Origin of the sequence: Aquimarina sediminis (genome assembly GCF_002895435.1) — a bacterium.
In the GTDB taxonomy this organism is placed as follows: domain Bacteria; phylum Bacteroidota; class Bacteroidia; order Flavobacteriales; family Flavobacteriaceae; genus Aquimarina; species Aquimarina sediminis.
The window spans coordinates 57672-106144 of record NZ_POYJ01000017.1; the positions used below are offsets into that span (position 1 = coordinate 57672).

The 48473-nt window shown below is 32.9% G+C and carries 56 protein-coding genes and 1 pseudogene (1 of these 57 only partly in view); 29 read left to right on the plus strand and 28 right to left on the minus strand.

Annotated elements, in window-relative coordinates; translation table 11 throughout:
- The 6 genes from C1X07_RS23725 to C1X07_RS23755 all read left to right on the plus strand — a co-directional run.
- Window positions 1-503, plus strand: the 3' portion of a protein-coding gene (locus tag C1X07_RS23725) for an AraC family transcriptional regulator (protein WP_103072542.1). Its footprint begins 349 nt before the window's first position; only the last 503 of its 852 coding nucleotides appear in the window; the start codon falls outside the window, past its left edge; its stop codon occupies window positions 501-503.
- A gap of 102 nt (window positions 504-605) precedes the next feature.
- Complete coding sequence (locus C1X07_RS23730; RefSeq protein WP_103072543.1) at window positions 606-1217, plus strand: class I SAM-dependent methyltransferase; 612 nt, start codon at window positions 606-608, stop codon at window positions 1215-1217.
- Between the two features lie 721 nt (window positions 1218-1938).
- The gene (locus C1X07_RS23735; protein WP_103072544.1) at window positions 1939-4002 is read left to right on the plus strand and encodes a glycoside hydrolase family 2 protein; all 2064 of its coding nucleotides are present in this window, start codon (window positions 1939-1941) and stop codon (window positions 4000-4002) included.
- Window positions 4003-4396: 394 nt separating this feature from the next.
- Entirely contained in the window at window positions 4397-5167 is a 771-nt protein-coding gene (locus tag C1X07_RS23745) for a hypothetical protein (protein ID WP_103072546.1), read from the plus strand.
- Window positions 5168-5202: 35 nt separating this feature from the next.
- Window positions 5203-5457 (plus strand): CBU_0592 family membrane protein, encoded by a 255-nt coding sequence (locus C1X07_RS23750; protein WP_103072547.1) that lies wholly within the window; start codon window positions 5203-5205, stop codon window positions 5455-5457.
- Window positions 5441-5842 (plus strand): ACT domain-containing protein, encoded by a 402-nt coding sequence (locus C1X07_RS23755; RefSeq protein ID WP_103072548.1) that lies wholly within the window; start codon window positions 5441-5443, stop codon window positions 5840-5842. The genes C1X07_RS23750 and C1X07_RS23755 overlap by 17 nt, the downstream gene beginning before the upstream one ends.
- A 195-nt stretch (window positions 5843-6037) precedes the next feature.
- Here C1X07_RS23755 and C1X07_RS25430 read toward each other — a convergent pair whose 3' ends face one another.
- Complete coding sequence (locus C1X07_RS25430) at window positions 6038-6172, minus strand: hypothetical protein (RefSeq protein ID WP_262494929.1); 135 nt, start codon at window positions 6170-6172, stop codon at window positions 6038-6040.
- A gap of 479 nt (window positions 6173-6651) precedes the next feature.
- Here C1X07_RS25430 and C1X07_RS23760 point away from each other — a divergent pair, with 479 nt between their 5' ends.
- Window positions 6652-7929, plus strand: a complete 1278-nt coding sequence (locus C1X07_RS23760; RefSeq protein ID WP_164914245.1) for an alpha/beta hydrolase-fold protein — start codon at window positions 6652-6654, stop codon at window positions 7927-7929.
- A gap of 38 nt (window positions 7930-7967) precedes the next feature.
- On the opposite strand, the gene C1X07_RS23765 is transcribed toward C1X07_RS23760, so the two are convergent.
- Window positions 7968-9230: a hypothetical protein gene (locus C1X07_RS23765; RefSeq protein ID WP_103072550.1), complete on the minus strand. Its 1263-nt coding sequence runs from the start codon at window positions 9228-9230 to the stop codon at window positions 7968-7970.
- A gap of 324 nt (window positions 9231-9554) precedes the next feature.
- Here C1X07_RS23765 and C1X07_RS23770 point away from each other — a divergent pair, with 324 nt between their 5' ends.
- From C1X07_RS23770 to C1X07_RS23825, 12 genes are all read left to right on the plus strand, one after another.
- Window positions 9555-10457: a DUF1963 domain-containing protein gene (locus C1X07_RS23770; protein ID WP_103072551.1), complete on the plus strand. Its 903-nt coding sequence runs from the start codon at window positions 9555-9557 to the stop codon at window positions 10455-10457.
- Window positions 10458-10556: 99 nt separating this feature from the next.
- Window positions 10557-11105, plus strand: coding sequence for a hypothetical protein (locus C1X07_RS23775; RefSeq protein WP_103072552.1), 549 nt, complete (start codon window positions 10557-10559; stop codon window positions 11103-11105).
- A 3-nt stretch (window positions 11106-11108) separates the two neighbouring features.
- Window positions 11109-11753 (plus strand): CbrC family protein, encoded by a 645-nt coding sequence (locus tag C1X07_RS23780; protein ID WP_103072553.1) that lies wholly within the window; start codon window positions 11109-11111, stop codon window positions 11751-11753.
- A gap of 18 nt (window positions 11754-11771) precedes the next feature.
- A complete protein-coding gene (locus tag C1X07_RS23785; protein ID WP_128755388.1) occupies window positions 11772-12218 on the plus strand; it encodes a hypothetical protein in 447 nt (148 codons plus the stop codon).
- A 35-nt stretch (window positions 12219-12253) separates the two neighbouring features.
- On the plus strand, window positions 12254-13147 hold the full coding sequence (locus tag C1X07_RS23790) for a hypothetical protein (protein WP_128755389.1): 894 nt from the start codon (window positions 12254-12256) through the stop codon (window positions 13145-13147).
- 50 nt (window positions 13148-13197) lie between these two features.
- Complete coding sequence (locus tag C1X07_RS23795; RefSeq protein ID WP_103072556.1) at window positions 13198-13944, plus strand: copper homeostasis protein CutC; 747 nt, start codon at window positions 13198-13200, stop codon at window positions 13942-13944.
- 240 nt (window positions 13945-14184) lie between these two features.
- The gene (locus C1X07_RS23800; protein ID WP_164914246.1) at window positions 14185-14673 is read left to right on the plus strand and encodes a YybH family protein; all 489 of its coding nucleotides are present in this window, start codon (window positions 14185-14187) and stop codon (window positions 14671-14673) included.
- A gap of 10 nt (window positions 14674-14683) precedes the next feature.
- A complete protein-coding gene (locus C1X07_RS23805; RefSeq protein ID WP_103072558.1) occupies window positions 14684-15547 on the plus strand; it encodes an RNA polymerase sigma factor in 864 nt (287 codons plus the stop codon).
- Window positions 15548-15690: 143 nt separating this feature from the next.
- Entirely contained in the window at window positions 15691-16557 is an 867-nt protein-coding gene (locus C1X07_RS23810; RefSeq protein ID WP_103072559.1) for a helix-turn-helix domain-containing protein, read from the plus strand.
- Window positions 16558-16646: 89 nt separating this feature from the next.
- Window positions 16647-17156 (plus strand): anthrone oxygenase family protein, encoded by a 510-nt coding sequence (locus tag C1X07_RS23815; protein WP_103072560.1) that lies wholly within the window; start codon window positions 16647-16649, stop codon window positions 17154-17156.
- Between the two features lie 60 nt (window positions 17157-17216).
- Window positions 17217-18056 (plus strand): NmrA family NAD(P)-binding protein, encoded by an 840-nt coding sequence (locus C1X07_RS23820; protein WP_103072561.1) that lies wholly within the window; start codon window positions 17217-17219, stop codon window positions 18054-18056.
- A gap of 221 nt (window positions 18057-18277) precedes the next feature.
- Complete coding sequence (locus C1X07_RS23825) at window positions 18278-18835, plus strand: TIR domain-containing protein (protein ID WP_103072562.1); 558 nt, start codon at window positions 18278-18280, stop codon at window positions 18833-18835.
- 127 nt (window positions 18836-18962) lie between these two features.
- On the opposite strand, the gene hemL is transcribed toward C1X07_RS23825, so the two are convergent.
- The 4 genes from hemL to C1X07_RS23845 are packed head-to-tail and all read right to left on the minus strand — an operon-like array spanning window position 18963 to window position 22420.
- Window positions 18963-20249 carry a glutamate-1-semialdehyde 2,1-aminomutase gene (hemL, locus tag C1X07_RS23830; protein ID WP_103072563.1) on the minus strand — a complete coding sequence of 429 codons (1287 nt, stop codon included), beginning with the start codon at window positions 20247-20249 and terminating at the stop codon, window positions 18963-18965.
- A gap of 2 nt (window positions 20250-20251) precedes the next feature.
- Window positions 20252-21142 carry a glucosaminidase domain-containing protein gene (locus C1X07_RS23835; protein WP_103072564.1) on the minus strand — a complete coding sequence of 297 codons (891 nt, stop codon included), beginning with the start codon at window positions 21140-21142 and terminating at the stop codon, window positions 20252-20254.
- A 3-nt stretch (window positions 21143-21145) separates the two neighbouring features.
- Window positions 21146-22093, minus strand: coding sequence for a 1-aminocyclopropane-1-carboxylate deaminase/D-cysteine desulfhydrase (locus tag C1X07_RS23840; RefSeq protein WP_103072565.1), 948 nt, complete (start codon window positions 22091-22093; stop codon window positions 21146-21148).
- Entirely contained in the window at window positions 22094-22420 is a 327-nt protein-coding gene (locus C1X07_RS23845) for a hypothetical protein (protein WP_103072566.1), read from the minus strand.
- A 28-nt stretch (window positions 22421-22448) separates the two neighbouring features.
- Between C1X07_RS23845 and C1X07_RS25180 the strand changes: the two genes are divergently transcribed.
- Entirely contained in the window at window positions 22449-22625 is a 177-nt protein-coding gene (locus C1X07_RS25180; RefSeq protein ID WP_164914247.1) for a DUF5522 domain-containing protein, read from the plus strand.
- Window positions 22626-22708: 83 nt separating this feature from the next.
- Window positions 22709-23239: a DUF4136 domain-containing protein gene (locus C1X07_RS23850; protein WP_103072567.1), complete on the plus strand. Its 531-nt coding sequence runs from the start codon at window positions 22709-22711 to the stop codon at window positions 23237-23239.
- Window positions 23240-23342: 103 nt separating this feature from the next.
- Here C1X07_RS23850 and gwsS read toward each other — a convergent pair whose 3' ends face one another.
- From gwsS to C1X07_RS23870, 4 genes are all read right to left on the minus strand, one after another.
- Window positions 23343-24341 carry a grasp-with-spasm system SPASM domain peptide maturase gene (gwsS, locus tag C1X07_RS23855; protein WP_103072568.1) on the minus strand — a complete coding sequence of 333 codons (999 nt, stop codon included), beginning with the start codon at window positions 24339-24341 and terminating at the stop codon, window positions 23343-23345.
- Complete coding sequence (locus tag C1X07_RS23860; RefSeq protein ID WP_103072569.1) at window positions 24338-24559, minus strand: hypothetical protein; 222 nt, start codon at window positions 24557-24559, stop codon at window positions 24338-24340. The genes gwsS and C1X07_RS23860 overlap by 4 nt, the downstream gene beginning before the upstream one ends.
- Window positions 24549-25508 (minus strand): grasp-with-spasm system ATP-grasp peptide maturase, encoded by a 960-nt coding sequence (gwsG, locus tag C1X07_RS23865; protein ID WP_103072570.1) that lies wholly within the window; start codon window positions 25506-25508, stop codon window positions 24549-24551. Before gwsG ends, C1X07_RS23860 begins: the two co-directional genes overlap by 11 nt.
- A gap of 61 nt (window positions 25509-25569) precedes the next feature.
- Window positions 25570-25767 (minus strand): hypothetical protein, encoded by a 198-nt coding sequence (locus C1X07_RS23870; protein ID WP_103072571.1) that lies wholly within the window; start codon window positions 25765-25767, stop codon window positions 25570-25572.
- Between the two features lie 209 nt (window positions 25768-25976).
- On the opposite strand from C1X07_RS23870, the gene C1X07_RS23875 reads away from it, so the two are divergent.
- Together C1X07_RS23875 and C1X07_RS23880 are read left to right on the plus strand one after the other, a co-directional pair.
- The gene (locus tag C1X07_RS23875) at window positions 25977-26591 is read left to right on the plus strand and encodes a DUF4230 domain-containing protein (protein WP_103072572.1); all 615 of its coding nucleotides are present in this window, start codon (window positions 25977-25979) and stop codon (window positions 26589-26591) included.
- 465 nt (window positions 26592-27056) lie between these two features.
- Window positions 27057-27368: a heavy-metal-associated domain-containing protein gene (locus tag C1X07_RS23880; protein ID WP_103072573.1), complete on the plus strand. Its 312-nt coding sequence runs from the start codon at window positions 27057-27059 to the stop codon at window positions 27366-27368.
- 64 nt (window positions 27369-27432) lie between these two features.
- Here the strand turns inward: C1X07_RS23880 and C1X07_RS23885 are convergent, their stop codons facing one another.
- The 9 genes and pseudogenes from C1X07_RS23885 to C1X07_RS23925 form a co-directional block, all read right to left on the minus strand.
- On the minus strand, window positions 27433-28125 hold the full coding sequence (locus C1X07_RS23885) for a nitroreductase family protein (protein ID WP_103072574.1): 693 nt from the start codon (window positions 28123-28125) through the stop codon (window positions 27433-27435).
- A 135-nt stretch (window positions 28126-28260) separates the two neighbouring features.
- Window positions 28261-28881: an alpha-ketoglutarate-dependent dioxygenase AlkB family protein gene (locus C1X07_RS23890; protein WP_103072575.1), complete on the minus strand. Its 621-nt coding sequence runs from the start codon at window positions 28879-28881 to the stop codon at window positions 28261-28263.
- On the minus strand, window positions 28865-29113 hold the full coding sequence (locus tag C1X07_RS23895; protein WP_103072576.1) for an Ada metal-binding domain-containing protein: 249 nt from the start codon (window positions 29111-29113) through the stop codon (window positions 28865-28867). Before C1X07_RS23895 ends, C1X07_RS23890 begins: the two co-directional genes overlap by 17 nt.
- Before the next feature lie 3 nt (window positions 29114-29116).
- Window positions 29117-29818: a 2OG-Fe(II) oxygenase gene (locus C1X07_RS23900; protein ID WP_103072577.1), complete on the minus strand. Its 702-nt coding sequence runs from the start codon at window positions 29816-29818 to the stop codon at window positions 29117-29119.
- Window positions 29819-29821: 3 nt separating this feature from the next.
- Complete coding sequence (locus tag C1X07_RS23905; RefSeq protein ID WP_103072578.1) at window positions 29822-30544, minus strand: alpha/beta fold hydrolase; 723 nt, start codon at window positions 30542-30544, stop codon at window positions 29822-29824.
- Between the two features lie 67 nt (window positions 30545-30611).
- Window positions 30612-31454, minus strand: coding sequence for a bifunctional helix-turn-helix domain-containing protein/methylated-DNA--[protein]-cysteine S-methyltransferase (locus tag C1X07_RS23910; RefSeq protein WP_103072579.1), 843 nt, complete (start codon window positions 31452-31454; stop codon window positions 30612-30614).
- Between the two features lie 81 nt (window positions 31455-31535).
- Window positions 31536-31751: a helix-turn-helix domain-containing protein gene (locus C1X07_RS23915; protein WP_103072580.1), complete on the minus strand. Its 216-nt coding sequence runs from the start codon at window positions 31749-31751 to the stop codon at window positions 31536-31538.
- 55 nt (window positions 31752-31806) lie between these two features.
- A pseudogene (locus tag C1X07_RS25335) lies at window positions 31807-31950 on the minus strand (helix-turn-helix domain-containing protein); the annotation flags it as partial.
- A gap of 164 nt (window positions 31951-32114) precedes the next feature.
- The gene (locus C1X07_RS23925) at window positions 32115-32327 is read right to left on the minus strand and encodes a helix-turn-helix domain-containing protein (RefSeq protein WP_103072598.1); all 213 of its coding nucleotides are present in this window, start codon (window positions 32325-32327) and stop codon (window positions 32115-32117) included.
- 177 nt (window positions 32328-32504) lie between these two features.
- On the opposite strand from C1X07_RS23925, the gene C1X07_RS23930 reads away from it, so the two are divergent.
- Window positions 32505-32705: a hypothetical protein gene (locus C1X07_RS23930; RefSeq protein ID WP_103072581.1), complete on the plus strand. Its 201-nt coding sequence runs from the start codon at window positions 32505-32507 to the stop codon at window positions 32703-32705.
- A gap of 256 nt (window positions 32706-32961) precedes the next feature.
- Window positions 32962-33297 (plus strand): single-stranded DNA-binding protein, encoded by a 336-nt coding sequence (locus C1X07_RS23935; RefSeq protein ID WP_103072582.1) that lies wholly within the window; start codon window positions 32962-32964, stop codon window positions 33295-33297.
- Window positions 33298-33379: 82 nt separating this feature from the next.
- Here C1X07_RS23935 and C1X07_RS23940 read toward each other — a convergent pair whose 3' ends face one another.
- The 5 genes from C1X07_RS23940 to C1X07_RS23960 form a co-directional block, all read right to left on the minus strand.
- Window positions 33380-34030 carry an OmpW/AlkL family protein gene (locus tag C1X07_RS23940; protein ID WP_103072583.1) on the minus strand — a complete coding sequence of 217 codons (651 nt, stop codon included), beginning with the start codon at window positions 34028-34030 and terminating at the stop codon, window positions 33380-33382.
- Window positions 34031-34414: 384 nt separating this feature from the next.
- On the minus strand, window positions 34415-36232 hold the full coding sequence (locus tag C1X07_RS23945; RefSeq protein WP_103072584.1) for a hypothetical protein: 1818 nt from the start codon (window positions 36230-36232) through the stop codon (window positions 34415-34417).
- Window positions 36233-36376: 144 nt separating this feature from the next.
- A complete protein-coding gene (locus C1X07_RS23950; protein ID WP_103072585.1) occupies window positions 36377-37321 on the minus strand; it encodes a tryptophan 2,3-dioxygenase family protein in 945 nt (314 codons plus the stop codon).
- A 334-nt stretch (window positions 37322-37655) separates the two neighbouring features.
- A complete protein-coding gene (gene hppD / locus C1X07_RS23955; protein ID WP_103072586.1) occupies window positions 37656-38813 on the minus strand; it encodes a 4-hydroxyphenylpyruvate dioxygenase in 1158 nt (385 codons plus the stop codon).
- Between the two features lie 25 nt (window positions 38814-38838).
- On the minus strand, window positions 38839-39999 hold the full coding sequence (locus C1X07_RS23960; protein ID WP_103072587.1) for a homogentisate 1,2-dioxygenase: 1161 nt from the start codon (window positions 39997-39999) through the stop codon (window positions 38839-38841).
- A 403-nt stretch (window positions 40000-40402) separates the two neighbouring features.
- Between C1X07_RS23960 and C1X07_RS23965 the strand changes: the two genes are divergently transcribed.
- The 4 genes from C1X07_RS23965 (at window position 40403) to C1X07_RS23980 (ending at window position 44914) form a co-directional block, all read left to right on the plus strand.
- Window positions 40403-41071, plus strand: coding sequence for a Crp/Fnr family transcriptional regulator (locus C1X07_RS23965; RefSeq protein ID WP_206604275.1), 669 nt, complete (start codon window positions 40403-40405; stop codon window positions 41069-41071).
- A gap of 242 nt (window positions 41072-41313) precedes the next feature.
- Complete coding sequence (locus tag C1X07_RS23970) at window positions 41314-41697, plus strand: DUF2721 domain-containing protein (RefSeq protein ID WP_103072588.1); 384 nt, start codon at window positions 41314-41316, stop codon at window positions 41695-41697.
- 17 nt (window positions 41698-41714) lie between these two features.
- On the plus strand, window positions 41715-43670 hold the full coding sequence (locus C1X07_RS23975) for a thiamine pyrophosphate-binding protein (RefSeq protein ID WP_103072600.1): 1956 nt from the start codon (window positions 41715-41717) through the stop codon (window positions 43668-43670).
- A gap of 2 nt (window positions 43671-43672) precedes the next feature.
- Window positions 43673-44914, plus strand: a complete 1242-nt coding sequence (locus tag C1X07_RS23980; RefSeq protein WP_103072589.1) for a cation:proton antiporter — start codon at window positions 43673-43675, stop codon at window positions 44912-44914.
- A gap of 18 nt (window positions 44915-44932) precedes the next feature.
- Here the strand turns inward: C1X07_RS23980 and C1X07_RS23985 are convergent, their stop codons facing one another.
- The 4 genes from C1X07_RS23985 to C1X07_RS24000 form a co-directional block, all read right to left on the minus strand.
- Window positions 44933-45616: a Crp/Fnr family transcriptional regulator gene (locus C1X07_RS23985; protein ID WP_103072590.1), complete on the minus strand. Its 684-nt coding sequence runs from the start codon at window positions 45614-45616 to the stop codon at window positions 44933-44935.
- A 210-nt stretch (window positions 45617-45826) separates the two neighbouring features.
- On the minus strand, window positions 45827-46681 hold the full coding sequence (locus C1X07_RS23990; protein ID WP_103072591.1) for a carbonic anhydrase: 855 nt from the start codon (window positions 46679-46681) through the stop codon (window positions 45827-45829).
- 135 nt (window positions 46682-46816) lie between these two features.
- Window positions 46817-47503 carry a Crp/Fnr family transcriptional regulator gene (locus tag C1X07_RS23995; RefSeq protein ID WP_103072592.1) on the minus strand — a complete coding sequence of 229 codons (687 nt, stop codon included), beginning with the start codon at window positions 47501-47503 and terminating at the stop codon, window positions 46817-46819.
- 452 nt (window positions 47504-47955) lie between these two features.
- Window positions 47956-48473 (minus strand): T9SS type A sorting domain-containing protein (locus tag C1X07_RS24000; RefSeq protein ID WP_164914248.1); only part of this gene is annotated, 518 nt, incomplete at its 5' end.

Consider the following 48473-nt stretch of genomic DNA (forward strand, 5'->3'; position numbering starts at 1 on the left):
ACTTTTATCAATTTGATCAATATAGTTTTAATAAGATTTATTCGGTATTTCAATATATGTTTCAGGAATATACCGATAAAAATAAAGGGTATGAAGAAGTCATCAAATCTAATTTGAACATTCTTTTTATCGAACTTAATAGACTACAGCATGAAAATCCTTTATCCGATGGCGTATCATATACGCAGCAGCGCCTGGAAGACTTTTTAGAACTTCTAAATTCTCATATTTTTAGTCATAAACAGGTTTCGTACTATGCAGATATGTTGAATCTTTCGCCATATCAACTTAACGCAATTACCAAAACATCTTTAGGAAAAACATGCTCAGAACTTATCAATGGCTATATTATTCTAGAGTCCAAAAGATACCTTCTTGCTACTTCAAATCAAGTAACACAAATAGCATATCATCTGGGATATCAGGATGTTTCCTATTTCATTAGGTTTTTTAAAAGACAAACGGGGTTCTCTCCAGAGGTCTTTAGACAGAACTTTAAATAAGTCCTGTCTAATTCTGTTTTTATCCTGTCTTATTGAGATTGTTTGGCACTACATTTATGGCTAAATAATGAATTATATATTAATGTAAAATAAACAACAACTATGAATCAAAAATGGGATGACAGATACAAAGAACAAGGCTTTGCATATGGCAAAGATCCTAATGTGTTTTTTAAAGAATGGCTGCCTAAATTTAACCCCGGATCTATAGTAATGCCTGCCGATGGTGAGGGGCGTAATGGAGTTTTTGCAGCGCAATCCGGTTGGAAAGTAACCTCTTTTGACCTCAGTATAGAAGGCAAATCAAAAGCATTACATCTTGCCAAAGAAAGTAATGTTACTCTTGATTATATTGTTGGAAACTTGAACGAATTACAATTTGAAAAAGAAACATTCGATGCTATCGGAATGATATATGCCCATTTTTTGGCTGAACACAAGTCTTCCTTTCATAAGAAATTAGATACTTTTCTTAAACCTGGAGGTATCATTATTTTCGAAGCTTTTAGTAAAAGTCATTTGCCTTACAAAAAAGCCAATCCCAAAGTCGGAGGACCAAGAGACATCAACGAATTATATTCTAAAGAAGAAATAACAGAAGATTTTAAAAATTATGAAGTACTACATTTAGAGGAAGAAGAAATTCTCTTAAATGAAGGCAAATATCATATAGGAAAAGGTGCTGTAATTAGATTTGTGGGAAGAAAACAGTAATGCCATTTATGCTTTGGGTTCACTCAATAAGAAAATCACCTTTTCTTGCTTATGTAAACAAGAGCATTTTATATCAATCTGTTAGTATTACTGACCCGCGCGCAGGGTTGAGGTTTCAGCGCTCCGCTGAAGTCTTTTCCTGATGCGCTGACGTACTTTACCTCTGCGGGGACGACTGCCCTATATGCCGATGGTCAATAGTAATAGTGCGAGGAAGCATCTCACTAGTACGGGGAAAGCTCTTTTTGTACCGATGGTCGATATTTACTATGCAGGGGCAGTGTACAACCCAGTAAAACCTTTTGACTTTAAGTAACATTACGAAAAGAGAGTTGTATTGTAGTAAATTCAAAATATAGATTATCGTATCAAGAATATATAGTATAAACTATTGAGACTTATTAATCATCAGTATTACAAGCTGTTATTGTTAAGGAATTGTAATCAAAGTAAATATTACTTTACGGTGGTACATCTGAATATTCTGGATTGTAAATGACATGTCTCATAGCACCATATCACAACTACAAAAAATTAATAAGCCCAACTATATTATCTGGATCAATTGAAGATTACAGGGAAATCAGAAAAAACAGGTCGGGTTACAATCTGCTCTTTGAATAAGTTTGCTATTTTCAAATTATAAAATAATAACGGAATCTGAAAATACTAAAAACTATAGTTAATATAGATCTACGTTCTCCACAATTAAAATAAAATAATGGAAAAGCACATTAAAACACTTTTGCTCATAATTATTGCCCTATTTAACTTAGTAGTTACCTTTGGTCAAGATCAAGGAAGAATAGTTGAGCCAATCAACAATGGTTGGAAATTTGCTAAAATTTCGAACGGAGAAATGGATGCTAGTGTAACTTCTTGGGATGATGTCTCCCTACCTCATACATGGAACGATAAGGACATGCAACTAAGTAAAGATTTTTATGAAGGTTATGCTCTATACAAGAACACATTCAATGTGCCTCAAGAATGGGAGAACAAAAGAATATTTATACGTTTTGAAGGAGTTGGGCAGGTAGCAGAATTGTATATTAATGATAGATTTTTGGGAAAACATGAAGGTTCCTTTGCTGCTTTTGTCTTTGACCTGTCTTATGACTTGAAATTTGGAACTGAAAATAAAATTGTAGTCAGAGTAAATAATATTGCATCCAAAAAAATTATTCCTACAGACCACTTTCTTTTTGGTATTTATGGAGGAATCTACAGACCCGCATCACTTATCGTTACGAATAAAACTAACATCACCGCAAGTGACTATGCCTCTTCGGGAATATATATTACGCAAAGAAATGTTTCAAAGGAAAGGGCTGATATAAAAATCACGACAAAGATTGAGAGTATCGGAGGTAAATTTTCTAATATAATATTGGAGAGTGCTATTTACAATATTGAAGGGAAGAAAGTTGCACAAGATCATCTTAAAATCAAGATGACACCGCAAGGGAGGAGAACTTTTTCGCAACAACTCGAATTATCCAACCCGCATTTATGGCATGGAAAAAAAGACCCTTACTTGTACAAAGTGGTCGTTTCGTTAAAAGATAAAAATTCAGATATTATAGATCAAGTAATTCAACCTTTAGGGGTTAGAAAATTTGAAATAAAACCTGGCGGTTTTTATCTGAATGATGAAAAGTATAACATGTATGGAGTATGTAGGCATCAAGATTGGCTTGGCTATGGAAATGCACTCAACAATTGGCAGCATGATAAAGATTTAGAGATTATGGGAGAAATGGGAGTTACCACAATAAGGCTAGCCCACTATCAGCAATCAGAATATTTTTATAGTAAATGTGATAGTTTGGGATTTGTAATATCCGTGGAGATCCCTTTTATAAACAAAACTACAGGAGAAGAAGGTGATAATTCCAAATTACAAATGGAAGAATTGATAAAGCAAAATTTTAACCACCCATCTATATATGCTTGGGGGCTTCATAATGAAATATATTCGAATTCTCGAAAACTATTTACCAGAGGAGCCGACTATGGGACGGTTTTAACAAGAGATCTTAATGAAATTGCAAAACAATTGAATCCCGACCGACCAACTATCGCTGTTGATAATGGGGGCATGGAACGCCCAATCAATAAAACTGCCGACATACAAGGTTTTAATCGATATTTAGGTTGGTATGGTGGTCATATGGGAGACATGAAAAATTGGATAACTGATTATAAAAAAAAATATCCTGAATATGCAGTTATTTTGTCTGAATATGGAGCGGGGGCAAATATGGATCACCAAGTTGAAACGATTCCTGAATATGTAGACCCAGCTGGTCAATTTTTTCCAGAATCTTATGCAACAAGGTTTCATGAAACACAATGGGGAGACATTTCCAGTCAAGACTACTTAGTTGCATCATATGTTTGGAATATGTTTGATTTTGGATTACCGCTTTGGGTCAGAGGTAATGTTCCTGCAAGAAATCACAAAGGGCTTGTAAGCTTTGACAGGAAAGACAAAAAAGACTCTTTCTATTGGTACAAAGCCAATTGGAATCCAAAACCTATGGTATATATATCAGACAGAAGAGTAACAGAGAGAACTAAAAACCTTACGGATATTCATGTATATTGCAATACCTCTGTACCAATTTTAACTGTAAACGGAGTAAAACATAAGGACTTTATCCAAGGAAAAACGGATGTTCATTATATTTTTAAAAACGTAAAATTATCACAAGGCATAAATAAAATAATTGCTGCTGCAGATGGGGAAGTAAAAGATGAAGTACTTTGGTCCCTCAAATAGTAGTATATTTTTTGCAATCATAAACCAATTGCGTTATAGTAAAAAACTGTCGAGAACAACACATAAAACATCAAATATCACTACAACAATTAGAGGTAGCTCATACTTTATGAGTCAAACAAGTGCTGAAACACTGAGATTTACAGTACATAACACTTCAATTGTTGAGAGATTGAATATTGTACTAAATTATGTTGATTTGATATGGATGTATTCTTTATCGAATGGAAAATTGACATTTCCAAATTTGACAAGAATCACGACAATAAGAATTACTGGAAGTAAATTGGTAAAAAGAAAAAATAAAATATCTAATTTAACAAATCGATTAGAAAGAACTACGGTCAGCGGGTAATAAGCTATAACAGTGATTGAATGTAAAAATGATAAAAAAATGAAAAAGATTTTTCTAATAGTATTGATTTCTATTTTTTACATAAAAAGTTACAGCCAGGCTAAAACTATTCATGTCTTTGTAGCTTTATGTGATAATCAGTTTCAAGGAATTGTTCCGGTACCCAAAAAAATTGGAAACGGTAAAGATCCAGTACATAATTTATATTGGGGAGCAGGATACGGAGTAAAGTCCTTTTTTAAAATAAAAACAAAGGATTGGATATTTATTAAACAATTAAAAACATCTAATACCTATATTCTGGATAGAATATTGTTTAAACATGCTACTAAAGAAATCTATTTACTTGCCGATGCCTATGATGGTGAGCACATAAAATCTTGCACAGAAGATTTTTTGAAGGCATCAAACACCCAAAACCCGTTAACAATAAACGAAAATTCTAAAGAGTTAAATTTTGGTGGAGATGCTGATCTATTAGCATATATTGGTCATGATGGATTAATGGATTTTAATGTAAATATTACCTATAAAGAAGTCAAAAAAATCAAAAGAGACGTCATAGTTTTGGCTTGTTATAGTAGAGATTACTTTTCTCCAGAAATTAAAAACGCTAATGCTAATCCAATCTTATGGACCACCCACTTAATGGCTCCTGAAGCCTATACTCTAAAAGCCGCTATAGATGGTTGGATACGTAATGAAACCGGGAAACAAATTGATGAAAGAGCAGCTCAAACCTATAATAAATATCAAAAATGTGGAATAAAAGGTGCTAGAAACCTGTTTACAACTGGATTTAAAAATTAGATTTGCACTTCTGAATTGTTACAAAAAGCGTAAACATGAATAGTATCGATTGGTTAGGTTTTGTAGGGGTTTTTCAAATACTTCTCGCCTACTTCCTAAATGTAGTTGGAAAAATTTCTAATAAAAGCCTGTCTTTTATAATACTTAACTTTGTAGGAGCAGCAATGGCATGCTTAGCCTCTATTTTATTAAATTATATTCCTTTTATAATCCTGGAAGGAGCATGGACAATCGTATCATTGATCTCATTGATTACTTATAAAAAACAAAAAAATGACTGGAGAAACTAATATATCAACACTTATAAAAGATATGACCCCAGTATTAAACTCTGGAGAATATGTATTTGCTACGCTAAAAGATATAAGCAAAATTGATAGGAATGATACCATCTGCGAATTCAAGGAAAAAGAAGGAACTACTATTGTTATCAAAAAAGAAAAAGCTGATGAATTAGGACTAACCTATGACTATATCTCATCATGGATTACACTAATGATCCACTCCTCTTTAGAAGCAGTTGGATTAACCGCCTTATTCTCTACAACACTAGCCCAACATAATATTAGTTGTAATGTTATCGCCGGGTATTATCATGATCACATCTTTGTAGACTGTAAAGATGCAAACAAAGCAATAAAAGTTTTGAACGAATTATCTAAAAACTATAAGTAAAGAAACATTGTACCAATACCATTTTTGAATTTTGTAACTATGGTTCCTTAAATTAAAAAACCTACACTACCAGGAGAAGTAATGTAGGCTTTCGTCCGCCTAACCACTAGGCCAAAGCACATTAAACTAAGCTTTAGATTTTGCTATGAATTAAAACACATTGTACTTTGTTATCTTTATAGTCATAAATTCTTTCTAATCTTTTTTTGATGGTGTCTTTTCGTTATCATTTTCTTCATCATCTTCTAATTCATCAATAATAAAATCATAGGTAATCGATGTTTCTGGATTGCCAGTTGTATCATCAAATTCAATTTCAAACCAAGTCATAATTCAGTTAAGTTTAGATTAATATTTCATTACTGTCCCGCTCACATTTAGCATAGCCTGCCGCCAAACGATATAGCGGTCTAAGTTTATTAGGATTTCTTAATAACTAACATCATTGTCTTTTGATAATATTGGCGTATACAACTTTAATAGCTTCATCATCTTTCCAATAAAAGTAATCTGTATCATAACTTTATCATATAGTGATTTCTATTTTTGTTGATACTCAAAAAACAAATAACATGACCCAATTGAATATCTATTTTGATTATATCAAATTTCTGAATAAGATTTTAAAAAAAATATTTCATGCTATTTCGTTTCTTCAAAGTCCCGGTCACAATAACGGAATAGGTCTTATGATAAAGGTTAATAATCTCTAACAAAAAAAGAGCAATACTATATGCTATTAGAGAAATAACGTTATTTTCGTATCTCTAAATCATTATGGTAAATCCACCTAAAATATGAGTTTTAAAATGAACAATATCGTACTTCCCTTTTTCTTGTTTTTAAATTTTGCTAACCTAGCATATAGTCAGGAAAACGATATAAAATTTCAAATAGGAGAAAGAAAAAGTATTACCTCAACAATTTTACAGGAGGAACGAGAATTTCAAGTTTATTTACCACCTAGTTATTTTTTTAATACTAAAGGAAATTTCCCTGTTGTTTATGTAATGGATGGAGATTATAATTTTCATTATGACACAGGTCTTATCGAACTATTGTCTAGTGTAAGTGGTAAAATACCTGAAATGATCGTTGTAGGTATTTCTGATAAAGGAAAAACAAAATACAGAAAGAACTGTACTCCGGATTATATTCCTAAAAGAGAAGGTAATGCCTCTAATTTTATGTTATTTATTGAAAACGAGCTTAAGCCTTATATCCATAAAAACTTTAGAGCCTCAGATTACAAAATTCTTATAGGTCATTCGATAGGAGGCTTATTTGTAGCTAATTATTTTTTACAAAATCCAACGGCTTTTGATTCGTACATAGCCATAGATCCAGCATTGTGGCCAGGGAATTACGAAATAATGAACCAAGCAGATACAATCCTTAAAGATAAAAAGAAGTTAGATTCAAATCTTTTTATTTCACTTGCAGATACCAAGCAAATGGGTGTACGACAATTTGTTGGCATCCTAGATAAGTATTTTCCTAATGGAGATAGGTGGAATTTTATGCATTTTGAAAATGAAAATCATAATTCTGTAGGATTGATGACCATTAAAGAATCATTGGAATCTATTTTTGAAAATTGGGAGATCACTAGAAGTGACTTTTATAGTTTTAAAAGTGCGCAACAAATCATTGATCATTATAGCCAATTATCAAATGATTTTTCTAGCTCATTTACTATCCCTTCGTATTTTTTAGGGAATGCTATATACTACTATTATAACCATAAAAAAGAAGATGACCTGGCAATCCTTGAGTCAGAGATTAAAAGTAAGCTTCCGGGATCTATAGATGAGTTCTACCTTCAAATGGCATTAAATCATTTTGAAAATGAACAATACGACAAAGCCCTAGAAATTTACACTAATCGAATCACCGATAACCCCCTCTCATTTTCTTCTTATGAAGGAAAATCCAAAATTTACTTAAAACAGGGTCAATTAGAAAAAGCACTTGAAATGAGTAAAACATCAATTAAGATTGCAAAGAAATGCCATGTAAGACAATGGATGATGAATGAGTTATACTCTAATTTAGACACCATCAAATCAAAAATAGAAAAACAATAGTTTTTTAATCTATAGCTAATCTATTTACTTATCAGAATCTAATATATCGCCTTATTTTTGTTAAGCCTTACTGTTGCCGAAGTTATTACCTCTTGTAATAATTTTGCAAGTTCAATTGCGTCAATATGGTTTTTTTCATAATTTTCTACCAATTGGTTCAATAGTACAAAACTAGGGTCTGCTGTTATCTGTGCAAAGCTTAACAATGGATCCGGCTGAATATATTTTTTATCTTTTCTAGAAAGAAAGATTCCTTTTAGATTTTGATAATCTGTATCCACCGATGCGTACAAATCATTTCTAAATCGAGAGCAAATTTTATATCCTTCAAAATCCATTATTCTTATTGAAGTTGGGTTACTCTCCATTTTGTTCGTGGTTTGAATATTAATACCATCAATAATGATTGTATTTCCTTTTTTAATGTGAAGATCGTGCATAAGTTGATGCTCTAACGTATTGCCTAGTTTAATTCTTTGTCCATCTCGATCAACAATCAAACGTATACCATCATATAAAACATTAAAACCAACAGAAGCACAATTACTACTACTTAATCCATACTTTCGAAACAGCAACTCTGTTTTTAGAAAAACTAATGCCGATTCTTTCTCTTGTTCAAAGGGCTCTCGTTGATTTTGGTGTTTGATTGTTGCTCTTCTTAACAATAAAACGGCTCTTTCGGGTTTATGATCATCTTCACTCCATACACTAAAACCTAAGTCGACAACCCCATATGCTGGCATAGGACGAATATCTACAGTAGCATGTACCATTGATGCAAATATCAGATGTTCAATAATAACCTCATGTATCGCTTCTGACAACGTCATGAATCCATCAGTATTGGCAAACTTTGGATCTTCGTTAAGAGATACTCCATTTCCCTTAACATCAAAAAGAAAACGTGAATCTTCTTCATACATTTCTGGTTGCCCAAGGATTGCAGAACGATTACATTGAGATGGTCGCCATGCCCGACATCTAACACCTGTCAAACTTATAGAATTATTGGTACAAGAAGAATGTGCCTGTTTATTGGATATAAATGCGGTATTCTCTACTAACCATTTATCAATAGCTGCTTCTTCACAATCAACACCTTTTGTAATTCTATCCCATTGATTTGGAAAATCAGATTTGATTACTTCATAATTTGCAAATATTACTTTTGCATTGGCTACACCAAACATGGTTTCATGATCAAGATGTTGCCCATTAATCAAATAATCTGACAATCGTGTTACGGGAGCATCATTAACGAAAGGAAGTTTTAAATCCTTTTTATAAGAGTGATTCATTGTTTTGATCCTTTACAAAATCTAATAAAGTAACTAGTTTTACACCTTACTTTTTCACCTTAGTAAAGTCCTAATAACAAGCATGTTTACCTTATTTATTTTTAATTACATCAGTAATTTCTGAATAAGAATTCAAAAAAAATATTTCATAACATTTCTTTCTATAATACAAAACCCAACTCATATCTATTTGATTTACAACACCAAACCTAATTACCAACGGCACTACGCCTTAGTATTATTTCACTGAAAACAGGGGAGTAAGAAAAATACCTAGTATTTATATTTGAAAAACGTCTAACAACATTATTTATCGGTAACAGTATGAACAAATTAAAGGAATTTCTAATCGAAGAAATAAAAGAATATGAATGGGATAAAATTGATGGTGTTATTAAATCAATTATCCCAAATATCATTTTCACTGTTGATAAAAATGAATCCGCTCCTAGTCTATTAAGCTCTAGATTTGGAGGTAAACCTGCCACACCTGTTGATTTTGATTGGCCGATACAAACCTTGGGACAAAAAGCTCCACTTGCTTTCTTCTTTCAACTTAATTTTGCAGAAATAAAACCCTTTGATATAGAAAACAAATTTCCTGACAAAGGAATTCTTTTATGCTTCGCTTCAGTAACAGATGATATCATGTGGGAATATGATGCTCCTGATGCATTTAAAACCTATTTTTTTACTGATACCGAAAACCTTATACTTTCTGATATCCCAAACAACATTCCGGATGAGCAAAGGTTATCTTCCAAAACCATAAATTTCAAAAGTTGTTTCCAACTTCCTTTTTATCCTTTTAACTATACTTTATCCGATCAAGGTCTTATTTCTGAAGATGATGCCGATGGAATTGATGAAGTTGCAGGAGAGATACTAAGTGAAGCAATCCATTTCCAAATGCGAACAAAAAAAACTACAAAAACAAGTTTAATATCACCAACACCAAAAAACGAATTATACAGAGTTTTAAGCTGTAATATGCTTCTGGGTGTTCCATTTTCTGTTCAGGATGCTATCGCCGAAAAGTGGGCAGAAAAACATCATAATACTAATGACCTAAGAGAGAACTACGTTAATCTGATTTCTTTTGAAATGAAAGGTCACGAGGGATACGGATTTAATGCTAATGGAGCTCATCTCTATCTTTGCCTGGATAAAGAAGACTTAGAAAACGGAAACCTTAATAATATCACTGCAATAGTTCAAAATACATAAAACACAGTCTCAAAATTTTATGCACTCAATTTGTATTATTCTTATGTTTAACGAATACATCAATTCAAAAAACATGTATAAAAACAAACAATCAACGAAATGAAAAAATTACTCTCTTCAAAATTTTATGATAACCTAAAAAATGTGGTATTCGATCGCCTCGAAAACAAAAACAATAAATCTATTTTAGAAAATGTCGATTGGGAGCAAGAAGCACAAAAATGCTTTACATCATTAAGTACCTTTTTTAAAAACATTAATATTGAGAGACTCCATACTAACGGCATTGATACCATTGGGGTAATTGATATTTGTTGGAATGAATATGGTAGCGACATTGAAGTTGATTTTATGCCGAATAATGATTTTGATACTGCTTTTGATGATGGATGTATCATGAACAATTCTGCAATAGACAATGATAATTTCTTTAGCTTACACTTTAACACCACAGGTGAAGAAAGCTGGCAAAAAATAGGTGATGATTATCAGGAAATCATTCTCATATTCTATTATTTAATCGAAGATATTATTGAAGCCATTACGCAACAGAAAGTCTTTAAAAACTTACCTTTAAAGTCACCTTGCCATATTGGTTTTGCTTCATTTCATGACGAAGAAAGAACCAAAATATTTACTTTAGTATAAAATATGGATTACATAAATCAAAAATATTTCAAAGCTTCAATTGAAGAAACTCCTTTTGAAAGTAACCAAAATAATAAAGCCTGTTCTTTTTGCAGGCATACAAAATCTCCTTCAATTCAATTAGATGACTCATTAACCATTATAAGTAGAGACGCTAACAAAGCAGAAATCGTATGCCTACAATGTTTTTATGAAAAAAAATATTCTTTTGAGCAACAAGCTGAAGGTGGTTATTTAACAAAAGACGGAATACTCCTTGATTCTGAAAAATACAATTACCTAAAAGATTCTCATGATTATGATACTGATCTTTTGCCAAAAGAAAAGCAATTGCTTAGTATAGAAAAATCCAAAATACAAGAGCTACAGCACACCCCTCCTTTTAATGCATGGCAAGGAGCTATCTGGTTGGTTCATTGCAATGATTTCATGACTTTTATTGGTACTTGGGAACATAAGGATTTTGTAAATAATTCTCCTAATAATGACCCTAGTGCTTTTTTTGATAACATCTGTGATAATTGGAATGGAGATGACTTCTATGATAACCAATTTGGTCCTAATAAATCTGAATACGCCGAAAGTACTTTTTATGCCTTTGAGTGTATGCATTGTAAAAAAAAGAGAGGATACGTGGATAATGGATAACAAAAAACCAATCACTAAATGAATCATAATGTTAAATTCGAAATAAGCAACACTATACTCAAACATGCATTGCATGCACAACGACCAGACATTATGTTTATTGAGATAGATACTAGTTTCTCTGATATCTCGGATGAAGGGGGTATCCCTTACCTTAACATTTACTCATATAAAGTATTTCCTGAACGTAAATTGGATCATGCCCTCCAAACAGCAATAGATAATGAAGGTTTTGGATATATAACAGACATCTTGGACGAGATAGTTTCCGATTATTTTAAAATTAAACTAACATCCTTCTATCCCAATTGGCCAGAACAAATAGAATTAGGTGATAAAAAAATAATAGCTTCTATAAAAGATACCATACAGGGTAATGAAAAGAAGTTTGAACATGTTAAAAAAGTAATTTTTAATCATATCGACGATTTTGATTTTGTTAAAATTATAGACAAACCAGCTTAAAACATATTTTAAAACCAAGCTATACTCATATTGCTATGAATACAATAAAAATAATGATAGACGCCTATGGTTATATTGATGATGACGATAATGGAAAAGAAGTAAAGCAGGAAAAAATACTAACTAAAGATCCTAATAGCAATCAATTAACAGTAACAGACCTAAAAGAGATTCTTACTGTAATGATTACATTAGTAAAAGAGGTAAAGACTCAATACCCAGATCAACAAACTGATGTGATACATCATCATGATAACCGATTGGAGCATATCAAATTTCAAATCCAATTTAAAAACAACAATAATACTATTCATAATCTTGATGAAGAATCATTCTTTAAAGAAGCGGCTACTCACGAATCACTTTCAGAACTTATCCTGGGCTATTGTAAAGTTACTGACGATGGAGAAGAAGGAACGCGAATATACATATCCCATGAATACGATGAAGGTTCTCCCGCTGGGACTTATGCCATATTAGCACTCGTAAATCAAGATAAAAAATGGATCTCTAGTTATATTGATTTTTTAAGAACAAACGATTTGGATCATGAAGTTGAGCAAATGTGGCACATTAGAGCCGTAATTGATAAATATCAATGGAGTGAGGATACCTGTCGATTAGCTATCGCCAGAAATATAAGTTGCTGTGGACAGAGCGGCAGGCAGCAGTTTAATGACTTTATTGCCGAAGGGCTAGAAAACTACCTCGAAAAAGAAGGAAATAAAAAAATGTTCATTGATAACATCTTAAAAGAATTTCAGGAATGGGATGCTGTAGAATTTAGGTTAAAAGATGGATCAAAAAAATACTATATCAACTATATTGTATCTCGTGTAAAACATTTTGAAAAAGTCTTGACAGAAGAAGAAATCAATAAAATTGAAATAGTACTTTTGGACAGATGGGATATGTTTCAGAAGAACTAGGCGGCATAAAAAAATAATACTTATATCTTAGTTCTCTCAAGACCTAATTGATGAAAAAAAAGTTAGAAATATGCTGTTACTCTACAGAATCTGCCATACACGCCGAAAAATATGGAGCAGATCGAGTTGAATTATGTGACAATTACCTCGAAGGAGGAACAACTCCATCTTATGCTACCATACAACATTCTATAGAAAAACTAATGATTCCCGTAAATGTAATTGTAAGACCTCGAGGAGGTGATTTTTTATATACAAAAACTGAGTACGAAATCATAAAAAAAGATGTTTTAGAAATTAAAAAACTAAATGCTAATGGCATTGTGATTGGTTTTTTAAAAGCAAATGGAGAAGTCGATATCCAAAGAACCAAAACTATTGTTGATATAGCAAAACCTATGGAAGTAACATTTCACAGAGCTATTGATATGTGCAAAAACCCTTTATCCGCACTAAAACAATTAAAAGAAATAGGTGTTACAAGAGTTTTAACCTCTGGTGCAAAAAAAACTGCTCTAGAGGGTACTGATTTAATCTCAGAATTGGTTCAGCAAGCGGATGGTAAAATTATAATTATGCCTGGTAGTGGTGTAACCGAAAAAAATTTAAAAGAACTAATCCAAAAGACTAAAGCTACAGAATTTCATAGTTCTGCAAAAACATTCGAAAAAAGTAAAATGAAGTATTACAACACGAATATAAATATGGGAGGAAATAACACTACAAATGAGTTTAAAAAAATTATTGTAGATACAGAGAGTATTAAAAAGATGGTTGCAATACTCAACGATAATTAATCCGCATAAGGAATCAAGGATTATACTAAATAATCATACCTCTCCGGGACTTTTTGATATTTTATACTATTAAGAAGTTTCCAAAAAATATTCAACAAGACTGTTTGTCCTAATAATACACTTACATTTATCGCAAAAAAAGGTTATTACATTACCTTAGCAAGTTCTGTTTTTCAAAAAAAAAACAATATTACTGTAACGGTCGTATTGTAGATGTGTCTAAATCATAAATCCAATATTATGATATTAAAAAGACAATCGTATGTGCTACTTATTATAATATTAAGTATCATAACAAGTAGTACTGCCCAAACACAAAAAGTAATGAAAAACGAACAAATGACTCCAGAACAACAAAATGTATTAAAAGCTATTCAAAAAATGACTAATGCTTTTCATAACAAAGATATAGCAGAGGTAATGGCTAGCTATGAACCTAATGCACAAGTGATATTTGAGCCCAAAACACCTATAACAGACAGTACGGTTTTAAAAGAAATGTTTCAACAAGCATTTGCGATAAACCCAAGGTTTAGCTATAGTGGTCATGAGGTTTTTGTAAACGATCGTATAGCTACTCATTTTGCCCCTTGGACAATGACAGGAATGGCTCCCGATGGGACAGAAATCAAACAAAGTGGTTTGTCGGTTGCCATGCTAAGAAAACAAGATAATGGAGAATGGCTTATTATATTTGATAATCCACATGGAAATTTTTTAATGAACTAAGTTTGTACTTATGAATGAAGAGACATCTGACATTACCCTTATTGAATTATCTCTGGCAGGGAATAAATCAGCCTTAGAATCTCTAATTAAGAAGCATCAAGATTGGATATTTAATGTTGCTTTAACTTTTGTTGGAGATAGAAATGAAGCAGCCGATTTAACACAGGAGGTTTTAATTAAAATTGTTACCAAACTAGATACTTTTAATCAAAAAAGTAGTTTTAAAACCTGGGTATACCGAATTGTGAAAAATCATTTTCTCAATATGAAAAGAGGAAAATATGAAACTAGTACTACTAGTTTTGATCAATTTGGGCAAGGACTCGATCAATTACCCAATGAATCTCTTTCTGATTATTCTTATGAGGTAGAAGATAAGCTACTTGTAAAAGAAGCAAAAATCAGTTGTATGAAAGGGATGTTACTATGTCTCGATCGTGAACAGCGGTTGATTTACATCATAGGAGAATTGTTTGAGTTTACGGATACTGTAGGAAGTGACGTTATGGAAATTTCTAAGGAAAATTTTAGAGTAAAATTGCATAGAGCAAAAAAACAATTATACAATTTTATGGATCACAAATGCGGGTTACTCAACAAAAAGAATCCTTGTAGATGTGCCAGAAAGACAGCTGGATTTATAAAAATGGGGTTTGTCGATCCTGTAAACCTGTATTTTCAGAAAGATATAATTGCCAATATCAATAAAGTGATTGATAAAAAAATTGAATCCTTTTCAACCGATATTCTTTCTAATTATCAGCAATTGTTTCAAGAACATCCATTTTTAGAAAGCCCCGATAAGCTAGCTTCTATTAAAAGCTTGTTATCTAGCAAAAACATAAAGGACACATTCAATCTAGAAAAAAATTGATTCGACTTTCTATAACGTAAAACGTCTGGCAGTTTAAATTCACAATCATAAACTAATTCATTTAATTATCTTAGTAGCGGATAAAAGACATCGACTTTTATCCGCTATACTTTTTTATTAAAAAAATAATTCAAAATACTTAAATGACCAGAGACATTATAGAAATAAACAATTTTGTAGTCTTAATTGAGGAGTCCACGGCAGAAAAAACTATTGTTGAAAAATGTGACTTTGGTGATCCTGTTATTGGATTTTCTTTTTATGGTTCTGGAGATGTAAAATTAAGCATCGGTCATGGGAACAAAAAGAGAACTTTCCATCACACAAAAGGTTTTGCAATGTCTTTTTTTGCCAATGATCAAGTAGAGTTCGAACATAGCATATCTCATGATAAACCATTACAGTGTATTTGTATATTTTCGACAGTTAAGAACTTAGACAAACTACCCGAACAAGAAAGCGAGATATTTACCAAATACTTAAATAAGCTTATTCATCCAACAGAAGATTTTGTTGAAGGTCCAAATTTTTATATGGCGCACGATATGCAAAATGCAGTTGATAAAATTTTTAATACTACCTACAAAGGGACTCCTCGAATGATGTTTTTAAGAAGTCAGATAACCGAGTTACTATCCCACTTCTTTGCATTAATTTCTTCAAATACTGACAATAACGCCAACGCTATTAAAAAAGAAGACCGTGAAAAACTATATCATGCCAAAGAAATACTCTCGCAAAGTATCGATACTCCTCCTTCTCTTCATGAGCTTTCAAAGTTAATCGGACTTAATAATTATAAGCTCAAAAAAAACTTTAAAGAATTATTTGGTGTACCTGTCTATAAATACTTACAAAATGAGCGATTAAATAAAGCTTATGAATTACTAAACACAGGTGATACAAGTATACGAGAAGCGGCTTGGGCAGTTGGGTACGAAAGCTTAAGTTCGTTTTCTAGTGCTTTTCTCAAAAAATTCGGTTTTCGACCCAGTGAGATAAAAAAGTAATCCGTTTCGAGCAAATTTCAATCCTTCTCAAACAAATATACTAAAGCAAGAAACTCCAATTTTGTATTCGTAAACAAGTAATACAAACTATGGTTTCTTTTAATAGTCATATTCAAACAATTATTTTATGTGTAGCAACACTGTTAACGGGGCTTCTGGCAGGAGTCTTTTTTACATGGGCTAACGCAGTGACTACTGGCATAGGAAGGTTAAACGACACAAACTATTTAAGAGCTTTTCAAGAAATGAATAGAACTATTTTAAACCCTTTGTTCTATATTATTTTTGCAGGTCCATTAGTCTTATCATTTATCGCTGCTTTTTTTTACAGAGATCGACCTATTGTTTTATGGATTTTAATAGCAGTAATCGCAATTTATTTTATTGGTGTTTTTTTGATCACTATATCAGGAAATATCCCTCTTAATGAAATGCTGGATAAAACCAATTTGGAAGATTTCGATTTAAACAACGCTAAAAACCTAAGAGACAAATTTGAAGCTAAATGGAATAGTTTACACCTGATCAGAACTATTGCTTCACTTACTTCTTTTTTGTTACTGATTCTTGCCTGCTTGTTTAAAGATAACAACATATAGTAAACGTATAGAAAACTTAAAATAGTACCCCATCCTATAATTTAATTCAAAAAAATAATTATGAAAGAAAAAAAGATTTTAGTCCTTGGAGGAAAAGGAAAAACTGGTCGTAGAGTCGCCGAAAAACTTATAGAGCTTAATAAAGAAATTCGTATTGGATCAAGAAATGAGACCCCCGCATTTGATTGGGAAAATCCAGAAACCTGGTCAGATGCACTAGATGACATTCATAGCATCTATATCACGTTTCAGCCTGATCTAGCCATACCAAGTGCTGCCGAAACAATTAAGAAATTTACCACTCTGGCTGTTGACATGGGAGTAAAAAAAATGGTTTTACTCTCTGGTAGAGGCGAAAAAGAGGCAGAAGTATCAGAACAAATCGTAATGAATGCTGGGGTTGACTGGACGATTGTCAGGGCTAGTTGGTTTAATCAAAATTTTAGTGAGAGCTTTTTTCTGGATCCAATTTTAGCAGGTCATATTGCTTTGCCAAGAGGAGAAACACCAGAGCCTTTTATAGATGTAAATGATATTGCAGATGTTGTTGTAGAATCTCTTTTACATGATAAGCACAATGGGCAAATTTATGAATTGACTGGTCCTCGTTTACTAACATTTAAACAAATTATTGCTGAAATTTCAAAAGTTACTGGTAGAGAAATCACATTCGAGGCATTGACAATAGATGACTACACAAAAATGCTTAGAGAGCATCAAGTCCCTGAAGATTATATATGGCTTATCAATTATCTTTTTACAGAAGTTTTGGATGGTAGGAATTCTAACTTAACTAATGACGTAGAAAAGGTTCTAGGAAGAAAAGCCACAGATTTCACCCAATACCTTAAAGAAACAGTACAAACAGGTATATGGAATCCTGTGAATCAATTACCATAGAGAGACAAAGGGTAAGACAATATAATGTCTAAAAAATCGTGGGTAAGCACAAATCATAAAGGTTTGTGCTTTTTCATTTATAACTCTCATTAATCCTTCAGTTTTTATATCTCAATCAAAAAGATGTTTAACATTAAAAAACTACTGTTTTAACAGAGTTAACAACAACAAAATCTACATTTTGTACGTTAGGTAGTAGTATAAACTCATGCTATAAACAGATGAATATACTACCTAAATACGGGTTATTACAGTTTAGAAACGCTGCTAGGATATATAGTAAACCTATTACCGAGAGTTTACACCTCTTTAAAGAGGAGACAAAATTTCTTAAAGTTTCTCTATTTCTTTCTCATAAGTATGATGAACTCGAAGAACTTGATAGTGCCATTAATTTTTTAAAAGGATTTGGTGTACTTATTTATGCAGATTATCTACTGGATGAGAATAATATAGAAGGTACAGATGACTCGAACACCAAAGAAGTAAGACAAGAGGTCGAAGAGAAAATAAAAGAAAACAAAAAGTTTATTTTTCTTGCCACGGAGGACGCTATCAATTCTAAACAATGTAAGTGGGAAGTAAGATATGCAAACACACAAAAGACATTAGACAACATTGCTATTCTACCCATAAGGGAGGATTATACCGATTATGGAGGGGCTGAATATTTGAAAAAATATCCTTATATCCAAAAAAATGAAACCAAGCCAGAGATATATGAAGTTAAATTTCCTAATGGTGATATTTTGGAACTTGGAGCTTGGCTTGCTTTATAAACAAATCTTCTAATGTATAATCACTTTGAATCAAGCTTAATCCAAAGTGATTATTATATCGTTTAAAGAGTATCAACCTTCACTAACAAACTTGAACTTATCTTAAAAAAACTGACAGTCAAGAAGATTAAAGTTCTTTAGCTACTTTTTGAACAGCTTCAATTGTCGCATCCAAATCATCATAGGTAAGTGCATCAGTAATAAACCAAGTCTCAAAAGCACTTGGAGCGATATAAACACCATTGTCTAACATGCCATGAAAGAACTTCTTAAATGTATCATTATTACCTTTTGCAGCGGAGTCAAAATCTACAACAGCATCTTCTGCAAAATGAACCGATATCATAGAACCAATTCTATTGATGGTATGGGTAATATTTTGATTTTGCAGTGCCTTTGCGATACCTTCATGTAAATACTGAGTTTTATCATTCAGGCTTTTAAAAATTTTCGCATCAGTGTTTAATTCAGTTAGCATTGCTAATCCCGCTGCCATAGCCAGAGGATTACCGCTTAGTGTTCCTGCTTGATATACCGGTCCTAATGGGGCTAGATGATTCATAATTTCCGAACGTGCTGCAAATGCTCCTACGGGCAATCCACCGCCAATAACTTTACCAAAAGTAACAATATCTGCATGTACTCCTGTAAGTTCTTGCGCTCCTCCCTTTGCTAACCTAAAACCAGTCATTACCTCATCAAATATTAAGAGGATATTATGAGCGTCACATAATGATCTAAGCCCTTCTAGAAAACCTTTGACCGGGGGGATACATCCCATATTTCCTGCAATAGGTTCTATGATAATACAGGCAATCTCTTCTTTATTAGATTCAATTATACTCTCTACATGTTTTAGGTCATTATATCTTGTTAATAATGTATCTTGCGCTGTTCCCTTAGTGACACCCGGGCTATTCGGACTACCAAATGTAATGGCTCCACTCCCAGCCTGAATCAAAAAAGAATCGCTATGACCATGATAACATCCCGCAAATTTGATAATCTTATCTTTACCTGTAAACCCACGAGCCAGTCGTACAGCACTCATACAAGCTTCTGTTCCTGAGTTTACAAACCTTATCTTATCTATATTAGGAACCATTGCAACCGCTAATTCTGCAATCTGGGTTTCAATCTCGGTAGGCATACCAAAGCTAGTTCCTTTTTTTGCTTTTTCTATAACCGCATCTACCACTGGTTGGTGTGCATGGCCTAATATCATCGGTCCCCAGGAATTTATATAGTCTATTAAACGGTTACCATCCTCATCATAGAGGTATGCTCCTTTTGCTTCTTTTACAAATATAGGGTCTCCTCCAACGGCTTTGAATGCTCGTACTGGCGAATTAACACCTCCTGGAATTACTTTTTGCGCCTCTGCAAACAGTGCGCTACTTCTTTTATAAATCATCCTTAATTGAAATCTTCTTCTTCAGTATCGGCAGCGGTTATTTTAAGAACTTGTCCGATCATGATGTTATTATTTGATAGATTATTAAATGTCTTCAGTTCTTCTACAGAGATTTTATATCTTCTAGAAATAGAGTATAATGTATCTCCCTTTTTTACCAAATGCCCTCCCTTTTTATCTGGAGTAGAAATTATTACGGCTACCGCTTTGTTTTGTGTACTTCTTTCTCTAGACCCTCGACCAAGAACCTCATTATCATACTTGTACAACTGGTATCGTTCTATAATAGAGATTAGTTTTTGGGGGTACTTCTTATCAGTAGCATATCCAGCCTCACGTAAACCTCTTGCCCATGATTTATAATCCCTTTTGCTAAATGTAAACAATCTTGAGTATCGCTTTCTATCTTTTAAAAAGAGAGAGTGATCTCTAAAGGATTCGCTAGCCAGATTATATTTTCTAAAACACTCCTGAGAAAGATCATCATCATGATAAACACGATCCCCTTCCCAATCATGGCACTTGATTCCAAAATGATTTTTTGCTTTTTGAGTCAACTCTCCATACCCTGCTCCCGATTCCAAAATCCCCTGTGCCAAAGTAATACTTGCCGGGATGCCGTATGTTTTCATTTCGCTTTTTGCAATACCCGAAAACTCAAAAATATAACGTTGTACTCTATCTTTATATGATAATACAGGAAGTGGTTTTTTTGTCTCTTCTTCCTTCTTATTCTTTGGTTCAACTATTATCTCTTTAGTACTTCGCTCTACATGAGTAACTGTAGTTCGCTTTGGTATAGGTTTTGGAGTACGAGAAGATGTTACTTTTTTACTTCCTCCACAAGAAATCATAAACGTAGTAACACCTAGTAATAAAATAAATTTCTTCATTTTTTAATATCCAATTGTAATAAGGGGTAACTTCTTTTTCTTTAATCTTTCGTTCATTCCGGCGATTCCTTGCAAACCTCCAGTATGAATGGCTAAAATACGAGTATTTTTCTTAAAAACCCCTTTTTGTATTAGGTCAAAAATCCCATAAATCATCTTACCTGTATAGACTGGATCTAATAAGATATGTTGCTCTTTGTTAAATCTATTGATAAACTCAATCCCTTCTTGATTTATTTTGCCATATCCACCAAAATGATACTCTTCGATAAGCTTCCAATTAGTTTTTGAAGTATATTTTTTAATTTCTTCTGTTAGAAAATTTCCCTTCAAGGCAGGAAACCCTATAACCGTTTGATGTATCTCTGCACTATTTATTATTCCTGTAATTGTTCCTCCTGTTCCTACTGCACAACAAATAATGTCATAGCTTTTATCATTTGGAGTAAGAATTTCTTCACACCCTTTAATAGCTAATGGATTGGTTCCTCCTTCGGGAATTATGTAGCACGAGCCAAATTCATGCTTTAACTCTTCTAAAAAAAGAGAAGACGTCTTATTTCTGTAGTGCTCTCTGCTAATAAATTTAAAACGCATTCCTTCTTTAGATGCAAATTGCAGGGTGTCGTTTTCAGACAATGTTTTATCAAGATTTCTACCTAACTCATCTCCTCGTATGACTCCTATGGTTTGTAATCCCATAATTTTGCCAGCTGCAGCCGTAGCTGCGATATGATTACTGAAAGCCCCTCCAAAAGTAAGAATAGTCTTGAAACCAGACCTCTTGGCTTCGAGAAGGTTGTATTTTAACTTTCTAAATTTATTACCAGACACATCTTTATGCAGTTTATCTTCTCTTTTGATCTCAAGAGAAACTTCTGCGGCGGTCAAAATTGAATGAGTAATCGACTGATTTTCTGAAGGTGTGGTTTCCGAAGAAAAAATATACATCTACCAATATTTTATAAAACTCCAAGGTTTTCTCGTTTTGAGGTACTCAAGATTATCCTCATTAAAATAAGCCTCTCTCTCGAAAGAAATATTACGATAAGCCCGATGCAAATTTCGGTATTTTAGTACGCGAATAACATACTCTGTAAAATAAATTATATAGAAAGGTAATACCAGTAACTCTGCCTGTTGGCGTATATGAATTCTCTCGTGATTAATAAAGGCTTGATCCTCTTTAAGGAAAGAGTTATTTATCACAATAAAGGGCCATAAGGCAATGCCTACAAAACGACGACCTATCAAATATTTGTTAACAATTATGGGCATATAGCTGCAAGATAGTATTTTTGTAAATATGAATAACCCTAAAAAAATATTAACTCCAAAAGAAGGAGATTATTATCTGACCCCAGAAGGGTATCGATGTTTTACAGAACAATATCACCTTAGAAGGGGCTATTGTTGTGAGAGCGGGTGCAGGCATTGCCCCTATGGCTATGATAAAAAAACGAATCGTTATTCTAAAAAATAAGTTCGCAACTACCTCATGGTATGATTATTGTGGCTGAATAAATACAAAAAAAGCTATTGTTAAACGTATAAAACACAAGGATTATGAAATTTATTTCACTTTTATCATTAATCCTTATCATAACTCTTACTTCTTGCTCTTCGGTGCGTGTTGCTTCTGATTATGATAAGCAGGCTAATTTTAATGCTTATAAAAGCTTTGCTTTCTATAAGCCAGGAATCGATAAAGCAGAAATTAGCGATCTTGACAAAAAACGAATCTTAAGAGCTATCGAAGCGGATATGACTGCAAAAGGTTTTGCTAAGTCCTCAAATCCAGACGTATTAGTTAGTATTTTTACAAAGACTAAAGAAAATGTAAATATATACCAGAACAACTTCGGCTGGGGATATGGATGGGGATGGAACCCCTGGTTCTGGGGATCTGGTTACAATACTGTATCTACTACTACCGAAGGAACTCTGTATATAGACCTTATTGATGCTTCTAAAAAAGAATTGATCTGGCAAGGTATGGGAACATCCGCATTGACTAGAGATGTACATAAAAAGCAGGAGAAAATGAATGAAATTGTTACTGCTATACTAGAAAAATACCCTCCTCAGTCCAATTAAATTACCTAGTGTATTCTACAATATAAAGATAAGGCTATCTTAAACAAGTTAAGATAGCCTTATTTGCATATACATATGTAAACAAAATTGAAATGACAAAAACCTAACCTTCTATGGTATGCGCTACTTTGATTTTACATTTGGTTTCAAAAGAATACGCCCCATTTTCTCTTAGTACAGGAAGTCTATTATCTATACACATATACCGATACTCACAAGTTTTGCATTCTGTTATGACATCCTTATTAATCCTCCAGTATTTCTGAAAAGGAGGCGATTTTATGATATCATAAAGTTCTTCATCAGAGGTTTCAGTAATTTTTCCAAATGCTTCCTTTGTTTCAGGGGCATTTTTTATTACACCTTCATTATCGATATATAATTTTCGGTTAAAATATACATTGTGTTTCTGAGCTTCTGTGAACAAAGGAATATTAACTCGAAAGAAACATTCTTTTCTGAAAATAAAATCCTCAGACTTAGATATCATTATCTTTTTAGAGTTCGTTTTTTTAATTTCATTAGTTAATAAAAAAAGTGTGTCTACTCGTTTGTTATTGTCAATAAGCGCTTCAAAACTTTTTATGTCTTGATTATCTCCTAATCTCACTTCAAAAACAATTGAATATATAGGAGAAGCCTCTAAAAGATGTAAAACTGTTTGGATTACCTCTATAGATTCTTCCTCCTCAACCCTAATATATAAATGTTCACATCCCAAGGATATGACAGCATTAAAAATTTTATTCAAAATGGGAAACGTTACTTCACTTATTTCTAAAATCATATTTGTGATCTCAGAGGCATAATCCCATATTATATCTAATTTTGGAAATAACTTTTGTTGATCTTTATCCACAAGAAAAGCCACTTCTTCATCAATTAAAAACTGTATATATTCATATACAGCTTCATAATTTTCTGCTCCTCCCAGGTTGTACAATTCTGATATATTATGGGTATCAAAAAACTGAGTAAAATCGTATAAATCATTAGGAACATCTATAACCCTACTTCTTTGCAGGTCATATATTGCAGATTTACTTTGCCCTTTAACAGGAATACAATTAGAGTATAACGTTATGTATTGTTCATTCATCATTTGTATCTAGGGTATTGAAGAGATATTGCTTTATAAAACCTTCTCTTAGAAGCATATCTATCATTATACATAGGTATTTGTATCCTATTACTAATTCGTTTTTTTGAAATAGCACTAATAGATGTCATTTCTGATAGATGTAATAAAACAGGTAATTCTATTTTTTTATCCTTTTTGATACTCTCCAGAATATCCTCTGCTTCTTTTTTAGGTATCATATCGTATAAGTTTTTGTGCAATTTTTTTTTCTAAGTTATAGTTACATGGATATGAGACCATACCAAATTGACCAATGGGGTTGACCTCTAGAAAAACATATTCTTTTGAAGTCGTATATATTAAATCAAAAGAGCAGCTATTCAGGTCTAATTTTTTGGCTAGTTTTTTAAGCTTTGACGCTATTATTTCTGGTAACTGATATGGAATCGTTCTATTTGGTTTTTCATGATTATATTGTCTAAAATCTGTTTCCGTTTTTTGATCTTCTTGCGAAAAAATTGCCATAGAATAGAATTCATCTACTAGCAGATAGCTACGTATCTCGAAGGTTTTGTGTATATTTTTCTGAAACTGACTTATTCCAAATGTGTTTTCAAAAAATTTGGCTATTTCTTTATTTATAACTGTAGTATAATTAGGTAACCAATATGTATCTCCATAAAATCCTATCGGGTTATTAATAGCCTTTGTAATAAATTCTCCTTTCTGTAACTGCTTGTTTAACTCTTTTTTCTTATTGGTAATTATTGTTCTGGGAATAGTAAGTCCCAAATCTTTAGCCATCGTTAGTACAATAAGCTTATTCACTTTTTTACCATTATAATTATTAAGAGAGAATTTTTGACCTAACAAAAAATGCAAATATTCAAAGAGTTCCCTATTCTCTTTTTGTAAAAAGTCTTCAATTTTATCTGATACAAAATTACTCTCCCATACATTTTCTTTGGTTTTAAAGTTTCCTCGTCTATACCATACTGATGAAATTTCATTAAAATTAACAGATGTTCCTGAGCAATTAAGAAACACCTCTGATGTATTAACATTAACCGTTATGCTATCGATTATATTATTGTTGTTTAATACAATATACTTTACTCCAAAATGGTTTAACCATTTGATAATGTCTATGGTGCTTTCGTCTTGTTCTATGGATATAATTAGTATCATGAATTCATATATTATACCCACTCAAAATATGTAATTTGAGTGGGTATTTTTTTTAGACTAATTAATCTTCGTGACCATCTGTCCCAGTACTCATACCATCAACATAGGTACCAATATCTCCTGTTCCGTAGGATACATCATAAGGTTCGCTTCTACTCCAAGCTACTCCATACCCATAAAATATACCTCCAGTAGTCTTTTCCATTTGCTCTTTAGATACTTCAAAGTTTTTTAACGATTGCATTTTTTTAGTGCTCATAATCTATTAATTTGTTGTGCTTACTCTTTTTTTATTGGATTTTTAGCTTCCTCCTGTTTAGATCGATCTATACTCTAGTACACTTTATTAAAATTCATTACCCAATTATGATTCATTAAATTTTCTAAATAGAGAATGGACAACTGCTTTTGCCAAAGGAAAAGGTTATTTTTTATGTACATTTATACTTAATTTGATACTAAAGCTATATGCGTAATTTTCTACTTGGTGTACTTTTGGCTTCACTTATAGCACTTGGAATAAAATATATTGTTGATCGATCCAACACACAAGACATAGAAGTAGCCTCTTCTGGGCTTATTCTGGATCAAATCAAAAATGTAGGCAAGCTAGTAGTAACCGAAGGTCATTTTTCTGATATAATTACCTATAAAAATGATAAGACTTATTTTAAGGTACTATCCTCTAAGAAAAAAATAATTGTAATGGTTAATGCTAATGTGCAAGTCTCTTATGATCTGAGAAAAATTGAACACTCTATTGATAAAGAGGCAAAAACGCTAACCATAACAAAAATTCCTGAGGCAGAAATCAATATTAATCCTGAAATAAAGTATCACGACATACAGGAAGGGATTATCAATAAATTTAATGCTAAAGACCATAACAACATACGGAAAATAGTCATAAAAGAATTGAATAAAAAAGTGAAGAAATCTGCGTTGGTTAAAAACTCCAAAAACAGGCTTATTAGTGAATTACAAAAAATATATATTCTTACCAATTCTCTAGGCTGGACATTAAAATATAAAGATACGACCATAGATAGCCAAACTGGCATTGAAGAACTAATCAAATTATAATACTAAATTGGTTTAATTTTCAGAAAAAGACAGTCTACAGTAAAGAAATTAGTATCTACACTAAGGAAATATATACTAAAGAAATGAGCATATGCAATAAAGAAATTCGGGTTTAATTTTTTGAGTACTTTTTCTTAAGAATTGGTATAAAGTAAAAAGATGGAAAGAAAAATTTCTTCCCATCTTTTAATTTAAAAAAATCTGAATTACAGAATTCATTTTGTCCCTTAAACTCCAGTGTTATTACAGATTTATAAATTTGTTTACTATCCTATAACGCATCACTTTATCTATACCCTACCCTTTTTTTTAAAAAAAATAAGAAAATTATCATATTTATATTATTAAGCATAGGTTAATAGCTATTTCATGTTTCCTATACACAAAAAAATCTCCCTAAAACGTAAATTACTGTAACCTTTTTTCTTATTAGTAATCAAAGGGTTAAACAAACAACGTCTAATTATGGTATTTAGAAATACAATTCCTATTCAAAATTTGAAATGCGACAACTGTGCAACAGAATTAAAAAGGCAACTCTTGCAAATCCCAAATATCACCAATGTTTTTATCGACATGGATTATTCACAGGTTACTTTTAATCACACCTGTGTAAACGATTTATCAAATATTGAAAACCTCTTAACTTTTTTAGGGTTTCCCGTTAATGGCGAAAAAACTAAAAAGAAAAACACTATTGGATGTTATTGTAAGGATCAATCCAAAAACTATTGTATTTTAAAAACTCCCGATTCATCTTTTCAGGACAATGCTTAAGAATATATTAGTTTCAATTACGTATACATAGGAGCATATTTAAAAGAAAGTTATTCTCTCGATACTATTCGTAAAAAACAGCCATTTGATCTAATCCTTTTCTATCAAGATCAGGTACATAAGCAGGAAATTTAGGATATCCAACGGGAAGCAAAAGAAAAGCTCTTTCATTACTAGGTCTATCCAGAATTTTTGCTAAAAAATTCATTGGGCTTGGTGTATGTGTCAAGGTTACCAACCCGGCATTATGGATTGCAGATATCAACATACCACAAGCTATACCTATTGATTCATTTACATAATAATTATTATGCTTACCGCCGTCTTCTTCAAACTCATATACTTTTTTGAAAGCAATAATCAACCAGGGTGCAATTTCTAAAAAAGGTTTATTCATATTGGTATCTAATGGTTCAAGGTCTTTTTTCCAGCGTTCACTCATTCTATTTTCGTAATTTTCTTTTTCCTCGACCTCTGCTTCTTTTCTTATTTTTGTTTTTAGTGCAGGGTTAGAAATCGCACAAAATGTCCAGGGCTGTTTATGAGCCCCCGAAGGAGCAGTCGAAGCGCTTCTGATTAAATTTTCAATTACTTCTTTAGGAACGGGGGTGTCAGAAAAATCTCTTACAGATCGCCTTTTATCCAACCACTCATGAAATGATTTACTTTTTAAAACCATTTCTTTTTCAGAAAAAGTATCTGATTGGTATGAGATATGCTTATATCCATTGATGTGAATACTATTTGGTGATTTCATTTTATCTTATGCTTAGGTTAAATTAGTAATTTATAATACCTGAAGTAACACAGCCACTTATATAAGGTATGCTATAAATTTATAAATTATTTCCCGTTTTTCACTCTAAATCAACATTGTATACACTAGGAGAAATTATTCTTTTTCTTTTTCAGTGATTGTTCTAAAGGTCAAATTTATTCGTGGCGTGGTTACCAATTTTGTGGGAGGTAATCGGTGCAACCAGTAGGTTTGGGTAGTTCCTTTCATAACAAGTAAACTTCCACTTTCCAGAATTAGAGAAACATTTTTTTTCGATTCTTTATGTTTAAAAGCAAATTTTCGTGCGGCTCCAAAGCTTAATGAGGCGATGGCTCCATCTTTTTTCAGGTCTTTTTCGCCATCACTATGCCAAGCCATTCCTTCGCTTCCTGTATGATACAGATTAAGTAAACACGAATTGAAGGTTTCTCCTGTTTTTTCTTCTACAAGTAGTTTTAACTCTAACAATTCTGGTGTCCAGGGTAATGCACGTTTTGTTGTATTTGAATAGGTATACTCAAATGGTTTTTCTCCATACCAAGCTACTTTCCGTTTAGTTTCAATTCGTTTCCCAAAAATAATGGCAACATCATTTTTCCAGGCAATAGTACTCATTAGGCTATTAAAATAATCGGAAGCTTGTTGTAACGACATTAGTTTTCCGTAATAATTTACTACTCCATCTTGATGTAGTAAATTATGTTTTTCGCCAAATTCATTATTGAATAAATCCATTTTTCCATTTTTGATAGGCAATTTTCATGCAATGCCCGCATGGTCTATACCCATTATCTTTTGCTTCTTTCTCTGATAAGAAAAAGACTCTATTCTCTCGCTTCATTCTTTTCCCAGAGCCACATCCTAGTTTTCCATAAATTTTTAGTTTCCTATTCCCTCCCAGGCATATTTCTTTCTGCCTTATTTTGCTTTTTATCTCACTATCACTTACTGTACTATGTCTAATCATTTTTTAACTGGTTGCATCATGAAATATTATGCCAAGCGTATGCCGCTCTCCATGATTAATTTCACTCACGCCATGTTTCATATGAACTCTATAATACCCTTTTGTTCCTTTAACAGGTCTAAAATTGGTTGTAAATAGTAGCATATCTCCTTTTTGAGGTTTTAATACAATCGCTTTGGATTGTGCTCTTGGTGTTTGTTGTGTTAACACAAACTCACCACCCGTAAAATCAACCTCTGGTTCATTTAATAAAAATACTGCTTGAATCGGAAAATAAACATCTCCATACAAATCCTGATGCAATGTATTAAATCCTCCTTTTCCATATTTTAAAATCAAGGGAGTCGGTTTTAATTGATTATTAGCATGACATTGCTCCCTAAGTTCTAGTAATGTTTCAGGAAAACGGGTATTTATTTTTAAAACCTTCATCCATACATTAGCTATCGGAGCTAATTTAGGATAAATAGTTGAGCGAATGGTCTCAATAATTCCTGGTAATGGATAATCAAAATATTTATACTCGCCGATACCAAACCGATATCGTTGCATAACCACTGTCTTACGATACCCATCAGTGTTATCATATTGTTCTATAAACTGATGACATTCTTTTTCTGAAAGATATTTGGGTACGATCGCATATCCTTTTTCATGCATATCTGATGTAATTTGTTGCCAATCGATATCCTCTGTTTTGATCATAATCTATAATAAAGCTATTTCTAAAAATATTCCTGATAATTTTTCTGGTTGACTAAAAAAAGGAGAGTGACTGGTAGGTAAGCTATATACTTTTTTGCAAGGCATCTCTGTATACATCTTTTTTTGAATAAAAGGAGTAACAGCTCTATCTTCTGTACATTCGATATAATACCTAGGAATACTACCATAATTCTCCTCAGAAAGCTCTAAGGGTGTTATCGCTGATTCAACTGGCTCATGGCTTAATAAAACTTTTGCCAATTCGGTTATATCTTGATCACAATCATGATATAAACCTTCTTTATAAATTCCTGATTGCAAGGTATGAGAGTTTGATTCTTCGTATCGGGTTACATAAGGCTTTAGTACACCATCTATATCTAGTGATGAATATTCTGCCTGAGTTTTACCGTTAGGTATCAAATAAGCAGCAAGATAAATCAGTTTTTCTACTTTTCCTGGACGATATTCTGCTGCTTGCGAAATCATGATTCCATTTTTACTATGTCCTACAAGAATCACTTTTCCTTCTATACTATCAATAAGCTGACATATTTTTTTTACGGTAGATTTCATTTTTACTTCTCTGATAGGGGTTTTGTCCCTTCCCATTCCCGGTAGATCTACAGCTATAGCTTTATGACCTTGTTTTTCTATAATTGGCACCACCTTATGCCAGTTCCAGGCACTATGCCACGAACCATGAATTAAAATAAATGTTTTCATCTTGGTATATTTTAATGGAGTAAAATTGATGTAGTTTTCAAAAGTTTAAAACCCGTTTCTTGCTTATTTACGAATTTACTTTTGCTGCTTCCCAGCCGATTATTGCAGATTTCCTTGTATTCCCCCACATATACCCTCCTATTTCTCCAGAGGATTGTATCACCCTGTGACAAGGGATTAGAAATGCAACAGGATTACTACCAATTGCTGTTCCTACGGCTCTCGATGCTTTTGGCTTATCAATTTCTTTGGCTATTGTCCCGTAAGTGGTAAGGTCTCCCATGGGAATTTTTAGCAATGTTTCCCACACTTTTAATTGAAAGGGGGTTCCATTTAAATGTAGTTTTATTTGATTTAATTTACTCCAATCGTATTGAAAAATAAATAAGGCATCTTGTTGTATTTTGTCTACCACCTGGTTGTATGTTGCATTTGAGAACCGTGCTTTTAGGTCTATCAATGCTTGCTGCTCATTAACTGCAAAAGACATATGACAAATTCCTTTTGTTGTAGAGCCCACAATCAAATTTCCAAAAGGACTTTCTGCAAAACTGTAATTAATGGCAAGGTTTTCTCCATTATTCTTGTATTCTCCCGGGGTCATCCCCTCGATATTGATAAATAAATCATGAAGCCGCCCGGTACCCGACAGCCCTGTTTCATGAGCTGTATCAAATAGCGTTGCTTTTTTCTCTTTTAAAAGCTGTTTGGCATATTCTACGCTTATATATTGCATGAATTTTTTAGGGCTTACACCTGCCCAATCTGTAAATAATCGTTGAAAATGAAAAGGGCTTAGATGTACTGTTTCGGCTATTTCGTTTAAAGAAGGTTGCTCCTTAAAGTTTGCTTTTATATAGCTTATTGCTTCTGCAATTCGACTATAATTAATTTGTTCCTGCTCTGTCATTGTTTCAAATTTTATACTACAAAAGTATATGCCTTTTGACCGCCACAAAACCCGAATCTTGCTAAATTATAACTTGCCGGTTTAAAAATCAACCAGTTTTTTTAAAGGTACTTCTAAAGCTTTAGCAATTTCTAAAAGAGAATAAATAGTTGGATTAACCTTTCCGTTCTCCAACTTTTCAAGTGCTTGTCTATCCTTATCACAAGCTCTAGCCAAATCAGATTGACTCCAACCTTTCTGGCTTCTTAATTCAACTATACGCTGACCGACTTTCTTTTTAAGTTGCTCTTTGTCCACAAAACATGTATCAAATAGTTATATGATAGTTTTACCTCCTGTGTAAACCCTTTTACTAATTATTTTTATTAGAGACTAATAATTCTCGAACGTCCACATCCAGGACTCTTGCAATATGAAATAAAGTTTCAACACGAGGTTGCATTTCATTTCTACACCATTTAGAGATAGTAGTACGGTTCATTTTCAATTGACCTGCTAACCAATTATTGGTTTTCCCTTCTTATGCTAAAACCGCTTTAATACGATTATAAACTTCCTTATTCATGATAAATACTTATCGTTTATAATCAAATAACCTACTTCTTTTTTCATTTCTCTTTTCGCACTTGAGAGGAGAGGGAATTTTTATATACTTTCTTTTCATTCATTCTTTTGATTGTCATCCTTTGTTGAAACTAGTAATATCCTAACATCAACATCTAATACATTTGCAATCTTTCGGAGAATTTCAATACTTGGTTGCTTGTTATTATTACAGTAGTTTGTCACTATTACATAACTTTTTTCAATCTTTTCCGACAACCATTTTTGAGTTCTTCCTTGTTCCTTTAATACTTCCTTTATTCGGTTCATTTTGACCATTTACAAGTCATTGTAAAGTTTTTTATATGGTTAAACAATATAAATTACTACCATATTTTAATCACTTTATATTATTGTACCAAATTACAGTATAAAAACATATTGTAAAATATTATAAAATAATATATATTTGTATTATATTACAATATATAAATTGACAAAAATGTTATGAACAGGAGATACACTAAGGCTGATTTAGAAGAAATTGTTTTTATTCAACTCGAAAATCTTAATGCAATGCATGATCTATTAAGTATCATGAAGCACCAAAATGAGTTGTTAAATTCTACCAATAAGAAACTAAAAAATATAATTATTGGATCAGATCAAAAGGTATATCCTGTTCGGAAAAGAAATCGAAAACCATAATCTGATTTTTTTAGTTCAAAAAGCAATAATTATACAAAATAATTGAATTACAATGCTTTAAACCAATTTTAAACGACTACAAACGGTTACAAACGAAAATAAATACTTCCTAACCGAATAGAGATGGTATCTGGTTATATGTTTGTGGTGTTGAAAACAATGAGTAATCAGAGTACTTTTTGGATTCTTCAAAATTATAAAAGACCTGAAACGAATCAGGCATGGTATTAACTGTTTAACACGAAAAAATTAAATTATGAACACGCTAAAAAACAAAGTACAGTTGATTGGAAACTTAGGACAAGAACCCGAAATCGTAAACCTTGAATCTGGTAAAAAGCTTGCCAAATTCTCTATCGCGACAAATGATTATTACTACAACAAGCAGGGTGATAAAATCACAGAAACGCAATGGCATAATATCGTTGCCTGGGGTAAAACCGCAGACATTGTAGATAAATATGTTAATAAAGGACAAGAAGTAGCTATAGAAGGTAAGCTAACCTCTAGAAGTTATGAAGATAATGAAGGACAAAAAAGATATATTACAGAAGTAGTATGTAAAGAATTGCTAATGCTTGGCAAACAATAGCCGTCAATAAGTATAGCCTAGAATATAAAAAGCCGCTTAGTAAAAGTACTAAACGGCTTTTCTATTGTTGGAACAGTAACATTTATAACTTAACTCCAACTCCTAATCCAAATATCCATGGATTGATATCCACATCGGCATCTACAGTTGCTCCCAAAGCTGTCGTTGCATTAACAGTCGCATCGGTGCTTAGAAATACTTTTTTAACGTCTACGTTTAAGAACCACTTGTCATTAAGCATATAATCAAACCCTCCTTGAAAAGCAAAACCTAAAGCGGTGTCATAATCAACATCATCTGCTATCGGACCTTCATCTGCTCCATAAAAAAGTGTAAGATTAACACCTGCTCCTAGGTAAGGAACAAAATCTCCACCAGTAAAGTGATATTGCCCAAGTAAAGTTGGAGGCAATAACCAAACATCTCCTAAGTCAATATTTCCTGCTGCAGTACTAACTGCTTCTACATCATGCTTTGTGGTTGCCAAAATTAGTTCTGCAGACCAATTTTCTGTGAAAAAATAAGTAATATCCAATTCTGGTACAATGGCAGTAGAAATATCTACATCACCACCTATTGCCTCTATCGTTGCACTCTCATCGGGTGATACAACAATTCCTCTTAGCCTTATTTGCCATTTACTAAAATCAGTATCATCAGATTTTTCCTGCGCATAAGTAAAATTTGATAAGCTTAACAGCGCAACCATTACAGTAATTATTCCATTTTTCATCTTGAAAGAATTTAAAATTATTTAGCAAAAATATAGACAAGAAACAGGGGCAAATATGACCATTATCATTCTTGAAAAAACACGATATAGCGCTTCAAAACAACCTGTTTTAACTACCTAAAAATCAACTAATTTCAGGCAAAAAACCTTATGTTAAAAAAATGGGTTTTTCAAACATATTTCTAAAGCACTTCTCCCCTATTGTTAATTTTTTCAAAAAAAAGCTAAAAGGGTAAGATTTAACATATAAGCACTAGAAATAAATAACAAAATATCCCCGTTTTCTACAGATAGAAAATGGGGATATTATTTTAAAATCTATATATTAGTAATGAGTATGGATCGTTACATTAACTCCAATCAAAAACACTTTCATACCATTTTTTAAGAAACCTTGGTTTCCTCAGAAGTTTCTTTTTTTATCTCTAGAAGTAACTGCTCCAAAACTTTATTCGAGTTACGTAGTTCTTTTAAAACAGTAGATTTTATATCCTGAAACGAATTGGTAATACTATCAAAAAGAGTATGATAATAATCAACTCCACTTTTTAGATTGTTTGTAAATGTCAACAGATACTTTTCTTGCTTTGCAGTCATAGCATCTTTGGACTCTTCTATTTTCTTTTTAAGATACTCTATATATATGTTTAATTCTTTTGTAAACATATTTGGTCGGTCGGTTCTATCAATCATATTTAATCGTCCGTAGATATGACTAGTAATTTCATTAAGATTCATTTCTTTAGAAAAATATGCCATATTAGGTCCAGGACAGACAGAAACTCCTTCTCCTTCTTTTTTAGTTTCTAAATCATATGCTAATAAAGCAGAAGTACCTAAACCAACACAGGTACAAGATTTTTCAACGATCGCATTATATTTCTTTTTATACATTTCTGGAGAAAGTTCTTCTTTATCCAACTCTTTTATTTTTAAATGCTGATATTCTCTCGAGGCAGTACAGATTCCTGTTTCCTTAAATTCTTTGTTTAGCGAAACAAATTTTTTAGGGCACGAACTCCCAGGTCTTCCTTTTTGGATCAGCACTTCTTTTTCTTTATCCTTAGTATTTCCCTTAAGGTTGTTAAAAGGAATCCCTAAAGGAGAAATATCGCTTAGATATAAATCATCTTCTTTGGCATCAATTAGTTTATTTATCGTTGCTTTATCTACTGTTGTAGCCTCAGGAACTAATAAAAATGGTGTTCCCCACCCTACAGAGTCTACATTATAGTTATCAATCAAAAATTGATGTTCTTCTGCTGTGCCTACTCCTCCTTGCGCTGTGATTTTGAGAGATAGTTTTGTTTGGGGAATTGTTTTACCATTGTTTTCGAGTGTTTGTATTAATAATCCCTGGATAGTTTCTCCAAGCTCTTCTCGTTTTTCTTTAAATTCTTCGAGTACAGGTCCCAGTAAGTGTCCATCTGTAGCAAATGCATGTCCTCCACAGTTTAATCCAGATTCTATCCTATATTCTGATACCCATAGACCTTTTTTGGCTAAAAACTTACCTTGAATCAAAGCTGATCTATAATCACTAACCTTTAGGATAATTTTCTTTTTGATCTCACCTTTTTCGTCAGGAAAAAAATCTTCAAACTGCTCCATATATGCATAGAGTCTTGGATTCATTCCGGCTGATAGTACTATAGATGATGACAGATCACTATTGGCATATCCCCGTAATGCAGCATGGGCATCATTATATTCTATAGGCAGTTTTTCTTTATTCACATAATTATCTTTGTCAACTTTGGTCATGATATTTACATCAATGCTTCCCATTGATAAATTATCTTTTACCCAAGTTTTTATTTCTTCAACATTAAAATAATTACTAGTTAAGTTTTTGAATTCCTGCTTTATATCCGAAGTATCAGGAAGCATATGAAAATACTCCTTTATACTATTACTTGTTTCTATTGTAGCATTCTTTAACTCTTCAAACTTTTTTTCGGCTAAGTCATTGATTAAATTAAGATATGAAGTAACTCTTTTGGCTCTAAAATCATCGGTTTTATTAGAAATTTCCTGATAAGGGATCTCATACTTACTACAATACATCTTTCTTATCTTCTCAAGAAGAATATCATCAACCAACGATACGACAGAATCTATACCATACTGAGATACCTTAAGAGGTGTATCAATGGTAAAACCTATCCCCATAACAGGAATATGAAAAGAATGATCATTCATAATTATTATTTTAAAAATATGAATAAGGGTGTAAATAATAACAATGATTATTTAGTCCTTATTAAATAACGAACTACAAATGTTATTTATTCCAGAGAGTTAGCATATGACATTTATCATATATGCTATCGAATAAAAGAAGTATCAGGTAATTTTATCATATCCCTCTAGGTTGGTAACTCCCCAATTATCAAGCTCTTCTTGACTCCAAAGCTCAGGAAAAAAAATCCTTCTTTGATATCTTGGGTGCATATATTTGTGCCAATCACTACCTCCTGTTGCCTCTACATTTACCTCGCCAGAATCCAAATACTTAGCTGCCGCATTATAATGATGCATCACCCAATCAATATTAACAGTGTGATCATAATGACGCATAGCGTTAATAAGATCCTTATTTTTTTGATATGCTTCTGGTAATTCTTTAAACTTAGTCCAAAGATTGATGGTATTATACTCTTTCATCCATTCGATCAATTCTTTTTTGTATTTATCTTCAAAATTGATCATTAATTTATTCTTTTTCCCTGTTTTATGATCTTTCCCGGCAACTTGCCAGTACATATTATCAAAAGCATGCTCATATGGTGTATCTCTATTGATCGTTTTTCTAAATCTAAAATCAATCAAATTAATCAACTCTGTAGAGGCTATTTCTATTTTTCTATACTGACCTGACTGAAAACCACTTGCCGGAGTGAGTGTATCTCTAAATTTCATATACTGCTCAATCTCCATACCTTCACTCATAATATCAAATGAGTTAGAAAGCATATCAAAATACCTACTGATTCGCATTAGGTGCATTTCGAATTTTTTGGGTTCAATATCTTTGGCATGCGAGATTTGCCCCATTTCCCACAGAATCATTTTAAAAAGTAATTCATTGATCTGATGATACATAATAAACACCATCTCATCGGGTAGCTGCGTGCGCTGGGTTTGTAAGCCCAAAAGTGCATCTACTTGTATAAAATCCCAATATTTCATGGGTTCTGCATACAATAATCCTGATAGATGTACATTGGGATCTTGTCCCATTGCAGCATATTTTTTATCGATTGCGTCTAATAATTCTTCTCTATTCATAATAATTAAGTAAATGTTAAGCTAACCTCAATATCATTTTGCTTTGTATTTATAAACAAAATCATTTGAGTTGATGATACTACCAAAAAATATAAGCTATTACGAAAAAGGAGATTTTATATTGACATAGTCAGCAACATTGCGCAGTAAAATTGCGGATAGATTTATATAAGAAGTTTTATGATACATTATAAAGCCTTAAATATTGCTGGCACTAAACTATCAATTTTGTTTTTTTAATCCAAATACTATCACAAAAATGAGTACTAACAAACAGACCTTGTAAGTTTTTAAACACTTGCAAGGTCTGTCCATCATTTTTTTAGGATATGCTTTACAATGTACCTCTTCTTTCTTGCTCTGCTTCAATAGACTCAAATAAAGCTTTGAAATTGCCTTTCCCAAAGGACTGTGCTCCTTTGCGCTGAATGATTTCAAAAAATAATGTGGGTCTATCGGTTAGTGGTTTTGTAAAGATCTGAAGTAAATATCCTTCATCGTCTCTATCGACCATAATACCGTGCTTCTTAAGGAGCTCTATATCTTCTGCTATCTCTCCTACTCGATCCCCTACGGTATCATAATATGTTCCTGGGACATACAAAAACTCGACTCCTCTTTTTTTCATTTCACTCACGGTAAACACAATATCATCGGTTGCCACTGCAATATGTTGGCATCCTGCACCGCCATAAAAATCGATATACTCTTCTATTTGTGACTTCTTTTTCCCTTCGGCAGGTTCATTTATAGGAAATTTAATCCTACCATTGCCATTGGTCATCACCTTGCTCATCAACGCGGTATACTCTGTAGAAATATCTTTGTCGTCAAAAGAAACCAATTGAGCAAACCCCATTACTTCTCTATAAAATTTACCCCAAACATTCATTTGTCCCCAATCTACATTACCAACCATATGGTCAATATATTTTAAGCCACAGCTTGTTGGATTATAATGAGATTCCCATTTTTCAAACTTTGGAAGAAATGTGCCTTTATAATTTTTGCGTTCAACAAATACATGAACCGTATCTCCATACGTATGTATTCCTGCTCTAACCACCTCTCCGTGCTCATCTTTTTCTGTTCTGGGTTCAAAATACGATTTTGCGCCTCTTTTTGTAGTTTCTTCCCAGGATTTACGAGCATCCTCGACCCATAGTGCTATTACTTTTACTCCATCTCCGTGTTTTTGAATGTGTTCGTATATTTCGTTGTTTTCTCCTCCTGGCATCGGTGTGGTAAAGACCAATCTTATTTTGTCTTGCACCACAACATAAGAGGTTCTGTCTTTTAAACCTGTTTCTAAACCAGCATAGGCTAATGATTGAAAACCGAGTGCTGTTTTGTAGAAGTGAGCGGCTTGTTTTGCATTTCCTACATAAAATTCTACATAATCTGTTCCCAGAAGTGGTAAAAAGTCCTCTGCTTCAGGAAATATCTTTTCTAAACTATAATTATAATTTTCTACGTTTTTTAAATCTGACATGTTATTGAGTTTTTAAATGAAAAGTCTATTTGATTTCCCATGATTTATAATAATCATCTACCTGCAAGTTCATCGCTTCTTCTGTAATCATTACGGGATTAAAAGGATCTATCATAACTGCAAGTTCTTCGGTAGCTTTTTTACCAACACTACGCTCTATCGCACCAGGATGTGGTCCATGAGGGATACCTCCAGGGTGCAAGGTAATTTGTCCTTTTTGTATGTTATTTCTACTCATAAAATCACCGTCTACATAATAGAGTAATTCTTCAGAGTCAATATTGCTATGATGATAAGGGGCTGGTACTGCCTGTGGGTGATAATCATATAACCTTGGAACAAAGGAGCACACGACAAATCCGGCAGCTTCCCATTGCTGGTGAATTGGAGGTGGTAAATGAATTCGCCCTGTAATGGGTTCAAAATCAAAAATAGAAAAAGCAAATGGGTAGTTAAATCCATCCCATCCTACCACATCAAAAGGATGATTTGCATACGTATATTCCCATAACACATCTTGTTTTTTGGAGATGATCTTAAATTCTCCTTTCTCATCATGAGTTTTTAGGTTTTGAGGTAACCTAAAGTCTCGTTCGCAAAATGGTGAATGTTCCAAAAACTGACCATAATTATTTCTATACCGCTTAGGGGATTCTATGGCACTCGATGACTCTATAAACAAGATTCTATTGGTTTCGGTATCAAAATCTATCTGATATGTCGTTCCTCTTGGTATAATCAGATAGTCACCATACTTAAACGAAATATCTCCATACATTGTTTTTAACACCCCCGAGCCAATATGAATAAATAGCATTTCGTCTGCATCACTATTTCTATAAAAGTAATCCTTCGAAAATGATGCAGGAGCAGCTAAACCAATTCTTAGATCGTTGTTTGTAAACAATATTTTTCTGCTTTCAAGATATTCTTCTTCTTTGGGTAATGAAAACCCTTGAAAGCTCATTGCTCTCATATTTTTATCAATTGCAATCTTTGGAGCAATATCCTTTCCTCTTTTGATCTCTGAAACTACAGTAGGAGGATACAGGTGATAAATAAGTGACGACATCCCTGCAAAACCTGCTGTTCCGAATAATTCTTCTTGATATAATCCTCCTTTGGGATTATTAAAAGTAATATGTCTTTTATGGGGGATTTCACCCAATGAATGATATCTAGGCATAGATAATAGTATTAAAATGATTAAATGATATGATAAAACTTAAGGTTAGGGCAAACCTTATTCGGGATCTCTCTTAATAAGAAAGTGTAAGTAGATTAATATGTACATCCATTGAGAATTCACAACCCAAATAAAACTATAGTATTTTAGAAAAAATATGACATATATCATATTATCATCAATTTAGGGATATTTCGAACTGTGTTATAGAAAGGACACACAACTATTTTTTTATATGATCAAAACAAACCAACCATATTCCAAAAAAATACTCAATAATTTTTTACATTAATACTCGGATAAATTCAAAAATTGTCGTCTGAGGTAACTTTTCAGAAAATTGTCCAATATCCCTATTGCCAAAATTCACTACTTTTAACAATATCAACCAATTGGCCACACCTTGAACACATATACTAAATATTGGTTTTTAGATGGATTTAATCTCTTTAACAAACTTAGTAGATCAGCTATTATGCGTATATGCGAGACTTTGGAGATGAAAAATATGGATAAAGGGAAAACCATCCAGCTTCTTAAAAACGATAAAAAAAGTGTGTTTTTTCTAAAAAAAGGAACCATAAAAATTGTTGATGAACATAACAATACCGTAAAACACCTTGTAAAAGAAGGAAATATCTTTGGAGAACTCTCCTTGTTTGATAATAGTGATACTATAGAAGAACAAGCAATAGCTTTAGAAGATTGTATCATTTGCTATATCAAAGTTCATGATATGGAGAAAATCATGCAAGAGCATGACTCTTTAAAAAATGGAGTGTTTAAAATATATGGTCTGCGGATTAAGAAACTAGAAAGAAGGCTTAGTGATTTATTATATAAAGATAGTGCAACCAGAATTACTGAATTTATAACAGATTATATCAAAGAGTTTGGTGAAAATAAAAAGGACAGGATTATAGCCAAAAACTTATTATCACATAAGGACATATCACATCTCACTAACACATCTAGGCAAACAGTTAGTAATGTAATGAGCTCTTTAAGAAAAGATAAAATTATTGACTATAGCTCACAATTTGTTTCGATGCCTATAAAACGAAAAACATGAATAACTCTTTGTAAAAAAACACTTCTGCAAAAGGGCTTTTGATCATAAACATTCTGGCTAAAAACATTATTGTATTTGAACGGAGTATCACATATAGAAATCTTACAATGGATAAATCGTATGGCTATGAATAGTGGTACACCCACACCATATACGTACAATTTTCATTATGAATTGTCTTGCAAAACAACGGTCATTCTCTTTTTTGAATAAGCATATAGCATGTATAAAAACTAAATACTATGGAGCATTGGTACATTCCGGCAACTATAATCCCTGGCATAGGGCTTTTGATATTATCAACTTCTAACCTTTTGGTTAGTCTAAGTACAGAACTTAAGGTCTTGATCACAGAAGACACAGCCAAAGAGATCCTTATAAAACGTAAACTACAACAACTTAAATTACTAAACAGCGCTATGGTTTTCTTATATATTGCTGTTGCCAGTTTTGTTATTTCGACACTGGTTTCAGGAGTATCCAAGACTGTAGAAACTAATTTTGACTCTGCGATTTACATTACCATAATGGGTATTACTAGTGCACTACTAGGTTTAATTGCACTAATAATATACTCCTATAGAGCAGTCAAAATCAGGCAAGACCAGTTCAATAACAAATGTTAACTACAAAAAAACAGATCATGACTTCAGAAAAAGAAATCGTATGGCATAAAGTACTAAGTCATAAAAATAAGCTGCCAGAAGGAAGAGTACAGACAGTTACCGCAGGTCATCAGGGTATATGTCTTACCCACTTTGAAGGGAAGTTCTCTGCGCTAGACAATCGATGCCCTCATCAAGGTGGTCCTTTGGGAGAGGGGTCTATAGAAAACGGGCTGCTTCGTTGCCCTTGGCATGGGTGGGATTTTGACCCTTGTACGGGGCTCCCTCCAGGAGGTTATGACGATGGAGTAACCACTTTTGATATCAAAGAAGAGAACAATGCTATTTATGTAGGTATCCCAGAGGAACCCCCTCATGAAGATACTGTTTCTGATGTAATGATCCAAACCATGGTTAACTGGGGAGTAAACACTGTTTTTGGAATGGTAGGTCATAGCAACCTAGGCGTTGCTGATGCTATGCGAAGACAAGAAAAAGAAGGAAAGCTTCGTTTTTTTGGTATTCGTCATGAAGGGGCTGCTGCATTTGCAGCTTCGGGTTATGCCAAATTAACGGGCAAGCCAGCAGCTTGTTTTGGAATTGCTGGTCCCGGAGCAACCAATATGTTTACAGGAATGTGGGATGCAAAAGTAGATCGAGCACCTCTTCTTGCATTATCAGGGCAAGTAAATACTCAGGTAGTTGGTACAGGAGCTTTTCAGGAAGTTGACTTAACAAAAGCTTTTGATTCTGTTGCCGAATTTAATCACGCAGTGTCTCAAAATTCTAATCATAGTGAACTCATGTCCTTAGCGGTTAAAACTGCACTTATTAAAAGAGATGTATCACACTTAACTTTTCCTGACGAGGTTGCTTTTGGTAAAAAACCCAATAGAGCAAAACCACAAACTCCAGAAAACAGGATTACCTCTTTTGATATATCACCTCCAAAAAACATGGTAAACAAGGCTAGTAAAATGATTCTTTCTGCTAAAAGACCTGTTATCATAGTAGGATACGGAGCACGCTTTAATATGACAGATATCATCGAGTATGTAAAAACTCTTAATTGCCCAGTGATTACCACTTTTAAAGGAAAAGGATTAATCGCCGATAATCACGAACTAGGGTGTGGGGTTTTAGGAAGAAGTGGTACACCTATTGCCTCATGGTTTATGAATGAAAGTGATCTTCTTATTGTTTTTGGAGCTTCTTTCTCTAACCATACAGGCATAACTCCAAAAAAACCTATTATTCAGGTAGATTTTGATCCAATGGCACTGAGTAAATTTCATAAAGTTGATGCTTCCTTATGGGGCGAAATTTCTGAAACACTTCATATTCTTGCTAAAAAAACTAAAGGAAAAACGAATACCATAAACCAAAAACCTGAAATACAAGAACGTTGGAAGCTTTGGAAGGCAGAAAAACAAAGTCGCCTTGAAGACTCAAGCAATAAAGGTCTGAGCTCTATTGCTGTTTTTGAAACCATGAATAAGATTACTCCATCAAATGCGGTGATTGCCGTAGACGTAGGAAACAATACTTATTCGTTTGGAAGATATTTTGAACCCAAAAACCAATCTATCTTAATGTCGGGTTATTTAGGTTCTATAGGATTTGCATTACCTGCAGCGATGGGGGCATGGGCTGCCCAAGGACATGAAAGACCAGTATGGTCTATATCCGGAGATGGAGGTCTAGGGCAATACTTAGCAGAGATCTCCACATTAGTTAAATACGACATGAATATTAAACATATAGTCCTCAACAATAGTGAACTTGGTAAAATATCCAAAGAGCAACGTGCTGCAGAATTAGATGTTTGGCAAACTTCTTTGCACAATCCAAGTTTTGCAGCGTATGCAGAGAATTGTGGTGCTTTGGGAATACGAGTAGAAAAACTAGAAGACTTAACTAAAGGCATGGAAAAATTAAGAGATCATAATGGTCCTGCACTTCTCGAAATAATAACCGACGTAAATCTTATATAATTATGCTACAATCTTTCAGTATCATTTTTGCCATTGCAACTTTTTTTAATTTTGTAAATTATAAGTGGCTCAGGCTACCTACTACTATAGGTTTACTCCTTATGAGTCTGGCAACTATTATAATTATAACGATTAGTAAAAGTATTATCCCAGAATTTTATCAATTTTTTTGTGATATTGTAGCCAATTCTGACTTTAGATCTTTGCTATTGGATGGGATTCTAAGTTTCCTTCTTTTTGCAGGAGCCTTGCACGTAAATATAGATGATCTGGCAAAAGAAAAGTGGCCAATTCTTCTATTTGCTACACTAGGAGTACTCATCTCTACGTGTATTGTAGGTGGGATAACTTTTTGGGCAGCACAATTCATTGGTCTTGACCTCCCTTTTTTACATGCCTTATTATTTGGAGCCTTGATCTCCCCTACCGATCCTATTGCAGTTATGGCTATTCTAAAAAAAGCTAATATCGCAAAAAGTCTTGGAATCAAAATTGAAGGAGAATCCTTATTTAATGATGGTATTGGGGTTGTAGTTTTTTCTGGCATTTTAATTCTAGCAGGAATGGAAGGACATCATATAGAAGACTCTATCACTACAGAGGTAGGAAAACTGTTTCTCGAAGAGGCAGTAGGTGGGATCTTGTATGGAGGAGTACTAGGTTTTATTGGTTATCAATCTATCAAATCCGCTAAAGATAATCCTCAATTAGCAGTAATGATAAGTCTTGCTATTGTAATGGGAGGATACGCATTTGCTTCTCTTATTCATGTTTCTGGACCATTGGCTATGGTAATAGCCGGAATGATCATAGGAAACAAATTAAACATTGCCGAAAACAAAGGAGCAACACAAAAAATGCTTAACGAAATCTGGGAAGTTCTTGATGATGTTTTTAACGGTATTTTATTCGTATTGATTGGATTAGCCATTCATTTATTAAAATTTGACCCATATCATCTCATTTTAGGTTGCATTGCTATTTTGATCGTGTTACTATCTCGATTTATCTCTGTGTTTCTTCCATATTCTTTATTAAAACATTCTGAAAACAGTCCTATAAAAACGGTAACCATATTAACCTGGGGAGGACTTAGAGGTGGTATTTCTATTGCTTTGGCATTGAGTTTGGCAGATAACCCTTCTTCAGAAATAATTCTGTATATAACTTATGTAGTGGTGTTATTTTCTATTATCGTGCAGGGACTCACAATTGGTAAATTGGTAAAAAGGTTGTATAAATGATATCGAGAAAAACAAAATCTATATCAAATTAGTAATCCTGATTATTTTCTCCATATCATTAATCATAATTACATTTTCTTTGATTTCTATAATCTTCTCTTCTTTAAAATCATGTAAAACCCGAACCAACGACTCTATTGATGTACCAACCATACTGCTATGATCTTTTCTGGAAAGCTTAATTCTATTATTATCAAAAAATTTCTCTAATTTTATTATAGATAATGCCGTTCTTTCCCGAACGTTATGCTGAGCCATAACCCTTGAACTATTAATAAACACTCCAAATTCATGACTAATGTTTTGTAATATGCGATCGAGCATATTATGATTGTTTTTTATAATAGACAAAAAAATGGTTTTAGGAATTAAAAAAAAACAACAATCTGTAAGACATGCCGCCGAGTGAGAATATGTTTCGTCACAAAGCAAATTATGGTGACCAAGAATTCCGTTTTCTTTTACTAAATGAAAAATGTGCTCCTTTCCATTTAAACCAGTAGCATATTTTTTAACTTTACCTGTTTTCACAATGTAAACCCCCATAGGAATTGCCCCTTCATGAAATAGTACCTGTCCTTTGGTTAACTTAAGAACTGTCTTATTGGTCTCAATCGTATTAATTACATTATCAGGAAGGCACTGCAAAAACGATTCATTAACGAATGAGTATCGCTTATGAGGAAAAAAGACACTAATCATGACTAATATTATTTAGGTACAAGAAAGACAGTACCGTATTTTTTAAAAAAAACAACAGTATTTATGTTAATTTAACGAAAAAAACATATAAATATTGTAAAAAATCATGTGTCAACATTGAATTTTACAAAAAAAGGTCGAATTCTTCAGTCTTGTATTAACTTAGAATTCAACCTCTTTTTAATCCTATTTTAAGAAATCCGTAACTACCTAGTTATCATTAGAACGAACCACTCTTCCATTTAATGCTTGTAACGGTCTGAAGTTTTCATGCATAATATGCTCAAATCTCTCCAACTGCTCATGTGAAGCCTCAATAGATTCTCTTACTACATACCAAGTAACAATTTCTGAACATGCAGGAGTAGTTAAAGAACCACTATAGGTATAAAAATCCATACTACTCGGAAAGATATTTTTTATATGATATTCATCATTGCTTACATAATGATCACCACCTTCGCTTGGAAGATTATCCATAAATTGAGATAAAACTTCATTCTCTACTCCTGCGGTAAAGAAAAGCCCCACAACCGCCAATAAGCCTGTAACTGGATCTTGATGTACTAAATGCATTTCCATTGGATATCTATATCCATCTACTGTATGCTCACTACCTGTATGAAAATGAAACTGTAATAGATCGTAATCAATATTATTTAATGAAGCCGAACTACCTGCACTATAATTAAACTGAATGGTATGACCATTATTAATAATCTCTGTAGTACTTGTTTTATAATTGGTATTGATGTTATTAATACCATCATCCCCATATATAGAACTGGTAATTATATTAATAGGAGATTGCGAATTACCTGCGCAGTCTTTCCAGTCTTCTCCACAAAGATCTGCCCAAAAATCTGGACCAGATGGTCCTTCGTAGTCAAAATGACAATCTGAGGATGAACGCCCAAAAAAACGATCCCCCAAGGCTGTTTCATCTTTTTCATTAATCTCTTGGTTAACAATTTGATCTTGAATATCAGTTTTTTCACTCTCACAAGAGCCTAATGCTAAAATTAGAACTGAAATGAATAAATACTTTAAGTTTCTTGTTTTCATAATAAGTTGAATTTGTGTTTACTAATAACTCAAAAGTATTGGATGCTTCTAATTAAATGCCCTGTATTCATCAAACAAACGATTGATTTAAATCAATTATTTGTTTGATAAATTACTACCTAGATAATCATTACTTTATTCGAAATTGGCAACCCTAATCAACTTTTTTATATTTCTTATTATAATCTTGCTCTTTTTAATATCTATAACCTCTTCGTTTTTTAAGTCATGCAATACTCTAATCAAAGACTCTACAGAAGTCCCTACAAGATTGCTATGATCTTTTCTTGATAGCTTAAAACCATCATTCTCATCAAAAAACTCATCTAATTTCATTATAGACAAGGCGGTTCTTTCTCTTACATTATATTGAGCCATGATCTTAGAATCACTAATAAACACACCAAAATCATGGCTCATGTTTTTCAAAAGACTAAAAAAAATCTCTTGATTATTCTCTATCATCGAAAGAAAAATTTCTTTAGGAATTAAATGAAATAAACAATCCGTTAAACAAGCAGCAGAATGGGAATAAACCTCTTTGCTTAGCAAATTGTGATGACCAAGAATCCCATTCTCCTTAAGTAAATAAAAAATATGTTCTTTTCCTCTTAACCCTGTAGCATACTTTTTTATTTTCCCTTTTTTCAATATATACACACCATTAGGGATAGTGCCTTCATAAAATAAGACTTGCCCTTTCTTAAGGTTCATTGGTATTATATTCTCTGTTATCGAAAATAAAATATCATCGGGTATTATTTTATAAATATCAAAACCTATAAAAGAGTATCGTTTATGAGAAAAAAGAGAGTTAATCATGCTATTAAGTTGAGATTTGTTTTTGTAAAACAGGTATAACCCAAAACACCCTACTTTCTCCACTAAAAAACCTCAAGTTGTCTAATGTAATTCAGTTCAAAAAAGTAAAAGTGGTGATACACTTTAATGAATACTACCACTCGAGCTGATAAAATGGTCTTTCCATTTGATCCCTAACCATATGGAGAGCACCCCTTGTCATGAGGGGGTGTAGGCATACTTTTAAGGGGTAAAACTAATCGAAGTTATAGTTATGATTTCTTTGAGAAAAAAATGTAAAATCATCAAATGAAAAATTTTAAATGATACATTCTGAAGTATCGGTGAGAAAGAAAATTTTACTGCGGTAAATTCAAAGTAAACATGGTATTGTACTATTGATAGCGGTTCATAAAAAAACTGCCTGAATCATCTTCAGGCAGTTTATCATATTTATTAAAAAAGATGTATCCCTATTTCTTAATGAATTTCTGACTGATCTCTCCTTTTCTTGTTTTGATAACAATAAAGTAAACACCAGCATTTAGTTTGTCGATAGCATAGGTTGCTTTTTCAGATGTAAAAATAACGCTGTCAACAATTCTTCCGAACATATCTCTGATGATTGCCTCTGATCTATGAGCATTGGCGTAGTTTGGATACTTGATGTGTAATACACCCGACTCTATTGGATTTGGGTGAATACTTAGTTTTTCAGAAATAGTTTTGGTCTGATCAGCTAGTGCCGTGTTGTTTCTTTGAGCAAGAGCCACTACGGTATGTGGATTGTCTATAGTCACAAGACTACCTCCCGCAGGATTCCATACATCAATATTGGTCGGCAGTACAAATAAATTAGTATCGCTTAGTTGCCCTACACTGTTGGCATTATCTACTTTGACAGTTCTAAGTTCTATTTTGTTTTTATCAATCCATAGCCACTTAAACTGATTAAATGAACCAGCTGCTCTGGTCCAGGTTTTGGTATCAG

Bases quoted from the DNA above. Each gene is read 5' to 3' on its own strand.
- C1X07_RS23785 (WP_128755388.1), top strand. From the start codon at position 11,772: ATGAATCATAATGTTAAATTCGAAATAAGCAACACTATACTCAAACAT.
- C1X07_RS23795 (WP_103072556.1), top strand. From the start codon at position 13,198: ATGAAAAAAAAGTTAGAAATATGCTGTTACTCTACAGAATCTGCCATA.
- C1X07_RS25180 (WP_164914247.1), top strand. From the start codon at position 22,449: ATGAATAACCCTAAAAAAATATTAACTCCAAAAGAAGGAGATTATTAT.
- C1X07_RS23970 (WP_103072588.1), top strand. From the start codon at position 41,314: ATGGAGCATTGGTACATTCCGGCAACTATAATCCCTGGCATAGGGCTT.
- C1X07_RS23950 (WP_103072585.1), bottom strand. From the start codon at position 37,321: ATGAATAGAGAAGAATTATTAGACGCAATCGATAAAAAATATGCTGCA.
- C1X07_RS23755 (WP_103072548.1), top strand. From the start codon at position 5,441: ATGACTGGAGAAACTAATATATCAACACTTATAAAAGATATGACCCCA.
- C1X07_RS23940 (WP_103072583.1), bottom strand. From the start codon at position 34,030: ATGAAAAATGGAATAATTACTGTAATGGTTGCGCTGTTAAGCTTATCA.
- gwsS (WP_103072568.1), bottom strand. From the start codon at position 24,341: ATGATGAATGAACAATACATAACGTTATACTCTAATTGTATTCCTGTT.
- C1X07_RS23835 (WP_103072564.1), bottom strand. From the start codon at position 21,142: ATGAAGAAATTTATTTTATTACTAGGTGTTACTACGTTTATGATTTCT.
- C1X07_RS23815 (WP_103072560.1), top strand. From the start codon at position 16,647: ATGGTTTCTTTTAATAGTCATATTCAAACAATTATTTTATGTGTAGCA.
- C1X07_RS23890 (WP_103072575.1), bottom strand. From the start codon at position 28,881: ATGGATTTATTCAATAATGAATTTGGCGAAAAACATAATTTACTACAT.
- C1X07_RS23810 (WP_103072559.1), top strand. From the start codon at position 15,691: ATGACCAGAGACATTATAGAAATAAACAATTTTGTAGTCTTAATTGAG.
- C1X07_RS23735 (WP_103072544.1), top strand. From the start codon at position 1,939: ATGGAAAAGCACATTAAAACACTTTTGCTCATAATTATTGCCCTATTT.
- C1X07_RS25430 (WP_262494929.1), bottom strand. From the start codon at position 6,172: ATGACTTGGTTTGAAATTGAATTTGATGATACAACTGGCAATCCAGAA.
- C1X07_RS23895 (WP_103072576.1), bottom strand. From the start codon at position 29,113: ATGATTAGACATAGTACAGTAAGTGATAGTGAGATAAAAAGCAAAATA.
- C1X07_RS23945 (WP_103072584.1), bottom strand. From the start codon at position 36,232: ATGAATGATCATTCTTTTCATATTCCTGTTATGGGGATAGGTTTTACC.
- hppD (WP_103072586.1), bottom strand. From the start codon at position 38,813: ATGTCAGATTTAAAAAACGTAGAAAATTATAATTATAGTTTAGAAAAG.
- C1X07_RS23995 (WP_103072592.1), bottom strand. From the start codon at position 47,503: ATGATTAACTCTCTTTTTTCTCATAAACGATACTCTTTTATAGGTTTT.
- C1X07_RS23730 (WP_103072543.1), top strand. From the start codon at position 606: ATGAATCAAAAATGGGATGACAGATACAAAGAACAAGGCTTTGCATAT.
- C1X07_RS23805 (WP_103072558.1), top strand. From the start codon at position 14,684: ATGAATGAAGAGACATCTGACATTACCCTTATTGAATTATCTCTGGCA.
- gwsG (WP_103072570.1), bottom strand. From the start codon at position 25,508: ATGATACTAATTATATCCATAGAACAAGACGAAAGCACCATAGACATT.
- C1X07_RS23750 (WP_103072547.1), top strand. From the start codon at position 5,203: ATGAATAGTATCGATTGGTTAGGTTTTGTAGGGGTTTTTCAAATACTT.
- C1X07_RS23825 (WP_103072562.1), top strand. From the start codon at position 18,278: ATGAATATACTACCTAAATACGGGTTATTACAGTTTAGAAACGCTGCT.
- C1X07_RS23760 (WP_164914245.1), top strand. From the start codon at position 6,652: ATGAACAATATCGTACTTCCCTTTTTCTTGTTTTTAAATTTTGCTAAC.
- C1X07_RS23900 (WP_103072577.1), bottom strand. From the start codon at position 29,818: ATGATCAAAACAGAGGATATCGATTGGCAACAAATTACATCAGATATG.
- C1X07_RS23850 (WP_103072567.1), top strand. From the start codon at position 22,709: ATGAAATTTATTTCACTTTTATCATTAATCCTTATCATAACTCTTACT.
- C1X07_RS23905 (WP_103072578.1), bottom strand. From the start codon at position 30,544: ATGAAAACATTTATTTTAATTCATGGTTCGTGGCATAGTGCCTGGAAC.
- C1X07_RS23885 (WP_103072574.1), bottom strand. From the start codon at position 28,125: ATGAAATCACCAAATAGTATTCACATCAATGGATATAAGCATATCTCA.
- hemL (WP_103072563.1), bottom strand. From the start codon at position 20,249: ATGATTTATAAAAGAAGTAGCGCACTGTTTGCAGAGGCGCAAAAAGTA.
- C1X07_RS23820 (WP_103072561.1), top strand. From the start codon at position 17,217: ATGAAAGAAAAAAAGATTTTAGTCCTTGGAGGAAAAGGAAAAACTGGT.
- C1X07_RS23745 (WP_103072546.1), top strand. From the start codon at position 4,397: ATGAAAAAGATTTTTCTAATAGTATTGATTTCTATTTTTTACATAAAA.
- C1X07_RS23990 (WP_103072591.1), bottom strand. From the start codon at position 46,681: ATGAAAACAAGAAACTTAAAGTATTTATTCATTTCAGTTCTAATTTTA.
- C1X07_RS23960 (WP_103072587.1), bottom strand. From the start codon at position 39,999: ATGCCTAGATATCATTCATTGGGTGAAATCCCCCATAAAAGACATATT.
- C1X07_RS23860 (WP_103072569.1), bottom strand. From the start codon at position 24,559: ATGATACCTAAAAAAGAAGCAGAGGATATTCTGGAGAGTATCAAAAAG.
- C1X07_RS23980 (WP_103072589.1), top strand. From the start codon at position 43,673: ATGCTACAATCTTTCAGTATCATTTTTGCCATTGCAACTTTTTTTAAT.
- C1X07_RS23800 (WP_164914246.1), top strand. From the start codon at position 14,185: ATGATATTAAAAAGACAATCGTATGTGCTACTTATTATAATATTAAGT.
- C1X07_RS23985 (WP_103072590.1), bottom strand. From the start codon at position 45,616: ATGATTAGTGTCTTTTTTCCTCATAAGCGATACTCATTCGTTAATGAA.
- C1X07_RS23875 (WP_103072572.1), top strand. From the start codon at position 25,977: ATGCGTAATTTTCTACTTGGTGTACTTTTGGCTTCACTTATAGCACTT.
- C1X07_RS23765 (WP_103072550.1), bottom strand. From the start codon at position 9,230: ATGAATCACTCTTATAAAAAGGATTTAAAACTTCCTTTCGTTAATGAT.
- C1X07_RS23780 (WP_103072553.1), top strand. From the start codon at position 11,109: ATGGATTACATAAATCAAAAATATTTCAAAGCTTCAATTGAAGAAACT.
- C1X07_RS23910 (WP_103072579.1), bottom strand. From the start codon at position 31,454: ATGACAGAGCAGGAACAAATTAATTATAGTCGAATTGCAGAAGCAATA.
- C1X07_RS23975 (WP_103072600.1), top strand. From the start codon at position 41,715: ATGACTTCAGAAAAAGAAATCGTATGGCATAAAGTACTAAGTCATAAA.
- C1X07_RS23775 (WP_103072552.1), top strand. From the start codon at position 10,557: ATGAAAAAATTACTCTCTTCAAAATTTTATGATAACCTAAAAAATGTG.
- C1X07_RS23790 (WP_128755389.1), top strand. From the start codon at position 12,254: ATGAATACAATAAAAATAATGATAGACGCCTATGGTTATATTGATGAT.
- C1X07_RS23770 (WP_103072551.1), top strand. From the start codon at position 9,555: ATGAACAAATTAAAGGAATTTCTAATCGAAGAAATAAAAGAATATGAA.
- C1X07_RS23925 (WP_103072598.1), bottom strand. From the start codon at position 32,327: ATGAACCGAATAAAGGAAGTATTAAAGGAACAAGGAAGAACTCAAAAA.
- C1X07_RS23880 (WP_103072573.1), top strand. From the start codon at position 27,057: ATGGTATTTAGAAATACAATTCCTATTCAAAATTTGAAATGCGACAAC.
- C1X07_RS23845 (WP_103072566.1), bottom strand. From the start codon at position 22,420: ATGCCCATAATTGTTAACAAATATTTGATAGGTCGTCGTTTTGTAGGC.
- C1X07_RS23840 (WP_103072565.1), bottom strand. From the start codon at position 22,093: ATGTATATTTTTTCTTCGGAAACCACACCTTCAGAAAATCAGTCGATT.
- C1X07_RS23870 (WP_103072571.1), bottom strand. From the start codon at position 25,767: ATGAGCACTAAAAAAATGCAATCGTTAAAAAACTTTGAAGTATCTAAA.
- C1X07_RS23935 (WP_103072582.1), top strand. From the start codon at position 32,962: ATGAACACGCTAAAAAACAAAGTACAGTTGATTGGAAACTTAGGACAA.
- C1X07_RS23930 (WP_103072581.1), top strand. From the start codon at position 32,505: ATGAACAGGAGATACACTAAGGCTGATTTAGAAGAAATTGTTTTTATT.